A 57,671-nucleotide genomic window follows, 5' to 3' on the forward strand; every position below is an offset into this window, starting at 1 on the left:
GGTGATCTTGCCCGCCCCTTGTTTTGTCGGTATTATTTTGTACGTGGGCCGGTCTCGGGGCATGTCTTTATCGTGTTTCGGTCGGGGGGGGGGGGGGGGCCCCCACCCCCCCCCCCCCCCCCCCCACTCCGCTTTTGCGTCCTCTGCGCGATGGGTAAGGTTAGGTTTGCCTCACCGATCACGGGGATGGCATCACGACTCGATCCCGGCGGGAGGTGAACCGCGTGTACGTCTGCTCTTGCTTCGGCGTCACCGAGCAGCAGGTGAAGCAGCACGCGGAGAACGGCGCCTGCACCCCTCGCCAGATAGCCTCCGCCTGCAAGGCGGGCACCGACTGCGGATCGTGCGTGCGCCGTATCCAGGCACTCCTGGGCCGGGGCTCCTGCCCCCGCCGCGACCTCGCCGACCAGGGCAAGCCGGTCCTCTCGGAGATCAGCGAAGCCGCCGCCTGACCCGCCCGCCCGGTCCGCCCGGCGTGATCCAGACGGCAGGCCCTAGCTCGGCTGCTCGATCTGCTGCGCGATGTACAGCGCCTCACCGATCTTGTCGATCAGCTCCAGCTGGGTGTCCAGGTAGTCGATGTGGTGCTCCTCGTCCTCGAGGATCGACTCGAAGAGGTTCGCCGACGTGATGTCGCCCTTCGCGCGCATCACCTCGATGCCCCGCTTGAGGCGGTCGATCGCCTCCACCTCGATCTGCCGGTCGGCCTGGAACATCTCGGTCACCGTCTGCCCGACCCGCACATGGAACAGGCGCTGGTAGTTCGGCAGCCCGTCCAGCATGAGGATGCGTTCGGTGATCTTGTCCGCGTGCTTCATCTCGTCGATGGACTCTTCACGCGTGTACTTGGCGAGCTTGGTCCAGCCTTTGTTGTCCTGGATCCGGTAGTGCAGCCAGTACTGGTTGATCGCCGTCAGCTCGCCGGTCAGCTGCTCGTTGAGGAATTCGAGGACCTCGGGGTCGCCCTGCATCGCAGAGGCTCCTTCCGCGCGGGGGAACTGGCAGGTTGCGCCGCATGATTGCACCGGCCGTCGAAGATCGTCCAGTAAGTGCGTACTTAGTAAGTAAGTGCATGCTTAGTGCTAGTTGCCCGTTTGTGGACCTGCCTGGTCATGTGCACCGGTCGGTGTCTGTCAGGATGGAGACATGGGTCATCCGGTGGAGCGCGAAACAGGAGAAGCAGCACGGTCCGAGCTTCCGCCGGGGCAGCGAGTGCAGCGCGGCTGGCCGGTCACGCACTACGGCCCGGTGCCCAAGTTCCGGCCCGAGCGCTGGGAGTTCAGGGTCTTCGGGGCCACCGCCGACGGCGAGAAGCACTGCTGGACCCACGAGGAGTTCACGGCCCTGCCGTACACCACGGTGGTGGCCGATCTGCACTGCGTGACGAAGTTCAGCATGCTGGGCGCGGAGTGGGGCGGAATCCCCGCGCGGACCATTCTGGAGATCGCTCCGCCCGCCGAGAACGTCACCCATGTGATGGTATGGGCGGAGTACGGCTTCAGCTCGAATCTGCGGCTGTCCGACTTCGCCGCCGAGCGCACGATCTTCGCCACCCACAAGGACGGCGAGCTGCTCACCGCCGAGCACGGCTTCCCGCTGCGCCTGGTCGTGCCGCACCTGTACGCCTGGAAGGGCCCCAAGTGGGTCCGCGGCGTGGAGTACATGACCGCCGACCGCCGCGGCTTCTGGGAGGAGCGCGGCTACCACAACATCGGCGACCCCTGGAAGGAACAGCGCTACTCCTACCAGGAGGAGCCCGGGGACGGCCCCGAGCTCTGACCGGCGCTTCTCCTCAGATCTCCCGCAGCTTCTTCAGCCGCTCCACGTCCGCCGCGTGCCCCTCCTTGCCGCCGGGCGTCTCGATGATCAGCGGGACGCCCTCGGTGGCGGGGTGCGTCATCAGCGCCCGGAACGGGTCCTCGCCGATGTGACCGGCGCCGATGTTCGCGTGCCGGTCCTTGTGCGCGCCGACGACGTCCTTGGAGTCGTTGGCGTGGATCAGTTTCAGCCGGCCCTCGCCGACCGTCTCCACCAGCAGATCGAGCGTCTGGTGCATCCCGCTCGGACCGGTCAGATCGTGCCCGGCGGCGAAGATGTGGCAGGTGTCCAGGCACACGCCCAGCTTCGGATGCGCGTCCAGCGCCTCGAAGTACGGCTCGAAGTCCCAGGTCCGCGAGCAGAGCGAGGAGCCCTGGCCGGCCGTCGACTCCAGCAGCAGGAACGGGTCGTCGTCGTGGGTCAGCTCGTCCAGCAGCGGCAGCATGTGCTCGCGCACCTGCTTCAGCGCCACCGACCGGTCCCGGCCACCGGTCGCGCTGCCGGTGTGCACCACCACACCGAGCGCGCCGATCTCCCGCCCGCGCCGCAGCGAGTGCCGCAGCGACTCCACCGACCGCTCCACGGTCGCCTCGGTGTGCGAGCCGAAGTTGATCAGATACGGCGCGTGGACGTACGCCGGGACCGACTCCGCCGCGCACGCCGCCCGGAACTCCTCGTCCTGCCGCGCGTTGCCGGCCGGGGTGGCCCAGCCCCGCGGGTTGGCCACGAAGACCTGCACGGTCTCGGCACCGATCTCGCGGGCGTACGACAGACCCACGGAGCTGAGGCCACCGGCCACGGGGACGTGGCTGCCGACGGGGTTGCGCGGGCGGCCGGGACGGTCGTGGGCGGAGCCGGGAAGATCGCGGAGGGAGCCGGGAAGTTCACTCTTCACCCGTTCAGGGTGTCATGGCGCTTCCCGCGCCCCTCGCCGCCGGGCGGCCGGTGTGAGCGACGCCTCGTCAGCGGATGGCCGGCGGAGGATCAGCGGATGGTGATCGTGATCGTCGAGCCCTCGGGCGCCCTCTCGCCGCCCGCCACCGACTGCTCCTCGACCGTGTCGCCGAACAGGCCCAGCAGGCCGCGGTCCTCGTCGACCTGGAAACCGGCGCCCTCCAGCTTGTCCTTCGCCTCGTCGACGCTGTCCCCGACCACGTCCGGGACCTCGATCATCACCGGGCCCTTGGACACCGTGAGGGTCACCGTGTCGCCCTCGGCGGCCCGGCCGTCGGCGCCCGGGGACTGCCGGGCCACCTGGCCCTGCTCGTACTCCGAGTGCACCTGCCGCTCGGCGACCCGGACCTTCAGCCCGGCCTCCTCGAGCCGCTCCCGCGCGTCGGCGAGGTCCTGCCCGACGACGTCCGGGACGTCGACCGGGCTGCCCTTGCTGACGGTGAGCGCGATCGCGGAGCCCGCCTTGCGCTCGGTGCCCGCGACCGGTTCGGTGCCGATCACGAAGCCCCGCTCCACGTCGTCGCTGAACCGCCGGGTGACCATGCCCGGCTCCAGGCCCTCGTCCTCGAGCACGTCCCGCGCCTTGTCCAGGCGGTAGCCCGCCAGGTTCGGCACCTTCACCGTCTGCGGGCCTCTGGAGACGGTCAGCGACACCGAGTCGTTCTGCCGTATGCGGCTGCCCGGCTCGGGGTCCGTGCTGATGATGGTGCCCCGCTTGACCGTGTCGCTGTAGGCCTGCTCGACGTCGCCGACCTCCAGACCGGCGTCGGTGAGCCGCTGCTCGGCCTGCTCCTGCGTCTTGCCCAGCACCGCGGGGACCCGGGTGAACTGCCCGGAGTTGATGTACCAGACGCCCGCGCCGAGGCCGAGCACCAGCAGGACGGCGGCGACGATCGTGACCACCGTGCGCGGCGGCCGGGGGCGGCGCCGGGGCGCCGGGGCGGGCGGACGCTCCAGTCGGCTGGTCCGGTCGACCGGCGGCGCGGTGTCCTCGTCGTCCCCGCCGACCGGCAGCAGGCGCAGGGGGGAGGTCAGCGCGCGCGGGATCACGCTCGTGCGGTCCTCCGCGTTGTCGTGCTCCGCCGCCAGCGCCTGCGGCGGGACCGCGTCGAGCTGGTCCACGCTCAGCGCGGCGCGGGCCTCGCGGGCCTGGGCGAGCAGCGCCACCGCGTCGTGCGGACGCATGTCCGGGGTGCGCGCGGTCGCCGAGGCGACCAGCTCGTCCAGCTCGTACGGCAGGCCCGGGACGGCCGCCGAGGGCGGCGGGACGTCCTCGTGGAGGTGCTGGTACAGCACCTGGGCCGGGGTCTCGCCGGTGTGCGGCTTGCCGCCCGTCAGCATCTCGTACAGCATCACGCCGCAGGCGTAGACGTCCACGCGGGGGTCGGCGGTGCCGTGCTCGATCTGCTCGGGGGCCAGGTAGGAGACCGTGCCGAGGACGGCGCCGGTGGTGCTGGTGACGGTGTCGACGGAGCGGACCAGTCCGAAGTCGGCGACCTTCACCCGGCCGTCGTCCCCTATGAGGACGTTCTCCGGCTTCATGTCCCGGTGCACGAACCCCGCGCGGTGCGCGGCGCCGAGCGCGGCCAGCACCGGCTCCAGGATGTCCAGCGCGGCCCGCGGCTGGAGCGCCCCGCGCTCGCGCAGCACGTCACGCAGGGTGCACCCGGCGACGTACTCCATGGCCAGATAGACGTACGACCCGTCGGTGCCCTGGTCGAAGACCTGCACCACGTTGGGGTGGGCCAGCCGGGCGACCGACTTGGCCTCCCGGATGAACCGGTCCACGAACGACGCGTCGGCCGCCAGCGTGGGGTGCATGACCTTCAGCGCGAGCACGCGGTCGAGGCGGGTGTCCACGGCCCGGTAGACCGTGGCCATCCCGCCGACCGCGATCCGCGCGTCGACGCGATAACGGCCGTCGAGCAGCTGCCCGACCAGAGGGTCCTGAAGGGTCGTGTCCACGCAGGTGAGTCTACGAGCCGCCACCGACACCGCCCGCCGCCTCAGGGGCCCCGGGGGCGGACTGCAGCAGAGCTGTGACCGTCCCCGGGGCCGTGCTGCTCAGCGCGGCCGGGCGGGCGCGAAGGCGGGCTCTCAGAACGCCGGGCGCTCCGGGTCGAGGTCGGCCCGGCCCTCCGTAGGGGAGGACGCCTCCGCGAAATGGCGGCGGGGGATACGGCCCGCGCGGTGGGCCAGCCGGCCCGCCTCGACCGCGTGCCGCATGGCCTCCGCCATCAGCACCGGCTGCTGGGCGCGGGTGACCGCCGAGGCGAGCATCACACCGGCGCAGCCCAGCTCCATGGCGAGCGCGGCGTCGGACGCCGTCCCGGCGCCCGCGTCCAGGATCACCGGTACGCGCGCGTGCTCGACGATCAGCTGGAAATTGTGCGGATTGCGGATGCCGAGCCCGGAGCCGATGGGGGAGCCGAGCGGCATGATCGCCGCGCAGCCCACGTCCTCCAGCCTGCGCGCCAGCACCGGGTCGTCGTTGGTGTACGGCAGCACGGTGAAGCCGTCGTCGACCAGTGTCTCCGCGGCCTCCAGCAGCTCGATCGGGTCCGGCAGCAGGGTGCGCTCGTCGGCGATGACCTCCAGCTTGATCAGGTCCGTGCCCAGCGCCTCCCGCGCCAGCCGCGCGGTGAGCACCGCCTCGCCGGCGGTGAAGCAGCCCGCGGTGTTCGGCAGCACCCGGATGCCCAGCTTGTCCAGCACGGACAGCACCGAGCCGTGCACGTCGGGGTTCACCCGCCGCATCGCGACCGTCGTCAGCTCGGTCCCGGACGCCACCAGGGCACGCTCCAGGACCTCCAGGCTGGGCGCGCCGCCGGTGCCCATGATCAGCCGGGACGTGAAGGTCGTACCACCGAGGACGAAGGGGTCGTCGGCCATGGGTCAGCCTCCTTGGACGGCGGTGAGGACTTCGACGCGGTCTCCGTCGGAGAGCGCGGTCGTCGCCCACTGTCCGCGCGGGACGACGGTTTCGTTGAGGGCGGCGGCCACGCCGGAGGGCGCCGCGGTGAGCGAGCGGACGACGGCGTCGAGCGCCGTGCCGGGCGCGACCTCGCGGGCCTCGCCGTTGACCGAGATGTTCATGCGGACTGCTCCGTGAGTGCGGGGTGCGAGGCATCGGGCCGCGTGAGCGCGGGCTGCTCCGCGGTCCCGGAGGTGAAACGCTTCGGCGTGAACGGGCGGGCCTCCTCGGGCAGTTCGCCGGTGGCCAGGGCGTGCGCCAGCGCGTCGCCGGTCACCGGGGTCAGCAGCACCCCGTTGCGGTAGTGGCCGGTGGCCAGCAGCAGCCCGTCCAGGTCGGTCGGGCCGAGCAGCGGCGCGTTGTCGGGGGAGCCGGGGCGCAGTCCCGCGCGGGTCTCCGTCAGCGGCAGCTCGGTGATGCCCGGCACCAGCTCGTGGGCGTCGCGCAGCAGCTCGTAGACGCCGCCCGCGGTCACGGTGGTGTCCCAGCCCAGCTCCTCGCTGGTCGCGCCGACCACCAGCTCGCCGTTCTCGCGCGGCACCAGGTAGACATGGCTGCCGCGGACCACGGCCCGCACGGTCCGGCTCAGGAACGGCGCGTACCGCGCGGGCACGGTCAGCCGCACCACCTGCCCCTTCACCGGCCGCACCGGCGGCACCACGGTGTCCGGGACGCCCGCCAGGCGCCCGCTGAGACTGCCGGCGGCGAGCACCACCTGCCCGGCGGCCAGCGCGGTGCCGTCCTCGGTGACCACGCCCGTGGCACGGTCCCGTACGACGGTGAGCCGCTCCGCGCGCACGCGGTGGAACACCACCCCGGAGCGCTCGCAGGCGGCGACCAGGGCGGCCGCGAGCCGCCGCGGGTCGATCTGGTGGTCGCCGTCGACCCGCAGGCCCCCGCGCACGCCGGGCGCGAGCATCGGCTCCAGGCGCCGGCACTCGCGCCCCGACAGCCACTCGGACTCGAGCCCCGACTCCCGTTGCAGGGTGTGCAGTTCGCGCAGGTGGGCGCGGTCGTCGGCGTCCAGGGCGACGGCGAGCGTGCCGCACCGGCGGTAGCCGAGGTCGTGCCCGGTGAGGTCGGTCAGCTCGGCCGCGAACTCCGGGTAGCGGCGCGCCGAGGCCAGGTTCAGGCCGAGCAGGGTCTCCTCGCCGTAGTGCAGTTCGGTGACGGCGGCGAGCATCCCGGCCGCCACCTGGGCGGCCCCGCCGCCCGGTTCGGGGTCCAGCACCGCCGTGGCGAATCCGCGCTGCGCGGCCCGCCAGGCCGTGACCAGACCGATGATCCCGCCCCCGACGACCAGAACGTCGGGGGCCGCTTCGGACGTGACGTCGGAGACGACGTCGGATGTGTCGGACGTACGCGACATGGGCGTCCAGCCCCTCCCTTCGCCGGCATGACCCGGATCAGGTTCGTACGGTCGGAGGCCGCCAGCCTCCCTCTCAGCCCGGTGCGTCCGGGCTCCCGCGAGTGCTTTACGTTGGCCACCCTAGCCCGACGCCGTATGTCTCAGTAAGGGAGCCTCCGCCCGTGGCCCGCCCGCCCCACCGATCCCTCGACGGTCTCGTCCTCGCTCCCGTCGCCGACCAGGCCCCCGGCCAGGTGGGCACCCGCACCCGGTTCCGCTACCACGAGCGGGACGGCGAGATCTGGGCCGACTACGAGGGCGGCGACATCGCGCGCGGGTATCTCGTCGGTACCCGGCGGGGCGACCGGCTGGACTTCCGGTACGTCCAGCTCAAGCACGACGGGACGACGTCCTGCGGGCACTGCGTGTCCCGGGTCGTGGAGCTGCCCGACGGGCGGGTGCGGCTGGAGGAGACCTGGGAGTGGGAGTCCCAGGAGGGCAGCGGGACCAGCGTTGTGGAGCAGGTCACGGCGCACGAGCGGTGACTGACGGAACGTCAGGTGTCTATGGTGACGTCTATGGTGATCAGGTGAGCGAGCAGACGCAGGAACGGGGCACGCGGGACCGGGAGGCGTCCGCACCGCGGCGGGTGGTCGTGGCGGGCGCCGGCATGGCCGGTGTGCAGACCGCGGTCGCCCTGCGGGAGCAGGGTTTCACCGGCACGGTGACGCTGATCGGCGCGGAGCCCCACCAGCCGTACGACCGGCCGCCGCTGTCCAAGGCCGTCCTGCTCGGCACGGCCGAGGGCTCCGCCTTCGACGTCGACTTCGAGGCGCTCGGCATCGAACTCCACCTCGGGCGCGAGGTGACGGGGGCGCGCCCCGCCGATCACGAGCTGGACACCGAGGCCGGGCCCGTGCCGTACGACGTGCTCGTCGTCGCCACGGGTGCCGAACCGATCCGGCTGCCGGGCGCCGAAGGGGTGCCGGGCGTGCATCTGCTGCGCACCCTGGACGACGCCGAACGGCTGCGGCCGGTGCTCGGCCGGCAGCACGACATCGTGGTCGTCGGCGCGGGCTGGATCGGCGCGGAGTTCGCCACGGCCGCGCGGGAGGCGGGCTGCGCGGTGACGGTCGTGGAGGCCGCGGACCGTCCCCTCGCGGGCGCGCTGCCCGCCGAGGTCGCGGCCCCGATGGCGGCCTGGTACGCCGACGCCGGCGCCGAACTGCGCACCCGCGCGCGTGTGGCGCGCGTCGAGCCCGGCGCGGTGGTCCTCGACGACGGGACACGGCTGCCCGCCGGGGCCGTCGTCGTCGGTATCGGCGCCCGCCCCGCCACCGCCTGGCTGACGGGCTCCGGCATCGAGCTGGGGGCCCAGGGGGAGGTCGTGGCGGACGCCCATCTGCGCACCTCCGCGCCGGACGTCTACGCCGTCGGCGACTGCGCGTCCTTCCCGTCCGCGCGGTACGGCGAGCGCCTGCTGGTCCACCACTGGGACAACGCCCTCCAAGGCCCCCGCACGGTCGCCGCGAACATCATCGGCGCCGCCACGGGCGAGGCCCCGGCGGTCTACGACCCGGTCCCGTACTTCTGGTCCGAGCAGTTCGGCCGCTTCGTCCAGTACGCCGGGCACCACGCGTCCGCCGACACCGTGCTGTGGCGCGGCGACCCCTCCGGCCCCGCCTGGACGGTCTGCTGGCTGCGCGAGCGGCGCCTGGTCGCGCTGCTGGCGGTCGGCCGTCCCCGCGACCTCGCCCAGGGCCGCCGCCTGATCGAGTCGGGCACGCCGATGCACCCGGAGCTGCTCACGGACCCGTCCCGGCCGCTGAAGTCGGCGACGGCGTAGAGCGGGGCGGCGGCGCGCGGGCGTGGTCCGAGGCGGTGGCGGGTCTGGTCCGAGGCGGTTGGCGGGCGTGGTCCGAGGCGGTTGGCGGGCGTGGTCCGAGGCGGTTGGCGGGCGTGGTCCGAGGCGGTTGGCGGGCGTGGTCCGAGAGGCGGTTGGCGGCGTGGTCCGAGGTGCCTGGCGGGCGTGGTCCGAGGTGCCTGGCGGGCCTCGTCCGAAGCGGTCGGTGGGCGCCGTCCGAAGCGGTCGGCGAACCTCGTCCGAGGGGATCGCGGGCGTTGCCCGAAGCGGGCCGCGGGCCTCGCCCGCAGCGACCGGCGGGCCTCGCCCGGGGCGTGGGCGGGCTCGCCGCCCACTCCGTCGGCCCTGCCGCGCCCGCCCTGGGTACCGACTGTCAGTCCGGGATGGCAGGCTTAGTGACGTGACCGAGATTGACGCAAAGATCGATGCTCTCGTCCCCGCCTGGCTCACCCTCCCCGACATCGCCGAAAAGCTCGGCGTCGAGGTGACGCGTGTGCGGCAGCTGGTCAAGGATGGCCAGCTCATCGCCGTACGCCGTGGTGAGAACCGCGCGCTGCACGTCCCCGCCGCCTTCATCGACGGGGACAAGGTCGTCAAGGGCCTGTCCGGGACCCTGACGCTCCTGCGGGACGACGGCTTCACGGACGAAGAGATGCTGGAGTGGCTCTTCACCCCCGACGACAGCCTGCCCGGCACCCCCGCGCAGGCTCTCAGCGAGAATCGCGGCACGGAGGTGAAGCGCCGGGCCCAGGCGCTCGCCGTCTGATCTGAGCACACCGAACACGCAAGTCCGAACAACCGTCCGGAGTACGGGCCGCGGCGCGCACGGGGCCACGGCCGTGGTTCACTGCGCCCGCGGCAGCCCGGCCGCGGCCCGTACGCCACCGACAACGGGGGGACACCCATGCCCGACACCGCCACCACCGCCCGTGCCCGCCTGGCCGGCGCCCGGCTCTACCTGTGCACGGACGCCCGCAAGCGCCAGGGCGACCTGCCCGAATTCCTGGACGCGGTCCTGGCCGGCGGTGTCGACATCGTGCAGCTGCGCGACAAGGGCATGGAGGCCGCCGAGGAACTGGAGCACCTGGAGGTCTTCGCCGACGCCTGCGCCCGGCACGGCAAGCTCCTCGCGGTCAACGACCGCGCGGACGTCGCCCACGCCGCCCGCGCCGACGTCCTCCACCTCGGGCAGGGCGACCTCCCGGTCCCTGCGGCCCGCGCCATCCTCGGCGCCGACGTCCTCATGGGCCGCTCCACGCACGCCGAGTCCGAGGCGGCCGCGGCCGCCGTCCAGGAGGGCGTGGACTACTTCTGCACCGGCCCGTGCTGGCCCACCCCCACCAAGCCCGGCCGCCACGCCCCCGGCCTCGACCTGGTCCGGTACACCGCCGCCCTGGGCACCGACCGCCCTTGGTTCGCCATCGGCGGCATCGACCTCGCCAACCTGGACCAGGTCCTGGACGGGGGCGCCCGCCGAGTGGTCGTGGTCCGCGCCATCACCGAGGCGGACGACCCGGGCGCGGCGGCGGCGGAGCTGGCGAAGCGGCTGCGGGACGCGTAGGGGCGGTTTTCCGTCGCGGTGTCCGCCGGTCTGTCCAAGGGGTGGACAGTAAAGCCACAAAACGGGCAAATCTCCTGACTCTGGTTGGGTGACCCCCGCCCCCTGGCTAACCTGCCCGTATGGCCCTCGGCACCGCATCCACCAGGTCGGACCACGCCCCGACCGTGCGCGACATGCTCGCGACCGGCAAGACGACGTACTCGTTCGAGTTCTACGCCCCGAAGACCCCGAAGGGCGAGCGGATGCTGTGGAACGCGCTGCGCCGGGTCGAGGCCGTGGCACCCGACTTCGTCTCCGTGACCTACGGCGCCGGCGGCTCCACCCGCGCCGGCACCGTCAAGGCGACGGAGGCCATCGCCTCGGACACCACCCTCACCCCGATCGCCCACCTCACCGCGGTCGACCACTCGGTGGCCGACCTGCGCAACATCATCGGCCAGTACGCCGACGCCGGGATCCGCAACATGCTGGCGCTGCGCGGCGACCCGCCCGGCGACCCGATGGGCGAGTGGGTGCCGCACCCCCAGGGCCTCACCTACGCCGCCGAGCTGGTCGAACTGATCAAGAACTCCGGCGACTTCTGCGTCGGCGTCGCGGCCTTCCCCGCGATGCACCCGCGCTCCACCGACTGGGACACCGACGTCCGCCACTTCGTCGACAAGTGCCGCGCGGGCGCCGACTACGCCATCACGCAGATGTTCTTCCACCCGGAGGACTATCTGCGGCTGCGCGACCGGGTCACCGCGGCCGGCTGCGACACGCCGATCATCCCCGAGGTCATGCCCATCGCGAGCGTGAAGACGCTGGAGCGGGTCCCGTCCCTGACCAACGCCGCCTTCCCGGCTGCTCTGAAAGAGCGGATCCTCACAGCAAAAGACAATCCCGCCGCTGTACGCTCCATTGGCATCGACTTCGCCACGGAGTTCTGCGCGCGGCTGCTGGCCGAGGGAGTGCCCGGACTGCACTTCATCACGCTCAACAACTCCACGGCGACGCTGGAAATCTACGAGAATCTGGGCCTGCACCACCCGCCGCAGGCCTAGACCGGTCGCACGGTCGTACGACACACTGCGTAGCGGCCACTGGGAGAGGGGCGTACATGGGCTGGACGGTCCTCTACATCGCGTTCGGCATCGTCGCGCTGTGGCTGCTCGGCGAAGTGCTGCTGCAGTACAAGGCACGACTGCGCTGGCGGCTGCTGGCGTTCGTCGGCTTCCTCGGTGTCGTCGTGGGTGTACTGATCCCGTCCGTCGTCGTGATCGGACTGGGTGCCGCCGCGTTCGCGGTCGGGCAGACCTACGTCACGCTGTCGTTCCGCCGCGGCTTCGCGGCCGGCTGGGCGGTCACCACCCGCCCGGTCCTCGGCGGCGGCAAGCGCAACCGCCGGGACCGCCAGGACCCCACCCTCGAGGTGTCCGACCTCCAGGCGGGCGAGTACGCCGACACCACGCAGCGTGACGAGGACGGCTCCTACGGCGACGACCCGGACCGCGACGACGTCTTCACCCCGGCCCGGCCCGCCACCGCCCCCACGGCCGCCGAGACCACCGCCGTCTACGAGCCGCAGCCGCTGCCCGACGAGACCGGCTCCTACGGCGTGTACGCCCAGGACCAGTACGCGGCCACCGCGCAGACCGCCGACCAGGGCTACGGCTACGACGGCTACGCCTACCCGCAGCAGTACGGCTACGACACAGCGGGCCAGCAGCAGTACGCCGCGTACTCCGACCCGTACATCGGCACCCAGACCTACAGCGGCGCCGCGTACGACCCCGCCTACGACACCCAGTACGGCCAGCAGGCCTACGCCCAGGACCAGTACACCGGGGGCTACGGCGGCGAGACCCCGTCCGGCGGGGTGTGGGTCCCGCAGCAGCGCACCACCGACGACCCGTACGGCGGCGACCTCCCGCCGGAGCAGCCGTACGGCTACCCGGGCGACGGCCAGGCGCAGGGTCAGGGTTACGACGAGCGGTACCGCTTCTGAGTGACGTGCTCCCCGGGGCTCACCGCGCGCCCCGGACCCGCCGCGGGCTCACTGCGAGCCGCGGAACTCCGGCCCCTCCACGATCAGACCGGCGACCAGCGCGCCCGACATCCCCGCGTGCGGCAGTCCGCCGCCCGGGTGCGACCAGCCGCCGACGGTGAACAGCCCCGCGACCCCCGTGAGGTTCCCCGGGTGCAGCAGCCGCCCCTCGCCGGCCGCCAGCGCCGGCGCCGGGACGGACCCGTCCGCCGCACCGGTCGCCTCGGCGATGCCGGCCGGGGTGCACAGCTCGTGCCACAGCAGCCGCTCCCGCAGCTCGGGCACGGCCCGCCCGGCTACCTCGATCATGCGCTCCGCGTGGAGGCGCAGCTCCTCGTCGGCGGCCCCCGCCGGGACGGTGGCCGTCAGGGTGACCGCCTCGTGGTCCGCGTCCGGGACCAGCTCCGGGTCGTCCGGCCGCAGCACGGTGACCGTCGGCTCGGCCTCCGCCCCGGGCCCGCCGTCGAACACGTAGGCCAACTCGGCCTCCCGGTCCCGCGGATGCACGACCGTCCGGTGCGCCGTCCCCTCCGGCCGGGCGCCGCGCAGCGCCAGCAGCACGGTGAGGCGGCTCGGCATGCCCTGCCGGGCCGGGACCTCGCCCGCGCGCCGGACCGGCAGCCCCTCGGCGACCCGGGCCAGCGTGACCGGGTCGACCCCGGCGACCACGAAGTCCGCGTCCGCCACCGCGCCCCCGGCCAGCTCCACGCCCACCGCGCGGCCGTCCTTCTCCAGCACCCGCGTGACCTCGGCGCCGAAGTGGAACTCGACCCGGCGGGCCAGGCAGCGGTCGTACACCGCGCGGGCCAGCTCGCGCAGGCCGCCGCGGACGTACCAGGTGCCGAAGGCGTGCTCCATGTACGGCAGGACCGCCGCGCTCGCCGGGGTCACGCGCGGGTCCAGGCCGTGCCCGAGGGCGTGGCTGTCCAGCAGGGCGGCCAGCCGGGCGTCGCGCAGCTCCCAGGCGCCGATCTCGGCGAGGGTGCCGGCCCGGCGGGTGCGCAGCAGCCGCTTGTGCGGGACCGCCGGATACGGCTCCTTCTCCGCCAGCACCGGCCAGTTCGGCCACAGGGGCTCCTCCAGCAGCGGCCGGCGGGTGCGGTCCCAGGCCTCGCGGGCCCGCACCAGGAAGTCGCCCCAGCGGTCGCCCGCGCCCGCCCCCAGCGCCTCGTCGAGCGCGGCGACCACGCCCGCGCGGGACGCGTTCGGCAGCGCGACCGCCGTGCCGTCCGGGAAGACATGGCGCGCCGAGGGGTCAACCTGGACCAGCTCGACGCACGCCTCCAGCGGCTCCTTGCCCGTCTTGACGAACAGGTCGCGGTAGACCGCGGGCAGGGGCAGGAGCCCCGGCCCGGTGTCGAAGGAGAAGCCGTCGCGCTCCCGCCGGCGCAGCGCGCCGCCGTACGTCTCCGTCCGCTCGTACACCGCCACCCGGTGGCCCGCGACGGCCAGCCGGGCGGCGGCCGCCATCGCGCCCATCCCGGCGCCGATCACCGCAATCCGTGCCATGCCTGCGACTTTATCGGCCACCACTGACAGTCACTCCGGCCGCACCCCCGTCCCGCCTGGGGGCGAACGCGCAGGGCTGAGTATCCGTACCTAGGTGCCGAGATGAGTACGCGCGCGGATGGGGAGCGGCCCGCGCGAACGAGAGAGTGGAGGCACGGAGGGAGGGCGCGGCTCCGGCACCGGCGACACGGGGCGCCGGAACGGAGCGGCCCTCGATCCGCTCCGTCCGCCGGCCCAGGTCGGCGGATGCGAGGCACGGGGGAACCCGGGGGACGACCGAAACGGGGGTCCGACGGGGGAACGTACGGGGGAAACGGGGGAACCGGAAGGCGCCGGTCCGAGCAGTGGCCCGCGGGGGACGCGGCCACGTCGGACCGGCGCTTTCGCCGTTCCGCGGCGCTCAGCGGCGGCCGCTCACCCGTCCCTGGAGCAGCCGGGACAGCGCCGCGTGGACGTCGTCGAGGGTGCGCTCCGGCTGGAAGGACTGCCAGTCCAGGGCGGCCACCAGGACCATGCCCACCAGCGCCGCCGCGGTCAGCGGGATGTCGATCTCCTCGGCCAGCTCACCGTTGTCCACGCCCGCGCGGAGCACGTCCTCGACCACCGCCACGACCTGTTGGCGCACCACCATGAGGGTGGACTGCCAGGCCCGGTTGGTGCGCCACAGCTCCGCCACGTACAGCTGGGTGAAGGCCGGGTACCGGGCGATGAAACCGAGCCCCGCGCGGATCATCGCGTCCAGCGCGTCGACCCGGGTGCCGCCGCCGCGCTCGGTCTGCTCCGCCGCCTCCTTCAGCGAGGCGGTGAGCAGGCCCACGCCGTGCCGCAGCAGCTCCTCGAAGAGGACCGACTTGCTGGCGAAGTTGTAGTACACGGTGCCCTTGGCGACCCCCGCCCGCTCGGCGATCTCGTCGACCGTGGTGGCCGAGAAGCCCTGCTCGGCGATGAGGGTCACGGCCGCCTCGTAGAGCTTCTGCCGGGTGGCCTCGCGGCGGGTGCTGCCGCCCGACGGGGCGCTGCTGCTTTCCATGGCCTTGATTGTCACAGGAACAGCCTCGTCGGACGGCACGGGAGGCGAGGTCACAGGCTCAGCTCCGGGTGGAGCTTGTCCAGCGTCCACACCTGGCGGCGGCGGGCGGACAGGGCGGTCAGCGCCAGCGCGCCCAGCGTGAAGGCCGCCAGCACGGCGCAGCCCTGCCAGACCGGCCCGAGTCCGCCGCCCGTGATGAGCCGGCGCAGCGCCTCCACGACGTAGGTCATCGGCAGCCACGGGTGGATCGCGTTGAAGAAGCCCGGACTGGTCTGCACGGGGTAGGTGCCGCCCGCCGAGGTCAGCTGGAGCATCAGCAGGGCCAGCACCAGGATCCGGCCGGCCGCCCCGAAGCGGGCGTTGAGCAGCTGCACGATCGCCGCGAAGCACCCGGCCACCAGGAACAGGAAGCCCACCGTCCCGGCCGCGCGGGCCATCTCCAGGCCCACCGCCCAGTGCAGCACCGCCATCAGCGCCGCCGTCTGCGCGACGCCGATCGCCAGCACCGGCAGCCAGCCCGCCAGGGCGATCCGCCAGGACGAGGCACCCGCGGCCAGCGCCCGCCGGTTCAGCGGCGGGATCACCATGTACGCCACCATCGCGCCGACCCACAGGGACAGCGGGATGAAGTACGGGGCGAAGCCGGTGCCGTAGTTCGGGGCCCGGTGCAGGGACTGCGAGGCGAGCTGCACCGGGTCCGCCATGACCTCGGTGCGCCGGTCGCGCTCCCGCTTGTCGTAGTCGGGGATCTTCTCCGCGCCGTCGTGCAGCCCGTTCGCCAGCTTGCCCGAGCCGTCGACCAGCTTGTACATGCCGCCGCTGAGGTCGTCCGCGCCCGTCTTCAGCTTCCCGACACCCTCGTCCAGGTCCACCGAGCCGGTCTTCGCGGTGCCGAGGCCCGAGTGGAGCTTCTCGGCGCCCGTGGCGACCTTCCCGGCGCCCGCGTTGAGCTGGTTGATCCGCTTGACCGCGTCGTCCAGGTCCTCGGACAGGTGCGGCGCGCGGTCGGCGAGCGCCTGGGCCTGCTTCTGGAGGGTGGCCAGGTGCTGGTCGAGCTTCTTCAGGTCGCTGTCGTGCTCGGTGACGAGCGTTTCCAGGTCACCGGCGACCGCCGCGACGTCGGTGGCGGCACCCTTGGCCAGCTTGAGGTCGGGGCACGCGGCGTCGGGCAGTACGGCCTCCTCGCAGCGGGTCTTGTGGACGCCGTCCAGGGTCTGGGAGGCCTCCCGCGCGCGCTTGGCCGCCGCCGGGGCCGTCTCGTCCAGGCTGCCGAGGTTCTCCCGGACGGTGCCGGCCGCGTCGGCGACGGCCTGGGCGGTGTCACCGATGAACTTCTCGTTGTCCTTGAGGAAGGGCCCGATCCGGCCGGCGAAGCCGTTGACCTTGTCGGCGAGCGTCTGGGTGCCCTCCGCGACCTTCTTGGAACCGTCCTCCAGGTCGCCCGCGCCCTTGTGGAGCTTCTTCAGGCCGGTGGCCAGGTCGCCGCTGCCGTCCTTGGCGTCCTTCAGACCGTCCGCCAGGTCCTTGGAGCCCTTCTCCGCCTTGCCGATCCCGCCCTTGAGCTTGTCGGCGCCGCTCGCGGCCTTCACCGTCTCGCCGTGGATGTCGGAGAACGAGATGAAGATCTTGTCCAGGAACGACCGCGACGCCTTGGTGGACGCCGCCGTGCGCACCTCGCTGAACACGGTCCGCGAGATCTGCCCGACGATGTAGTTGTTGGCGTCGTTGGTGCGCACCTGGAGGGCGCCCGTCTCGGGGGAGTCGCCGGAGCTGGAGGCGATCCGCGCGCTGAAGTCCTCCGGCATGGTCAGAGACAGGTAGTACCGGCCGTCCTCCACGCCCGCGCGGGCCTCCTCGGCGCTCACCTCGTGCCAGTCGAAGACCTCGCTCTCCCGCAGCCCCTCGACGATGTCGTCGCCCGCGCGGAGCTTCTTCCCGTCGGCCGTGGCCCCCTTGTCCTCGTTCACGAGCGCCACGGGGAGCCGGTCGAGCCGGCCGTACGGGTCCCAGAAGGACCACAGGTACAGCGCCCCGTACAGCAGCGGCAGCAGCAACAGCGCCACCAGGGCCGCGCGCGGCAGCTTGCCCCGCGCGAAGCGCCGCAGCTCAAGCCCGGCCAGTTTCGGCGACCGCATCGGCCGTCTCCTTCACCTCGTCGTCGGCCTCGTCCACTTCGGCGTCGTCTGCCGCGCCGGCGGCGTTCGCTGCGTCCTCGGGCTCGTCCGCTCCGTCGCCGGCGGGCTCACGCTCGGTCCCGTCGCCGGTCTCGTCGGCGGGGCCGGTGTCCTCGGCGCTCCGCTCCGCCCGCGTGGACACGACCACCGCGCCCTCGGGAGCCTCGCTGCACACCGCCAGCACCGTCGTCCCGGCGTCGGCGAGGGAGCGCAGCAGCGCCCACACCTCGGCCCGTTCGGCCTCCGACAGCTTCAGGTCGGTGTCGTCGACGGCGAGCAGCCGCGGACGCCCGATCAGCGCGAGAGCGACGGACAGCCGCAGCGCCTCCACCCGCTCCAGATCCCGTACGGCCGTCCGGGAGCCCTTGGGCAGGGCCGCCCGGTCCAGGCCGGCGGCCTCCAGGGCCGCGTCCACGCGCAGCGCCACCTCGTCGCGGCGCTCGCCGCGCAGCCGGAACAGCCCGCGCAGCGAGTCCCCGAACCGGCGCTGGAGCAGTACCCGCTCACGCAGGTGCTCGCCCACGGTCAGCGCCGGTTCGAGGTCGGTCACACCCGGCACGTGCGCGAGCGCGCTGACCCGGCGCAGCGCCGCCATCTGCTTCGGCAACCGGGCGTCGCCCACGACCGCCGAGCCCTCGGTGGCCTTCATACGCCCGGTCAGCGCGAGCAGCAGGCAGGTGCGGCCCGAGCCGGACGGCCCCTCGATCGCGATCAGTGAGCCGGGCTCCGCCTCGAGGCGCACCCCGCGGAACGCCCAGCCCCGCGGTCCCTTGACGCCGAAGTCCCGGGCACTGACGGCGAGTCCCCCCGCCGCACGGTCTCCCACAGCAGGTCCCCCACAGGTGAGCCGAATTTGAACTGACTGGTCAGTGCAAAAACTAGCCCGAACCTTCGATCGAGGCAAAACCGCAGGTCAGAACGGATTGTCAGTGGCATACCTCACGATGGGCACATACGGCACCCCGTATGCAGGGCGTGCCGTCACCCAGACGACAGGAGGTTCGTCATGGCCCACTCGTCCGCCGCCGCCCGTCGGCGCCGCACCACCGGCCCTGCCCCCTCACTGACCGGCCCCGCGAGCGATGTCCACCCCGTCCTGCGCCGGGCCGCGGCCCCGCCCGCCGCACTCGACCTGCTCGCCAAGGCCCGCGCCGGACTGCAAGAGGCCGCCGACCTCGAAACGCCGAACGAGCGCTACGCGACGGCCCACCTCGCCGCCCTGCGCACCGCCGCCGCCGTGCTGGCCGCCCGCGGCCGGCCCGAGTCCCACCCACGACGCCGGGCCCGCATCCGGAGCGCCTGGGAAGTGCTCCCCGAGATCGCGCCCGAGCTGACCGAGTGGAGCGCCCTGTTCGCCTCCGGCGCCCGCCGCCGTGCCCTCGCCGAGGCCGGCGTCCAGGGCGCGGCCAGCGGCCGGGACGCCGACGACCTGATACGGGACGTGGCGATGTTCCTCCGCCTCGTGGAGCGGATGCTCGTCCTCCAGCCGGTCCTCCCGCAGCCGCGCCCGGACGGGGAGGGGGACGCCCGGGGCCCGGGCCACCGGATGCCGGACGCGGGCTGACCGCGGCCGGGGCGACGAAGCGGCGCCGACGCACCGCGGTGACCCACAGACCACAGGCAGAGCATCCACGGCGACCGGCGCAGCACCCGGGGCGATACGGGTGACCAGGCAGGGCACCGGAGGCAATAGGGTGGAGGGCGCCTGAAGCCTTCCCCTCCGGCACCCCGGAGCCCGGAGGGCAGCCCGTTCGCCCCGCCCTGCGACAGGCGGTGCCGTGCCGAGGAGTCAACTGCCGTGTCGGACCCGATGCGACCCCGCGCTTCCCTCCGTACCGCCGTGGTCTGGGAGGTCCTCCAGGACGCCCTGGACCGCCGGGTCAAGGCCACGGGCCGGGAGTCGCTGGACGTCCTCGACACCGGGGGCGGCAGCGGGAAGTTCGCGGTGCCCGTCGCCCGCCTCGGCCACCGCGTCACCGTCGTCGACCCCAGCCCCAACGCGCTCTTCGCGCTGGAGCGCCGCGCCGCCGAGGCCGGTGTCGCCGACCGGGTACGCGGGGTGCAGGGCGACGCGCACGGCCTGTTCGACGTGGTCGAGCGCGACGGCTACGACGCGGTGCTCTGCCACGGGGTCCTGGAGTACGTCGACGACCCGGCCGAGGGCGTCCGCAACGCCGTCGCCGCCCTGCGCTCCGAGGGCGTGCTCAGCCTGCTCGCCGCCGGTCTCGGCGGCGCCGTGCTCGCCCGGGCCCTCGCCGGCCACTTCACCGAGGCCAAGCAGGCCCTCGACGACCCGAACGGCCGCTGGGGCACGGGTGATCCCATGCCGCGCCGCTTCACCGCCGAGCAGCTCACCGGACTGGTCGAGGACGCGGGCCTGCGCGTGGCCGCGGTGCACGGCGTCCGGGTCTTCGCCGACCTGGTCCCCGGCGTGCTCGTGGACACCGAGCCCGGTGCCGTGGACGCCCTGCTCCGGCTGGAGGCCGCCGCCGCCGAGCTGCCGGCCTTCCACGCCGTGGCCACACAGCTTCATGTGCTGGGAGAGACCCAGGTGGGCACCCGGGGCTGAAGGGACCGGAGGCGCCTCCTGTGACCCGTCGCTGATCAGGGCATTGGTTGCGGATGGAGTACGCCACAGGCCCCCCGATCGGGCGGTTCCCGCCGTATGATCGAGGGAGACCGCTCGGCATGACGGGTCGGCGACTGGGGAATGCAAGCCTCAGCGAGCCGGGACGACCATGACGGAATCCGGTTGGCCAATTGGCGTAGAGGGGCGGGTTTCACGGGGGCGATTCCCTGCCTATCCTGAAGGGACCCCCCGAGTCGCCCCGGCGACTGCACGATGAGGAGGACTCCGTGCCGCTCTCAGAGCACGAGCAGCGCATGCTCGAGCAGATGGAGCGAGCGCTGTACGCCGAAGATCCCAAGTTCGCGACAGCGCTTGAGGGAAGCGGGCTGCGTACGTACACCCGGCGACGGGTCTACCAGGCGGTCGCGGGCTTCCTCGTTGGTATCGCGCTCCTCATGGCCGGAATGGTCGCCAAGCAGGTCTGGCTCAGTGTGGTGGGTTTCCTCGTCATGCTGGGTTGCGCGGTGCTCGCCGTGACCGGTTGGCGCAAGGCGCCCCGTCCGGGTGAGCAGCCCGGCGGCGGTCCGCCCGCCCGCCATCAGGGACGTCAGCGGCGCTCGATGATGGATCGCATCGAACAGCGCTGGCAGCGACGCCGCGACGAGCAGCAGGGCCACTGAGCCGCTCCTCCGCTCCACTGACGTAGACATGCGTGAGGGGGCTGCCACCCGCCGGGTGGCAGCCCCCTCACGCATGTGTGCCCCTCACGCCTGCTCAGGCATGTGTGCACCCTCCCGCACGGCGGACGGCCCCGGCGCCGGGAGGTGACCCTCCGGACGCCGGGCCGTCCGAGCCTCGGCACGCAGGCACGCAGGCACGCAGGCACGCGGGCGCGCAGGCGCGCAGGCACGCAGGCACGCGGGCGCGCAGGCGCGCAGGCACGCGGGCGCGCAGGCACGCAGGCACGCAGGCACGCAGGCACGCAGGCGCGCGGCCTGCGCCCGCCGGTGACCGTGCCTGCGCCCGCCGGTGACCGTGCCTGCGCCCGCCGGTGACCGTGCCGGCGCCCGCCGGTGACCGTGCCGGCGCCCGCCGGTGGACCGTCGCCGCCGCACCCCGGTGGGCCGCTCCCGCACCCCGGTGGGCCGCTCCCGCACCCCGGTGGGCCGCCCGCGGCCCACCGACAGCCGTCCCCGCCCTCAGCCGCTCTGCTGCTCCGACGGCCGGCGCAGCAGCGCCGCCCAGCGGGTCGTCCAGCGCGCCCGGAAGGCCGCCCAGCGGTCCGCCGCGTCCCACAGCGCGCGGCGGGCGGAGCGCGGTGCGAGTACCGCGCGCACCCGGGTGCGCCGGCCGGCCCCGGACCGCAGCGCCGCCCGCACCCGGCGCACCTCGGCGGCCAGCCCGGTCGTCGCCTGCGGCCGGGGCGCGAACAGCACCTGCTCGACCCCGCCGGCGACCCGGTGCACCGCCTCGGCGGCGGCCTCGTCCAACTGTCCGAGCCGTACGATCCGCGCCGCCGCCTTGCGCGGGGTGAGCGCGTCGTCCGGCGCGATGCCGTAGTCCCACGCGGTGTCCGTCAGCTCCCGCCAGACGGCGAGCACGTGCCCTGCGGCCACCTCGGCAGCCCGCCGCTCCGCCTCGCCGGGCAGGGCCTCCACCTCGATGCCGTCGGTGCGCCCCTCGGCACCCCGGCCGCCGCGGTCCCGGCCCCTGCCGAGCAGCCCGGGCGCGCCGGACGGGGCGTGCAGCGTCGAGGCCAGCCGTACCGACCGCCGCCTGAGCCGCCACAGCATGGGCAGCAGCGGCAGTACGACCACCACGGCCGCGAGCCCCACCCAGAGCGCCGTCCGGTACCAGGGCCGGCTCTCCTCGTCCGGGCTGCCCAGGTCCACCGGGAGCACCGCGCCGCACTCCTGGAGCCGCTTCTGCTCCGGCGTGCAGCTGGTGCTCGTCGACGGCTCGGCCGCGGGCGCCTCGGCCGTGGGCCGGGACGTCTCCGGCAGCTCGGGCACGCTGCTGCCCGGGATCTCCGGCACGGTGTACGACGGGGTGGTGCCCCGGTTCGGGGTCGGCTCGAAGCGGGTCCAGCCCACGCCCTCGAAGTACAGCTCCGGCCAGGCGTGCGCGTCCCGCAGCCCCACCGACACGGTGCCGTCCGCCTGCGGGGTGCCGGGCGCGAAGCCCACCGCGACCCGGGCGGGGATGCCCAGGGTGCGGGCCATCGACGCCATCGCGAACGAGAAGTGGACGCAGAAGCCCTGCTTGTCCCGCAGGAACCGGGCGATCGCCCCCGAGCCGCTGCCCACGTCGACCTCGGTGTCGTACTCGAAGCCGCCGTTCAGCGCGAAGTACTCCTGGAGCTTCACCGCCTGCTCGTACGGGTTCGCCGCGCCCTCGGTGACCTCGCGGGCGGTGCGGGCGACCACATCCGGCAGGGAGTCCGGCAGCTCGGTGAACTCGCGCCGGAGGGCCGGCGGCGGCGCCGGGGCGTCGGCGAGCTGCCGCGCCGTCGGCTGGACGTCGAGGCTGGTCACCGTGTACTGGGCACCGCGCGTGTTCTGGCCGTGGTCGCCGACGAGGGTCATCCCCACCGGCTCGTACCGCCAGTTGCCGTCGATGTCCACGCCGCTCGGCGGGTACGGCATCGGCAGCCAGTCCTGGGCGTACCAGTCCGCCGCCGCGATCCGCGTCCGGATCTCCGAGCGCCGCACGTCCGGGCCGAGGCCCTGCGGGGTCGGGAACTCGTCCGGCACCGTGACGATGTCGCGCCGGGACGGCTTCCAGGTGGTGCCGTCGAAGTCGTCCAGGGAGACGATCCGCAGATACAGGTTGGAGAGGCTGCTGGTCTCGGTGCGCAGGGACAGGACCTGGCGGTCCTCGTCCACGTTCAGGCTGTCGCGCAGTGACACCAGCGGGTTCACCGCGGAGATCGTGCCGCCGCCCCCGGTGCCGGTGCCGACCCCGGCTCCGGCGCCGTCCAGCAGTCCACCGCTCATCGCGGGCAGGCCCAGCGGCACCACCAGGGCGACGCCGAGCGCCACCGCGCCGATCCGCCGCCCGGTGCGCACCGGGGCCACCGCCGCGGGCTCCCCGCCCGGCGTGCGCGGCGCCCCGCCGAAGACCTGCCCCCACTGCGACAGCCGCTCCCGCCCCTCGGCGAGCAGCATCATCAGATAGCCGACCGCGGCGATCAGGAACCACAGCCAGTCGGCCCCGCCGTCGGCCAGCCCCGCGGCCACCGAGTACAGCGCGAGCAGCGGCAGCCCGGCCGGGGCGGCGCTGCGGAAGGTCACCGCGACGGCGTCCACGGCCAGCCCGATCAGCAGCACCCCGCCGATCAGCATCAGCCGGATGCCGTCGGTCAGCGGCGCCGGGATGGCGTACCGCGACACGTCGTCCGTGCCCTGCTGGAACAGGTCGGCGAACCGGGCGAACGCCTCCGGTCCCGGGACCAGCCCGGCCAGGGCCTGCTCGCGGGCGAAGACCAGGGTGAGCAGCAGCAGGGTGACCAGGAGCTGCGCCGCCACGGTCAGCGGCCGGGCCAGCGGCACCCGGCGGGCCGCGGCGCCGACGGACGTCTGGATCACCAGCAGGATGGCCGCCTGGAGGAACCAGGTGGCCGGGTCGACCAGCGGCAGCAGAGCGCACGCGGCCATCAGCGTGGCCGCCGCCGCGCAGACCGCCATCCGGGCCCGCCCGCTCATCACCGCGCCTCCCCGCCGCTCGCGCCGCCCGGGCCCGGGCCGCTCGCCGCGACCACGCCGCCGCGCTCCCGGTCCGCCTGCCGCCACATGTCGTTCAGCGTCGCCCCGCGCGGGACGCGCACCGCGGTCCAGCCGGCCTCGCGCAGCATCCGCAGCCGCTCCTCACCCCGGTTCACCGGACCGGTCGGCGCCTCGTGCGGCTCCCGCCCCCAGACCTCGCTGTCCAGCAGGAACGCGACGGCGGCCCCGCTGCGCTGACGCATCCGCGCGGCCATCGCGGCCTGCTCCTCGTCGAGGTCGCCGAAGAAGGCGAAGAGCAGCCCCTCGTTCCCGCCGCGCAGCACGTCGTACGCGCGCGAGAGCCCCGAGCCGTCCGAGTGGTCGATCACGGCGAGGGTGTCCATCATCAGCCCGGCCGCGTCCGCCGACTCCTGGCCGGCGCCCGCGAACCCGTCGGCGCCCTCGCCGGGCACCGAGCTGCCGGTGTCCGTGAGCAGCCGCACCGAGAAGCCTCGTTCGAGCATGTGCACCAGTACCGACGCGGCGCCCGACACGGCCCACTCGAACGCCGAGTCCGGCCCCGCGCCCCGGAAGGCGCCGCCGCGCGTGTCCAGCAGCACCGTGCAGCGGGCGCGCTGCGGCTGCTCCTCGCGGCGCACCATCAGCTCGCCGTAGCGGGCGGTGGAGCGCCAGTGCACGCGGCGCAGGTCGTCGCCGTAGCGGTACCCGCGCGGGATCACGTCGTCCTCACCGGCCAGCGCCAGGGAGCGCAGCCGTCCGTCGCCGTACCCCTTGGCCTCGCCGGTCAGCCGCACCGGCGGCAGGGCCTCCACGCGCGGGATGACGGTGAGGGTGTCGTACGCAGAGAAGGCGCGGGTCAGCTCGCACATCCCGAACGGGTCGGTCAGGCGCAGCTGGAGCGGGCCCAGCGGATAGCGGCCGCGCAGGTCGGAGCGGACCCGGTAGGACACCTCGCGGCGCCCGCCCGGCTCCACCCGGTCCAGCACGAACCGGGGGCGCGGGCCGAGCACGTACGGGACCCGGTCCTGGAGCATGAGCAGGCCGGTGGGCAGGCGGGAGACGTTGTCGACGCGCAGCTGGACCCGGGCCTCGCTGCCGGCGGGCACGCGCGCGGGGGAGAGGCGGCGGCTGCCCGCGACCCGGTAGCGGGTGCGGTACAGCACGGTCGCGCACACCAGCGGCAGCACGGCGAGCAGCAGCCCGACGCGCAGCAGATCGCTCTGCCCGAGGACGTACGCGCAGATCGCCGCCGCCACGCCGGCGGCCAGGAAGGAGCGCCCGCGGGTGGTCAGGCCGGCGAGGGCGGTGCGCAGCCCGCCCCCCTCGCCCTCCGGCTGCCCGGGCCGGGCCTGCCGCACCGCCCCCGTGGTCATCAGAGCCTCCGGGGCGGCTGCTGGCCGAAGGCGGGCGCGCCGCGGCCCAGGCCGTAGGCGTTCTGCTGGGGCGCGGCGGGCACCGGGGTGCGCTGGAGGATCTCCTGGACCACCTGCTCCGAGGTGCGCCGGTTCAGCTGGGCCTGGGCGGTGGGCAGCAGCCGGTGGGCGAGCACGGGCACGGCGAGCGCCTGCACGTCGTCCGGCAGCGCGTACTCCCGGCCGCTGAGGGCGGCGGACGCCTTGGCGGCGCGCAGCAGGTGCAGCGTGGCACGCGGCGAGGCGCCGAGTCTGAGGTCGGGGTGGACTCGGGTGGCGGCGACCAGGTCCACCGCGTACCGCCGGACGGTGTCCGCGACGTGGACACCGCGCACGGCCTCGATCAGCTTCACGATCTCGTGCGCGTGGGCCACCGGCTGGAGGTCGTCCAGCGGGTTGACCCCGCCGTGCACGTCCAGCATCTGCAGCTCGGCCTCGGGGCTGGGATAGCCGATGGAGACCCGGGCCATGAAGCGGTCGCGCTGGGCCTCGGGCAGCGGGTAGGTGCCCTCCATCTCGACCGGGTTCTGGGTGGCCACCACCATGAACGGGCTGGGCAGCTCGTAGCTCTGCCCGTCGATGGTGACCTGGCGCTCCTCCATGGACTCCAGGAGCGCCGACTGGGTCTTCGGCGAGGCGCGGTTGATCTCGTCGCCGATCACGATCTGCGCGAAGATCGCGCCCGGCTTGAACTCGAAGTCCCGGCGCTGCTGGTCCCAGATGGACACGCCGGTGATGTCCGACGGGAGCAGGTCGGGCGTGAACTGGATGCGCCGCACCGAGCAGTCGATGGAGCGCGCGAGCGTCTTGGCGAGCATCGTCTTGCCGACGCCGGGGACGTCCTCGATGAGCAGGTGCCCCTCGGCGAGGAGCACCGTCAGCGAGAGCCGTACGACCTCGGGCTTGCCCTCGATCACGCCCTCCACCGACCCCCGCACGCGCTCCACCACGGCGGTCAGATCAGTGAGGCTCGCTCGATCGTCATAGGTCGTCACCCGGCCCTCCTCGGCCCCGTTCTCCCGGGCCGACGCTCTGGTTCGCGCGACCGGCCCACCCCGAAACACGGACACCACGCGGGAAAAGTTCCGCGCGACGCCACGACCGCATTCTTGTTGCCGTTACTGGTTCGTGTCACTCGACTGTTGACAACTGCCCGTGATTTGTCGGTTTTCCTGCGGTTTGCGGCGCCGCGGGCGCGAATTGACAGCGAAACGACAGCTCCGCCCCGGGGTTACGGACGGGCCGACGAGGGGATCAGGCCGGGTCGATCTCTCGCAGCAGGCCCGTCTTCACGTCGTAGACGAAGCCGCGCACGTCGTCGGTGTGCAGCAGGAACGGCGAGGTCCGCACCCGTCGCATCGACTGCCGTACGTCCTGGTCGACGTCCCGGAAGCACTCCACCGCCCAGGAGGGGCGCTGGCCGACCTCCTGCTCCAGCTCGGTGCGGAAGTCCTCGGTCAGGGTCTCCATGCCGCAGCCGGTGTGGTGCACGAGGACGACGCTGCGGGTGCCGAGCTTGCGCTGGCTGATGGTCAGCGAGCGGATCACGTCGTCGGTGACGACGCCGCCGGCGTTGCGCAGGGTGTGGCAGTCGCCGAGCTGGAGACCGAGCGCCGAGAGGACGTCGAGCCGGGCGTCCATGCAGGCCACCACGGCGACCCGCTGGACCGGGCGGGCGTCCAGGTCGGAGTGGGTGAAGGCGGCGGCGTACCGCTCGTTGGCCTCGACGATCCGGTCCGTGACGGAACCTGCGGAGGCGGCGGTGTCCTGGGAGCCGGTGGGAACCGATGCAGAAGTCGTCATGACTATGACGTTACTGGTCACCTCCGGTCCGGTCCTGCTGTGAGACGGGGCAAAAGAGCGTCATCGGGCCGATCTGTGAGGTAACCCACAAGCGTGGCGCGGATACCTCCGTACGAGTGGTCCGCGGGCTCGGACGGTGTCGCCCGCCCCGCCCGTCGCGACGCGCAGGCCGGTTGATTGACCGGGAGACACGGTGGACTAAAGTGACGCGAAGCGGGAGGCGAGAGGCGCCCTCCCAGCTGGACAGCATTCCCCGGAGTCCCCGGCGACGCACCGGAGATCCCCCACGTGCGCGGCGCGTACGTACGGCTCGGCCTCCACCCGCTCCGGCCGGCCGACGCCTGAGGCGCCGGCCGGTCTCCCCTTCACGAGCGGGCGGGGACCCGGCGGTGCGTACCGCCCGCCGGACCTGAGAGGGCCCCTTGAGCCAGAGTCGACACGTCCCGGTGATGCTCCAGCGGTGCCTGGACCTGTTGGCCCCCGCCCTCCAGGCACCCGGAGCGGTGGTCGTCGACTGCACCCTCGGCCTCGGCGGGCACAGCGAGGCGCTGCTCGCCCGCTTCCCCGAGGCGCGGCTCGTCGCCCTCGACCGGGACAAGGAGGCGCTGCGCCTGTCCGGCGAGCGGCTCGCCCCCTACGGGGAGCGCGCCACCCTGGTGCACGCCGTCTACGACGAGCTGCCCGAGGTGCTGGACCGGCTCGGCATCCCGCGCGTGCAGGGCGTCCTGTTCGACCTCGGTGTCTCCTCCATGCAGCTCGACGAGGCCGACCGCGGCTTCGCCTACGCCCAGGACGCCCCGCTCGACATGCGCATGGACCAGACGACCGGCATCAGCGCCGCCGAGGTCCTCAACACCTACCCGCCGGGCGAGCTGGTGCGGATCCTGCGCGCCTACGGCGAGGAGAAGCAGGCCAAGCGGATCGTCGCCGCCATCGTGCGCGAGCGCGAGAAGGAGCCGTTCACCAACAGCGCCCGCCTGGTCGAACTGATCCGCGACGCGCTGCCGCAGGCCGCCAAGCGCACCGGCGGCAACCCCGCCAAGCGCACCTTCCAGGCGCTGCGGATCGAGGTCAACGGCGAGCTCTCCGTGCTGGAGCGGGCGATCCCGGCGGCTGTGAAGGCGCTCGCCGTGGGCGGGCGGATCGCCGTGCTGTCGTACCACTCCCTGGAGGACCGGCTGGTCAAGCAGGTGTTCGCGGCCGGTGCCGCGTCCACCGCGCCGCCCGGGCTGCCCGTCGTCCCCGAGCGCTACCAGCCGCGGCTCAAGCTGCTCACGCGCGGTGCCGAACTTCCCACCGAGGAAGAGGTCGCCGAGAACCGCAGGGCCGCACCGGCCCGGCTGCGCGGCGCCGAGCGCATCAGGGAGGACGTCGAGTGAGCCAGGCGGAGGGCCGGGCGCGCACAGGCGCGGGTTGGAAAACCGGACCCACCGGGAGGGCGCGCGCCCGCCGGGAGGGGCAGAGTGAGTAGGAAACCCGAACTGAGGGGCAGGGCGGCACGGCTCGCGCGGCTCTTCCCCACCGCCCGGGGCCAGGCGGCGCGTACCCCCTTCGTCCTCCTCGTCGTGCTGCTCCTCGGCGGCGGCCTCATCGGCCTGCTGGTGCTGAACTCCGCGCTCAGCGAGGGCTCCTTCAAGCTGGACGACCTCCAGCGCGAGACCAAGAACCTCACCGACGAGGAGCAGGCCCTCCAGCGCGACATCGACGCCTACTCCGCCCCCGACGCCCTCCAGCGCCGCGCCCGCGAACTCGGCATGGTCCCCGGCGGCGACCCCGCCTTCCTGAACCCCGACGGCACGGTCGAGGGCATCCCGTCGCCCGCCCCCGCCGCCGCCCCGCAGAGCGCCGCGCGCGTCCCCCTCGTCCTCGCCCCCGAGGCGATGAGCGACGCCCCCGCCGCCGTCCCCACGGCCGCTCCCTCCGCCGTCCCGACGGCCGCCCCCTCGACGTCGTCCTCGCCCCCGGCCGACGCCCCCGCCCCCAAAGCCACCGCCCCCGCGTCCACCTCCTCCGCCGCCCCCACGGCCCCCCGCCCCGCTCCGCCCGCCCAGACGACGCCCCCTACGACCCCCGGCAGGTGACGGAAGTGGCTGACGATTTCGGCAGGCAACCGCCGCGCCGCCGGGTGCCCGGACCCGCGCGGCCCGCCCGCTCCGGCGCGCAGCGCCGCCCCGCCCCCGGCACCCGCCCGGCCCGCCGCCCCACGCGGCCCCCAGCGCCCCGCGCCGCCGCCGCGCCGCGCCCCCTCCGGCTCGGCAGCCCCCGCCCCCGGCTGCGCCTGGTCGGCGTCGCGCTCACCCTGGTCCTGCTCGTCTTCGTGGTCCGCCTGCTCCAGGTGCAGGCCGTCGACGCGAGCGCGTACGCGGCGAAGGCGGAGCAGAACCGGTATGTCGGCCAGGTGCTGGCCGCCGAGCGCGGCGAGATCACCGACCGCGCCGGCGTGGCCCTCGCCACCAGCGTCGACGCGTACGACATCACCGCCGACCCGACGCTGTTCGGCCGCGAGCAGCTGAAGATCGACGACGGTCCCGAGCAGGCCGCCGCCCTCCTCGCGCCGATCCTCGGCCAGGACCAGGAGGACATCGTCGGGAAGCTGCGGCCCGAGGACGAGAACCTCCGCTACGTCAAGCTCGCCGACCGGCAGACCCCGCAGGTCTGGAAGCAGATCAAGGACCTGAAGTCCGCGCTCGCCAAGAAGCAGCAGTCGGACGAGTCCACGGTGAACGTCCTCGCGGGCGTCCTGGCCACCCCCAGCAGCAAGCGGGTCTACCCGAACGGCGAGCTGGCCGCCGGGATACTGGGCTGGGTCAACGCCGAGGGCAAGGGCGGCGGCGGCATCGAACAGCAGCTGAACAAGCAGCTGTCCGGCAAGGACGGCGAGATCCGCTACGCCCAGTCCGGCGGCCGGCAGGTGCCCACCGTGGGCGCCGAGGAGACACCCGCGGTGCCCGGTTCGGACATCGAGCTGACCATCGACCGCGACATCCAGTGGGCGGCGCAGAACGCCATCTCCCAGCAGGTCGAGAAGTCCCGGGCCGACCGCGGCTATGTGATCGTGCAGGACACCCGGACCGGCGAGATCCTGGCCATGGCCAACTCGCCCGGCTTCGACCCCAACGACCTGTCCCGCGCCACCTCGGCGAACATGGGCAACGCGGCCCTCCAGGACGCCTACGAGCCCGGCTCCACCGCCAAGGTCATGTCGATGGCCGCCGTACTGGAGGAGAAGGTCGCCACCCCCACGACGCGGGTCGTGGTGCCCAACCGGCTGCACCGCGGCGACCGGCTCTTCCAGGACGACATCGACCACCCGACCTGGTACCTGACGCTGAACGGAGTGCTCGCCAAGTCCAGCAACATCGGCACCATCCTCGCCACCGGCCAGCTCGGCAGGACACAGGCGCAGGCCAACAAGGTCCTCTACTCCTACCTGCGCAAGTTCGGCATCGGCCAGCCCACCGGGCTCGGCTTCCCCGGCGAGACCCGGGGCATCCTCGCCCCGCCGGAAGAGTGGTCGACGTCGCAGCAGTACACGATTCCTTTCGGCCAGGGCGTGTCCATCAACGCGATGCAGGCGGCGTCCGTCTACTCGACGATCGCCAACGGCGGCGTCCGGATCGAGCCCACCCTGATCCGCGGCACCAAGGGCCCCGACGGACGCTTCACCCCGGCCCCGAAGCCCGAGAAGACACGGGTCGTCAGCGAGAAGACCGCGAAGACACTGGCCCGGATGCTGGAGTCGGTGGTCGACGACGAGGAGGGCACCGGCACCAAGGCCCGCATCCCGGGCTACCGGGTCGCGGGCAAGACGGGCACCGCCAACCGCGTGGATCCGGCCACCGGCAAGTACCGCGGCTACACCTCCTCGTTCGCCGGTTTCGCACCCGCGGACCAGCCCCGCGTCACCGTCTACTGCGCCATCCAGAACGCCACCAAGGGCAGCTACTTCGGCGGCCAGATCTGCGGACCCGTCTACAAGCAGGTGATGCAGTTCGCGCTGAAGAGCCTCCAGGTCCCGCCCACCGGCGCCCCGCCGGCGAATCTGCCGGTGACGTACAAGCCCTGATCAGTCACGCCTGATCAGTCCTGACAAGCACCGAGCAACACCGAGCAACCAGGAACCACCCGTGACAACGATCACCCCGGATTCCGGGAACCAAGGCGCCCCCCGCCCCTCGCTTCGCTCCGAAGCGGGTACGCCCGGTACGCTCACCGCCGTGCCACACGCTGATCAGTCCCAAACCACCCAGAAGGGTCATCCCGTGACATACCCGGGACCGCCTCGGCCGGCGCAGGTCTCCGCCACACCCCTTGCGGAACTGGCCGGACAGCTGGGTGTCGCAGTGCCGGAGGGCGACACCGGGGTCACGGGCATCACCCATGACTCGCGCGCCGTCCGCCCCGGCGACCTGTACGCCGCCCTGCCCGGCGCCCGCGCCCACGGCGCCGACTTCGTCACCCAGGCCGCCGGCCTCGGCGCGACGGCCGTGCTGACCGACCCGGCCGGCGCCGAGCGCGTCGCCGCGACCGGTCTGCCGGTGCTCGTCGTCGACGACCCGCGCGCCCGGATGGGCGAGCTGGCCGCCACGATCTACGGCCGGCCCGGACGGGACCTGCTCCAGATCGGCATCACCGGCACCTCCGGCAAGACCACCACGGCCTACCTCGTCGAGGGCGGCCTGAAGACGGTCAAGTCCACCGGACTGGTCGGCACGGTCGAGATGCGCATCGGCGACGAGCGCATCAAGTCCGAGCGCACCACCCCCGAAGCCACCGACCTCCAGGCGCTGTTCGCCGTCATGCGCGAGCGCGGCGTCGAGGCGGTCGCCATGGAGGTCTCCAGCCACGCCCTGGTCCTCGGCCGGGTCGACGGCTGCGTCTTCGACGTCGCCGTCTTCACCAACCTCAGCCCGGAACACATGGAGTTCCACTCCGACATGGAGGACTACTTCCGGGCCAAGGCGCAGCTGTTCACGCCGAAGCGCAGCAAACTCGGCGTGGTCAACGTCGACGACGAGTACGGCCGCCGCCTCGCCCGCGAGGCCACCGTCCCCGTCGTCACCTACTCCGCCGAGGGCCACCCCGACGCCGACTGGCGTGCCGAGGACGTGACGATCGGCCAGCTCGACTCCACGTTCACGGTGCTCGGCCCGAACGGCGAGCGCATCGCCGCCAAGTCCCCGCTGCCCGGCCCGTTCAACGTGGCGAACACACTCGCCGCGCTGGTCGCCCTCGCCGTCGCCGGACTCGACCCGCAGACCGCCGCCGACGGCATCGCCGCCGTCCCCGGCGTCCCGGGCCGCCTGGAGCGGGTGGACGCCGGACAGCCCTACCTCGCGGTCGTCGACTACGCCCACAAGACCGACGCCGTCGAGTCGGTGCTGAAGGCGCTGCGCAAGGTCACCAAGGGGCGGCTGCACGTCGTCCTCGGCTGCGGTGGCGACCGGGACACCACCAAGCGCGCCCCGATGGGCGCCGCCGTGGCACGGCTCGCCGACACCGCCGTACTGACCTCCGACAACCCCCGCTCCGAGGACCCCCTCGCGATCCTCGCGACCATGCTCCAGGGCGCGGCGTCCGTGCCGGTGCACGAGCGCGGCGAGGTCGTGCTCTTCGAGGACCGCGCCGCCGCGATCGCCGCCGCCGTCGAGCGGGCCCGGCCCGGCGACACCGTGCTGGTCGCGGGCAAGGGCCACGAGCAGGGCCAGGACATCGCCGGCGTGGTCCGTCCCTTCGACGACCGCCAGGTGCTTCGCGAAGCCATCCAGAAGACCCAGGGATGAAATCCCGAAAGATCCAGGGGATGAACTTGTGATCGCCCTCTCTCTCGCCGAGATCGCAGAAGTCGTCGGCGGGCAGACGTACGACATACCGGATCCGTCGGTCCTGGTGACCGGGCCGGTCGTCCGGGACTCCCGCGAGGCGGGACCCGGCAGCCTCTTCGTCGCCTTCGTCGGTGAACGCGTGGACGGCCACGACTTCGCGCCACAGGTCGTGGCGGCGGGCGCGGCCGCCGTGCTGGGCACCCGGCCCGTCGGCGTGCCCGCGATCGTCGTGGACGACGTCCAGGCCGCGCTCGGCGCGCTCGCCCGCCACGTCGTGACGAAGCTCGGCACGACCCTCATCGGGCTCACCGGCTCGGCGGGCAAGACCAGCACCAAGGACCTCATCGCGCAGGTGCTCCGGCGCAAGGCGCCGACGGTGTTCACGCCCGGCTCGCTCAACAACGAGATCGGGCTCCCGCTGACCGCGCTCAGCGCCACCGAGGAGACCCGGTTCCTGGTCCTGGAGATGGGCGCCCGCGGCATCGGCCACATCCGCTACCTGACCGAGCTGACGCCCCCGAAGATCGGGCTGGTCCTCAACGTCGGCTCCGCCCACATCGGCGAGTTCGGCGGCCGTGAGCAGATCGCCCAGGCCAAGGGCGAGTTGGTCGAGTCCCTCCCCGAGGACGGCACCGCGGTCCTCAACGCCGACGATCCGTACGTAAGGGCCATGGCCTCCCGTACGAAGGCGAAGGTGATCCTCTTCGGCGAGGCCGACGAAGCGGACGTACGCGCCGAGAACGTGCGGTTGACGGACACCGGGCAGCCCTCCTTCACCCTTCACACACCCTCCGGGTGCAGCGACGTGACCATGCGCCTGTACGGTGAGCACCACGTGTCGAACGCGCTCGCCGCGGCCGCCGTCGCCCATGAGCTGGGCATGTCCGCGGAAGAGATCGCCACCGCGCTCTCCGAGGCGGGCTCCCTCTCCCGCTGGCGGATGGAGGTCACCGAGCGCCCGGACGGCGTGACGGTCGTCAACGACGCCTACAACGCGAACCCCGAGTCCATGAAGGCCGCTCTGCGCGCGCTGGCGGCCATGGGCAGGGGGCGCCGTACGTGGGCGGTGCTCGGCAAGATGGCCGAGCTCGGGGACGAATCGCTCGCCGAGCACGACGCGGTCGGACGGCTCGCCGTCCGGCTCAACGTCAGCAAGCTCGTCGCGGTCGGCGGCAGGGAAGCCGCCTGGCTGCAACTGGGCGCATATAACGAGGGTTCGTGGGGTGAGGAGTCGGTGCACGTGTCCGACGCACAGGCGGCGGTCGACCTGTTGCGCAGCGAGTTGCGCCCGGGGGACGTCGTACTCGTGAAGGCGTCCCGTTCGGTCGGGCTCGAGAAGGTGGCCGAGGCGCTGCTCGAGACCGGTGCCGAGGGTGAGGTTGCCGCCCGATGATGAAGCAGATCCTGTTCGCGGGAGTCATTGGCCTCTTCCTGACGCTGGTCGGCACCCCGCTGCTGATCAAGCTCCTCGCGCGCAAGGGCTACGGCCAGTACATCCGGGACGACGGCCCGCGCGAGCACGCCAGCAAACGCGGTACGCCGACCATGGGCGGTATCGCCTTCATACTGGCGACCATCGCCGCGTACTTCCTGTCGAAGGTCATCACCGGCTACCCGCCCACCTATTCGGGCCTGCTGGTACTCGGCCTGATGTTCGGCATGGGCCTGGTCGGCTTCCTCGACGACTACATCAAGATCGTCAAGCGGCGTTCGCTGGGTCTGCGGGCCAAGGCGAAGATGGCCGGCCAGCTGATCGTCGGCATCGCCTTCGCGGTGCTCTCGCTCCAGTTCGCCGACAACCGCGGCAACACCCCGGCCTCCACCAAGCTGTCGTTCATCACCGACTTCGGCTGGACCATCGGCCCGGTGCTGTTCGTGGTCTGGGCGCTGTTCATGATCCTCGCCATGTCGAACGGCGTGAACCTGACGGACGGTCTGGACGGTCTGGCCACCGGCGCGTCGGTCCTCGTCTTCGGCGCGTACACCTTCATCGGCGTCTGGCAGTTCCAGGAGTCGTGCGCCAACGCGCAGACCCTCACCAACCCCGGCGCGTGCTACGAGGTGCGCGACCCGCTCGACCTCGCGGTGGTCGCCTCCGCGCTGATGGGCGCCTGCCTCGGCTTCCTGTGGTGGAACACCTCGCCGGCCAAGATCTTCATGGGCGACACCGGTTCGCTGGCGCTCGGCGGCGTGCTCGCGGGTCTCGCGATCTGCTCCCGCACCGAGCTGCTGCTCGCCATCCTCGGCGGTCTGTTCGTCCTCATCACCATGTCGGTGGTCATCCAGGTCGGCTCGTTCCGGCTCACCGGGAAGCGAGTCTTCCGGATGGCCCCGCTCCAGCACCACTTCGAACTCAAGGGCTGGTCCGAAGTGCTCGTGGTGGTCCGTTTCTGGATCATCCAGGGCATCTGCGTGATCGTCGGACTCGGCCTCTTCTACGCGGGATGGGCAGCAGAGAAGTGACCGACTGGCAGGGAAAGCGCGTCACCGTCGCCGGGCTCGGCGTCTCCGGCGTCCCGGCGGCCAAGGTGCTGCACGGGCTCGGCGCGATCGTCACGGTCGTCAACGACGGCGACGACGAGCGGGCCCGGGCACAGGCCGCCGAGCTCGAGGCCCTGGGCGTCACCGTCCGCCTCGGCGACGGCGCGACCCTGCCCGAGGGCACCGAGCTGATCGTCACCGCGCCCGGCTGGAAGCCGGACAAGCCGCTGTTCACGGCGGCCCGCGAGGCCGGGGTGCCCATCTGGGGCGATGTCGAGCTGGCCTGGCGGCTGCGCGGCCCGGACGCGGCGCCCTGGCTCTGCGTGACCGGCACCAACGGCAAGACCACCACCGTGCAGATGCTGGCGTCCATCCTGAAGGCCGCCGGGCTGCGCACCGCCGCCGTCGGCAACATCGGCGTCTCGCTGCTGGACGCGGTGCTCGGCGACGAGCAGTACGACGTCCTCGCGGTGGAGCTGTCCAGCTACCAGCTGCACTGGGCGCCCTCCCTGCGCGCCCACTCCGCCGCCGTCCTCAACCTCGCCCCCGACCACCTCGACTGGCACGGCTCCATGGAGGCGTACGCCAAGGACAAGGGCCGTATCTACGAGGGCAATCAGGTCGCCTGCGTCTACAACGTGGCCGACAAGGCCACCGAGGACCTGGTGCGCGAGGCCGACGTCGAGGAGGGCTGCCGGGCCATCGGCTTCACGCTCGGCACACCGGCGCCGTCCCAACTCGGCGTCGTGGAGGGCATCCTGGTCGACCGTGCCTTCGTCGAGAACCGGCAGAAGAATGCCCAGGAGCTCGCCGAGGTCGCCGACATCGACCCGCCGGCCCCGCACAACATCGCCAACGCCCTTGCCGCCGCGGCCCTCGCCCGCGCCTTCGGGGTGCCCCCGCAGGCCGTACGCGACGGGCTGCGGGCCTTCCGCCCGGACGCCCACCGCATCGCGCACGTCGCCGACGTGGACGGCGTCGCGTACGTCGACGACTCCAAGGCGACCAACACGCACGCCGCGCAGGCCTCGTTGGCCGCGTACGAGTCCATCGTGTGGATCGCGGGCGGACTCGCCAAGGGAGCCACCTTCGACGAGCTGGTCGCGAGCGCGGCGAAGCGGCTGCGCGGCGTGGTGCTGATCGGCGCCGACCGCGCGCTGATCCGCGAAGCGCTCGCGCGACACGCCCCGGAAGTACCCGTCGTCGACCTCGACCGGACCGACACTGGGGCGATGCTCGCGGCTGTCCAGGAGGCCCGGCGCCTCGCCGAGCCCGGCGACACGGTGCTGCTGGCCCCGGCCTGCGCCTCCATGGACATGTTCGTCAACTACAACCAGCGCGGTGACGCGTTCGCGGCGGCGGTCCGCGAACTCGGAGCGGGCGCCTGACGGCGGGTCTCGACCACGGCGGGTGCTTCGGGACCCTTTGGAGGGACGAGTGACTCGGATGTGGCTCCAGGCGGACCGGTGCGGACCCGCCGACGGCAGGGCACCACGACGGCCCGCCCGGCCGTCCGCCCTTGACCGGCCGCAGATGCCTGCCCGGCCGTCGACGCCTGACCGGTCGCGGGTGCCTGCCCGGCCGCAGGCGTCCGCCCGGCCGTGTGCGGCTGGCCGGTCGCGGGTGTCCGTCCGGCCGTCGACGCCTGACCGGTCGCGGGTGCCTGCCTGGCCGCAGGTGTCCGTCCGGCCGTCGGCGCTTGACCGGTCGCAGGTGCCTGACCAGTCGCGGGTGTCCGCCCGGCCGTCGGTGCTTCACTGGTCGCAGATGCCTGACCGGCCGTCCGCGCCTGGCCGGTCGCAGGTGCCTGCCCGGCCGCAGGCGTCCGCCTGGCCACCGGCGCCCGCCCGACCACCGGCGCCCGCCCGGCCGCGCGGGATCCGCGCCGAGGTGGACCCCCTCGGGCGTACGGGAGCCGGCCATGCCCGGTAGCCGTACGGGCCGGCCGCCGGCGCCGCGGGCGGTGCGGCCCCCCGCCGCCCCCCGCGAGAACCCGGTCGTGCGGTACTACACGCGGGCCCGCAAAGCCTGGGACCGGCCGCTGACCGCCTACTACCTGATCCTCGGCGGCAGCATGCTGATCACCGTGCTGGGCCTGGTGATGGTCTACTCGGCCTCCCAGATCACGGCCTTGCAGATGTCGCTGCCCGGGTCCTACTTCTTCCGCAAGCAGCTGCTGGCCGCCGTGATCGGCGCCGGGCTGCTGTACGCGGCCTCCCGGATGCCGGTGAAGCTGCACCGCGCGCTCGCCTACCCGATCCTCGCCGGCGCCGTCTTCATGATGGCGCTGGTGCAGGTGCCCGGGATAGGGATGGCGGTCAACGGCAACCAGAACTGGATCTCCCTCGGCGGCTCCTTCCAGATCCAGCCCAGCGAGTTCGGCAAGCTGGCCCTGGTCCTGTGGGGCGCCGACCTGCTCGCCCGCAAACAGGACAAGAAGCTGCTGGCGCAGTGGAAGCACATGCTGGTGCCGCTCGTCCCGGTGGCGTTCATGCTGCTCGGGCTGATCATGCTCGGCGGCGACATGGGCACCGCGATCATCGTCACCGCGATCCTGTTCGGGCTGCTGTGGCTGGCGGGGGCGCCCACCCGGCTGTTCGTCGGGGTGCTGGCGGTCGCCGCGGCGATCGGCGCGATCCTGATCCAGACCAACTCCAACCGGCTGGACCGCTTCGCCTGCATCGGCGCCACCGAGATGGGCCCGGACGGCTCCTGCTGGCAGGCCGTGCACGGGATCTACGCCCTCGCGTCCGGCGGACTCTTCGGTTCCGGCCTCGGTGCGAGTGTGGAAAAATGGGGTCAACTCCCCGAAGCCCACACCGACTTCATCTTCGCCGTCACCGGTGAGGAACTGGGCCTCGCGGGGACGCTGTCGGTGCTCGCCCTCTTCGCCGCTCTAGGCTATGCGGGTATCCGCGTGGCCGGACGCACGGAGGACCCCTTCGTGAGGTATGCCGCGGGAGGCGTGACCACCTGGATCACGGCGCAGGCCGTGATCAACATGGGTGCGGTGCTCGGCCTGCTGCCGATCGCCGGTGTCCCGCTCCCGCTGTTCTCCTACGGAGGATCCGCCCTGCTGCCGACCATGTTCGCCATCGGGCTGCTGATCGCCTTCGCGCGCGACGAGCCCGCTGCGCGGGCGGCGCTTGCGATGCGGCAACCCCGCTTTGGTAGAAAGCGGGGGGCTGGGGGCTCTGCGGGGCCCCGGAGATGGAACACGATGCGACGGCGCACCTCGGCGGTGCGCTCGTCCGGAGAGCGGTGAATTTCGGTGCATGTCGTACTCGCCGGCGGGGGCACCGCGGGCCACATCGAGCCCGCGCTCGCCCTCGCGGACGCCCTGCGCAGGCAGGACCCGACCGTGGGCATCACGGCCCTGGGCACGGAGCGCGGCCTGGAGACCCGGCTGGTCCCGGAGCGGGGCTACGAGCTGGCGCTGATCCCGGCCGTACCGCTGCCCCGCAAGCCCACGCCGGAGCTGATCACCGTCCCGGGCCGGCTGCGCGGCACCATCAAGGCGGCCGAGCAGATCCTGGAGCGCACCAAGGCGGACGTCGTGGTCGGCTTCGGCGGCTACGTCGCCCTGCCCGGCTACCTCGCGGCCAAGCGGCTCGGCGTGCCGATCGTCATCCACGAGGCCAACGCCCGCCCGGGCCTCGCCAACAAGATCGGTTCGCGGTACGCCGCGCAGGTCGCCGTCGCCACCCCGGACAGCAAGCTGCGCAACGCGCGCTACATCGGCATCCCCCTGCGCCACTCCATCGCCACCCTCGACCGGGCCGCCGCCCGGCCCGAGGCCCGCGCGATGTTCGGGCTCGACCCGAACCTGCCGACCCTGCTCGTCTCCGGCGGCTCGCAGGGCGCCCGGCGCCTCAACGAGGTCGTCCAGCAGGTCGCGCCCTGGCTCCAGCAGGCCGGCATCCAGATCCTGCACGCGGTCGGCCCGAAGAACGAACTGCCGCAGGTGCACCAGATGCCGGGGATGCCCCCCTACATCCCGGTAAGTTACCTGGACCGGATGGACCTCGCGTACGCCGCGGCCGACATGATGCTCTGCCGCGCGGGCGCGATGACCGTCGCCGAACTCTCCGCCGTCGGACTCCCGGCCGCCTACGTCCCGCTGCCCATCGGCAACGGCGAGCAGCGGCTGAACGCCCAGCCGGTGGTCAAGGCCGGCGGCGGGCTGCTGGTCGACGACGCGGAACTCACCCCCGAGTGGGTGCAGCAGAACGTCCTGCCCGTGCTCGCCGACCCGCACCGGCTGTACGAGATGTCCCGCTCCGCCGCCGAGTTCGGCCGCCGGGACGCCGACCAGCTGCTGGTCGGCATGGTGTACGAGGCGATCGCCGCCCACCGTGCACACCACTAGGAACACGTCGATGTGAGCGGAAGGCAGGGAGCGTGGCCGGACCCACCACCGCCGAGCGCGGTGCACGCCAGCAGGAGACGTCCGGCCCGCCCCTCGCCCGGCGGCCGCGGCTGCCCGGGCTCCGCACGATCGTCGTCCTGGCCGTCGCCCTGGCGCTGCTCGGCGCGGGCGGCGGCTGGGTGCTGTACGGCTCGCAGTGGCTGCGCCTGGAGCGTGTCTCCGTCTCCGGTACCCGGGTGCTCACCCCGGCACAGGTGCGGGAGGCGGCCGACGCCCCCGTCGGGGCTCCGCTGGTGTCCGTCGACACCGAGGCCATGGAGAACCGCCTGCGCCGGAAATTGCCCCGAATTGACACCGTTGATGTGGTCCGTTCCTGGCCGCACGGAATCGGGCTGAAAGTAACCGAGCGCACCCCGGTTCTGCTGGTGAAAAAGGGCCGGAAGTACGTGGAAGTGGACGACGAAGGTGTCCGTTTCGCCACGGTTTCCAACGCCCCGAAAGGCGTTCCTCTTCTGGAATTGAGGCCGTCCCGGTCCCGTTCCGCGGCGGCCAGCCTGCGCCGCTTCGGCGAGGGACGCCTGGTGCGGGAGGCGGTGCGGGTGGCCGGCGCCCTGCCGGAGGCGGTCGCGCACCGCACCCGGGCGGTCAAGGTCCGTTCCTACGACGACATCTCGCTGAAGTTGAAGGACGGCCGCACCGTGGCCTGGGGGAGCGGCGAGAAGGGGGCCGCCAAGGCCCGTACCCTCACCGCTCTGCTGAAAGCGGCCCCCCATGCGCGGCACTTCGACGTGAGCGTCCCCACCGCCCCCGCGTCATCGGGGAGTTGACGCACATCCGCGCAGGCCAGCACCCTGGTTGGGCACCGCTACGGCTGATCACATAGGGTGAAAAGAAAAACGGGAGGTTCGGCGTGTTCGTTGAACGTGCGCCACTTGTCGACTTAGTGTCCTGTTCAGAAGACTCCAGGGAACAGACACACTGGTAACCCTAAACTTCAACGTTAGGGTTCGGGTCGGCGATACGGACCGTCCCATTCGGCATCAGTCGTCGGATCACGGGGGCGCAGCGCCCAGGTGACACGACGACACGTAACTCGAGGCGAGAGGCCTTCGACGTGGCAGCACCGCAGAACTACCTCGCAGTCATCAAAGTCATCGGTGTCGGCGGCGGTGGTGTCAATGCCATCAACCGGATGATCGAGGTCGGTCTCAAGGGCGTCGAGTTCATCGCCATCAACACCGACGCGCAAGCTCTGTTGATGAGCGACGCCGACGTCAAGCTGGACGTCGGCCGTGAACTCACCCGCGGACTCGGCGCCGGAGCCAACCCGGCCGTCGGCCGCAAGGCCGCCGAGGACCACCGCGAGGAGATCGAGGAGGTCCTCAAGGGGGCCGACATGGTCTTCGTGACGGCCGGTGAAGGCGGCGGCACCGGCACCGGCGGCGCGCCCGTCGTGGCCAACATCGCACGCTCCCTCGGCGCGCTCACCATCGGCGTGGTCACGCGCCCGTTCACCTTCGAGGGACGGCGCCGCGCGAACCAGGCCGAGGACGGCATCGCCGAGCTGCGCGAAGAGGTCGACACCCTCATCGTCATCCCGAACGACCGGCTGCTGTCCATCTCGGACCGCCAGGTCTCGGTCCTCGACGCCTTCAAGTCGGCGGACCAGGTCCTGCTCTCCGGCGTTCAGGGCATCACCGACCTGATCACCACCCCCGGCCTGATCAACCTGGACTTCGCCGACGTCAAGTCGGTCATGTCCGAGGCCGGTTCGGCCCTCATGGGCATCGGCTCGGCCCGCGGCGACGACCGCGCGGTGGCCGCGGCCGAGATGGCGATCTCCTCGCCGCTGCTGGAGGCGTCCATCGACGGCGCCCGGGGCGTGCTGCTCTCCATCTCCGGCGGCTCCGACCTCGGCCTGTTCGAGATCAACGAGGCCGCCCAGCTGGTCAGCGAGGCCGCCCACCCCGAGGCCAACATCATCTTCGGCGCGGTCATCGACGACGCCCTCGGCGACGAGGTGCGGGTCACCGTGATCGCGGCCGGTTTCGACGGCGGCCAGCCGCCGGCCCGCCGGGACAACGTCCTCGGCTCGGCCTCCTCCACCCCGGCCCGCCGTGAGGAGCCCGCTCCGCCGGTACGGCAGCCGGAGAGCCGCCCGTCCTTCGGCTCGCTCGGCAGCGTCACGCCGAAGGAGGAGCCGGAGCCCGCGCCGGAGCCGGTGAACGACATCCCGGTCGCCCCGCCGGTCACCCCGGCGCCCCGCACCTACACGGACAGCGCGGCCGAGGAGCTGGACGTCCCGGACTTCCTGAAGTGATAGGACAGCGCGAGAGCGTGAGCGGCGCGCACTTCGCCTTCACCGACCGGTGGGGCGGGGTGAGCGCCGCTCCGTATGAGGAGCTCAACCTCGGCGGCGCGGTCGGCGACGACCCGGCCGCCGTGACGGCCAACCGGGAGCTGGCGGCGAAGACGCTGGGCCTCGACCCCGCCCGGGTGGTCTGGATGAACCAGGTGCACGGCAATGACGTGGCGGTGGTCGACGGGTCGTGGGGCTCCGCCGCCGAGATCCCCTCGGTGGACGCGGTGGTCACCGCCCGCCGGGGGCTCGCCCTCGCCGTGCTCACCGCCGACTGCACGCCCGTGCTGCTGGCCGACCCGGTCGCCGGCGTGGCGGCCGCCGCCCACGCGGGCCGGCCCGGGATGGTCGCGGGGGTCGTCCCCGCCGCCGTCCGGGCCATGACCGAACTCGGCGCCGAGCCGTCCCGGATCGTCGCCCGCACCGGACCCGCCGTCTGCGGCCGGTGCTACGAGGTGCCGGAGGCGATGCGCGCCGAGGTGGCCGCCGTCGAACCGGCGGCGTACGCCGTGACGAGCTGGGGCACCGCGGCGGTCGACGTGACCGCGGGGGTGCACGCGCAGCTCGACCGGCTCGGGGTGTGCGACCGGGCGCAGTCGCCGGTGTGCACGCTCGAGTCGCACGACCACTTCTCCTACCGCCGCGACCGCACCACCGGTCGGCTGGCGGGCTATGTCTGGCTGGACTGATGGGGCATGACGGACCGTAGGGACGAACTCGCCGGAAATCTGGCGCGGGTCGAGGAGCGCATCGCCGCGGCCTGCGCGGCGGCGGGACGCAAGCGTGAAGAGGTGACCCTGATCGTGGTCACCAAGACCTATCCCGCCGACGATGTGCGGATCCTGTCGGAACTCGGTGTGCGCCATGTCGCCGAGAACCGTGACCAGGACGCGGCGCCCAAGGCCGCCGCCTGCTCGGATCTGCCCCTTTCCTGGCACTTCGTCGGCCAGTTGCAGACCAATAAGGTCCGTTCCGTGGTCGGTTACGCGGATGTGGTGCAGTCCGTCGACCGCGCCCGGCTGGTGACGACCCTCTCCAAGGAGGCCGTACGCGCCGAGCGGGAGATCGGCTGCCTCATCCAGGTCGCCTTCGATGCGGGGGCGAGCGGCCGGGGCGAACGGGGCGGCGTGGCGCCCGAGGGCGTCGAGGAGTTGGCGGAGCTGATCGCGGACTCCCCAGGGCTGCGGCTGGCCGGGCTGATGACGGTCGCACCTCTGACCGGTGAGTACGCCGGTCGCCAACAGGCGGTGTTCGAGCGGTTGATGGATTTGTCCACCGACCTGCGCCGAGCCCATCCGGCTGCGAACATGGTCTCGGCAGGGATGAGCGCGGACCTCGAACAGGCCGTGGCCGCCGGAGCGACACATGTACGCGTCGGCACCGCGGTACTCGGAGTCCGCCCCAGGCTCGGGTAACGTCGCCAAGAAGTCGGACCACAGCAGAAAATATGGTCATTACCGTCGAAGGGCGGGCATAACGACCTCGTGGATCGCAGGGACTTGGCAGTCGTCAGCCGATCCACCACAGAGCGGAGGACTCAGAGCATGGCCGGCGCGATGCGCAAGATGGCGGTCTACCTCGGCCTCGTGGAGGACGATGGGTACGACGGCCGGGGATTCGACCCCGACGACGACTTCGAGCCCGAACTGGACCCGGAGCCCGAACGGGATCACCGACGGCACGAGCCGTCCCACCAGTCGCATGGTTCACATCAGCCTCAAAGGGAAGAATCGGTGCGAGTGGTGCATCCACCCGCGCCTCGCGAGCCGGTGGCGCACTCCGCTTCGCTACCCGCGGAATCGAGCCGCCCGGCGCGCATCGCGCCCGTGGCATCCATCACACAAGAACGCGCAAGTCTGGAGAAGAACGCACCGGTGATCATGCCCAAGGTCGTGTCGGAACGAGAGCCTTACCGGATCACCACGCTTCACCCGCGGACCTACAACGAGGCCCGTACTATCGGGGAACACTTCCGTGAGGGCACCCCGGTGATCATGAATCTGACTGAGATGGACGACACAGACGCGAAGCGACTTGTCGACTTTGCGGCCGGTTTGGTGTTTGGTCTTCACGGCAGCATCGAGCGGGTGACGCAGAAGGTGTTCCTGTTGTCGCCTGCTAACGTCGATGTCACGGCGGAGGACAAGGCCCGCATCGCAGAGGGCGGGTTCTTCAACCAGAGCTGAGACGCACGACCGGAAAAAGCGGTACAAAGCAGTACCCACACAGCACGGGAAACAGGGGAGAGGGAAGCACGGGCATGAGCGTGGTCCTGGATGTCATCTACATCGCGCTGATGTGCTTCCTCATCGTGCTCATCTTCCGGTTGGTCATGGACTACGTCTTCCAGTTCGCCCGCTCGTGGCAACCCGGCAAGGCGATGGTGGTCGTTCTGGAGGCCACCTACACTGTCACTGATCCACCGCTCAAGCTTCTGCGGCGGTTCATTCCGCCGCTGCGTCTCGGGGGCGTGGCGCTCGACCTGTCCTTCTTCGTACTGATGATCATCGTCTACATCCTGATCTCGATCGTGAGCCGGCTGTGAGCGATGTGACCTACCGTCTTGCCGAATGCCGACGACTACGTTGAGGTGAAGAGATGCCGTTGACCCCCGAGGACGTGCGGAACAAGCAGTTCACGACCGTCCGCCTCCGAGAAGGCTATGACGAGGACGAGGTCGATGCCTTCCTCGACGAGGTCGAAGCCGAACTGACCCGTCTGCTCCGCGAGAACGAGGATCTGCGCGCGAAGCTGGCCGCGGCCACCCGCGCCGCCGCGCAGAACCAGCAGAACATGCGCAAGCCGCAGGAGCAGCAGGACCAGCAGCAGCCTCCGCAGGGCATGCCGCAGCAGGGCATGCGAGGTCCCGGCGCTCCGGTGCCCGCCGGCATATCGGGCCCGCCGCAGCAGCAGATGGGCGGCCCCATGGGTGGCCCGCCCCAGCTGCCGAGCGGTGCCCCGCAGCTGCCCGCCGGCCCCGGCGGTCAGGGTCCGCAGGGTCCCGGCCCGATGGGTCAGGGTCCGATGGGCCAGGGTGGCCCGATGCAGGGCCAGATGGGCCCGGGTCCGATGGGCGGCCCCATGGGCGGTCCGATGGGCGGCCCCGGTCAGGGCCCCGGTGGCGACAGCGCCGCCCGTGTTCTGTCGCTGGCCCAGCAGACCGCCGACCAGGCGATCGCCGAGGCCCGTTCCGAGGCCAACAAGATCGTCGGCGAGGCCCGTTCGCGCGCCGAGGGTCTGGAGCGTGACGCCCGTGCCAAGGCCGACGCCCTGGAGCGGGACGCGCAGGAGAAGCACCGTGTCGCGATGGGCTCCCTGGAGTCCGCCCGCGCCACGCTGGAGCGCAAGGTCGAGGACCTGCGCGGCTTTGAGCGCGAGTACCGCACGCGCCTGAAGTCGTACCTGGAGTCGCAGCTGCGCCAGCTGGAGACCCAGGCCGACGACTCGCTGGCCCCGCCGCGCACCCCGGCGACCGCGTCCCTCCCGCCGTCCCCGGCGCCCTCGATGGCTCCGGCCGGCGCGAGCGCCCCGTCGTACGGCGGCAACCAGTCGATGGGTGGCGCGCCCAGCCCGTCCGCTCCGTCCTACGGCGGTCAGCAGCAGATGTCCCCGGCCATGACCCAGCCGATGGCTCCGGTCCGGCCGCAGGGTCCGTCGCCGATGGGCCAGGCTCCCTCGCCGATGCGTGGGTTCCTGATCGACGAGGACGACAACTGACAGTGCGTGGTACGGCGTAGCCGTCGGCAGCGTTCAGGGCGGGGCCCCGGATTCCGATCCGGGGCCCCGCCCTTTCGTCCGCCCGTCTGTCCGCCCTTTTGGGTGAGGTCCCCGGGTTGCCATGGGGTGCTCGGGGTCGCGTAGGGTGCTCGGGGGCGCGTAGCGCAGAGGCAGGCGCACCTCGATGGCATCGAGGGGACGCCGGTTCGAATCCGGCCCGCCCCACTCGCTCGTCGCCCTTCCGTGATCTGTGACGACGTGCGACGCGGAAGGCCCGGCTCCCTCACGGGAACCGGGCCTTCTGTGTGTGTGCCCTACGCCTTGCGCAGGCGGAAGGTGAGGGACAGGCCCTCGTCGGTGAACGGCTCGCCGTAGCCGGAGTCGTCCGCCTCGCCCTGGGCGAAGTCGGTGGCCAGCACCTCGTCCGCGATCAGCGCGGAGTGCTCGGTGAGGGCCGCGACCACCGCCGGGTCGGTGGCCGTCCAGCGCAGCGCGATCCGGTCGGCCACGTCGAGGCCGCTGTTCTTGCGGGCCTCCTGGATCAGCCGGATCGCGTCACGGGCGAGACCCGCCTGGCGCAGCTCCTCGGTGATCTCCAGGTCGAGGGCGACCGTGGCACCCGCGTCGGATGCCACCGACCAGCCCTCGCGCGGGGTCTCGGTGATGATGACCTCGTCGGGGGCGAGGGTGATCGTCTCGCCGTCGACCTCCACGGACGCGTTGCCCTCGCGCAGCGCCAGCGACAGCGCCGCCGCGTCGGCGTTCGCGATCGCCTTGGCCACGTCCTGGACCCGCTTGCCGAACCGCTTGCCCAGCGCGCGGAAGTTGGCCTTGGCCGTGGTGTCGACCAGGGAGCCGCCGACCTCGCTCAGCGACGCCAGCGACTCGACGTTCAGCTCCTCGGTGATCTGGGTGTGCAGCTCGGGGTCCAGCGCCTCGAAGCCGGTCGCCGCGATCAGCGCGCGCTTGAGCGGCTGACGGGTCTTGACGCCGGACTCCGCCCGGGTGGCACGGCCCAGCTCCACCAGGCGACGCACCAGCACCATCTGCCGCGACAGTTCCGGGTCGATGGCGCCGAGGTCGGCCTCCGGCCAGGACGCCAGGTGCACCGACTCCGGCGCGCCCCGGGTGACCGGGACGACCAGGTCCTGCCAGACCCGCTCGGTGATGAACGGGGTCAGCGGGGCCATCAGCTTGGTGACCGTCTCGACGACCTCGTGCAGGGTGCGCAGCGCCGCCTTGTCGCCCTGCCAGAAGCGGCGGCGCGAGCGGCGGACGTACCAGTTGGACAGGTCGTCGACGAACGCGGACAGCAGCTTGCCGGCGCGCTGGGTGTCGTACGCCTCCAGCGCCTGGGTCACCTGGTCGGTGAGCGCGTGGAGTTCGCTGAGCAGCCAGCGGTCCAGCAGCGGGCGGTCGGCCGGGGCCGGGTCGGCCTCGGAGGGCGCCCAGTTCGACGTACGCGCGTACAGGGCCTGGAAGGCGACCGTGTTCCAGTAGGTGAGGAGCGTCTTGCGCACCACCTCCTGGATCGTGCCGTGGCCCACCCGGCGGGCCGCCCACGGGGAGCCGCCGGCCGCCATGAACCAGCGGACCGCGTCCGCGCCGTGCTGGTCCATGAGCGGGATCGGCTGGAGGATGTTGCCCAGGTGCTTGGACATCTTCCGGCCGTCCTCGGCGAGGATGTGACCGAGGCAGACGACGTTCTCGTACGACGACTTGTCGAAGACGAGGGTGCCGACCGCCATCAGCGTGTAGAACCAGCCGCGGGTCTGGTCGATGGCCTCGGAGATGAACTGCGCCGGGTACCGGCTCTCGAACAGCTCCTTGTTCTTGTACGGGTAGCCCCACTGCGCGAACGGCATCGAGCCCGAGTCGTACCAGGCGTCGATGACCTCCGGCACGCGCACCGCGTCGAGGGAGCAGCCCTCGTGGGTGCAGGTGAAGGTGACGTCGTCGATGAACGGGCGGTGCGGGTCGAGGCCGGACTGGTCGGTGCCGGTCAGCTCGGTCAGCTCCGCGCGGGAGCCGACGCAGGTGAGGTGGCCCTCCTCGCAGCGCCAGATCGGCAGCGGGGTGCCCCAGTAGCGGTTGCGGGACAGCGCCCAGTCGATGTTGTTGTTCAGCCAGTCGCCGAAGCGGCCGTGCTTGACGGTGTCCGGGAACCAGTTGGTCTTCTCGTTCTCCTGGAGCAGGCGGTCCTTGACGGCCGTCGTGCGGATGTACCAGGAGGGCTGCGCGTAGTACAGCAGCGCGGTGTGGCAGCGCCAGCAGTGCGGGTAGCTGTGCTCGTACGGCAGGTGCTTGAAGAGCAGGCCTCGCTTGTTCAGGTCCTCGGTGAGGTTCTCGTCGGCCTTCTTGAAGAAGATGCCGCCGACCAGGGGGAGGCCTTCCTCGAAGGTGCCGTCCTGGCGGACCGGGTTCACCAGCGGCAGGCCGTAGGCGCGGCAGACCTTGAGGTCGTCCTCACCGAAGGCGGGTGACTGGTGGACCAGACCCGTGCCGTCCTCGGTGGTGACGTAGTCGGCGTTGACCACGAAGTGGGCCTCGGCCGGGAACTCGACCAGCTCGAACGGGCGCTGGTAGCTCCAGCGCTCCATCTCGGCGCCGGTGAAGGTCTGGCCGGTGGTCTCCCAGCCCTCGCCGAGGGCCTTGGCGACCAGCGGCTCGGCGACGACCAGCTTCTCCTCGCCGTTCGTCGCGACGACGTAGGTGACCTCGGGGTGGGCGGCCACGGCGGTGTTGGAGACCAGGGTCCACGGGGTGGTCGTCCAGACCAGGAGCGCGGCCTCGCCGGCCAGCGGGCCGGAGGTCAGCGGGAAGCGGACGTAGACGGACGGGTCGACGACCGTCTCGTAGCCCTGCGCCAGCTCGTGGTCGGACAGGCCGGTGCCGCAGCGGGGGCACCAGGGCGCCACGCGGTGGTCCTGGACCAGCAGGCCCTTGTTGAAGATCTCCTTCAGCGACCACCAGACGGACTCGATGTACTCCGGGTCCATCGTGCGGTAGGCGTCGTCGAGGTCGACCCAGTAGCCCATGCGGGTCGTCAGCTCGGCGAAGGCGTCGGTGTGGCGGGTCACGGACTCGCGGCACTTGGCGTTGAACTCGGCGATGCCGTACGCCTCGATGTCCTGCTTGCCGGAGAAGCCCAGCTCCTTCTCGACGGCCAGCTCGACCGGCAGGCCGTGGCAGTCCCAGCCCGCCTTGCGGGCCACGTGGTAGCCGCGCATGGTGCGGAAGCGGGGGAAGACGTCCTTGAAGACGCGCGCCTCGATGTGGTGGGCACCGGGCATGCCGTTGGCGGTGGGCGGACCCTCGTAGAACACCCATTCGGGGCGGCCCTGGGACTGCTCCAGGCTCTTGGCAAAGATCTTCTGCTCGCGCCAGAAGTCGAGCACGGCGTGCTCGAGCGCGGGCAGGTCGACCTGGGCGGGCACCTGGCGGTACGTCGGCGCTGTCGTCATCAGCGATCTTCCTCCGGCGGACTTGCTGCCTTCCGTCGGAGGGACGAGAGCTACGTCATTCCTACGCCGCCTTCGGCGCGCTCCCGCGGTACCACCCTCCTTGGCTCTCCGGCGCAGGTCGTGCGTCGGTGAGCCCCCTCATTGGGGTCGCGAAGCCGGTTCTACTCACCGCTGCGGCTGGGCTGCGGCTTTCTTCCGGCGGCTCCGGGGTGATCTTCACGTCGCGCTTGCCCCCGGGCTCCCACCGTCCCCGGGTCGCTCTGGGCTGCGTACGCCGCTACTCGTCCCCATCCACGCTTCTCGCTCCGCCCAGTGTACGGCGCCCCACGGACAGCGGCCGACCGGTTTTGCGGCGGGCGGGGCGCGGCGCCGGGGATGACCCGAATGGTCACGTGCGCGGGCCGGGATCCGGGGAAGTCGGGCTGGGCGGCATACCCGGCCGGGAGCTGGGCACAACGCATTCATGCCGGTCGCGCGGGGGGCGTGGGGCGGGCGAATCGGGCGGCGTGCCCCGTTGCCGCGGGACTCGAGTCGATTTATCGTCCCAGCACGATTTGCGAGCAAGATCACAATATGTGAAGGGGCCGCGGCCATGGCGAAGAAGACCGCCGTACAGCAGTCGGCGTCCGGCAGCCCCACAGGCGCCAGTGCCTCCGCCGGTGCGGCCAAGGACGTGAGCGGGAAGAAGAGCACCCGGGGAGCGGCGGCGGTCGCGAAACGCGCGGTGAACGCCGTGAAGCGGGTGCGGGGGGACGCCGCGAAGGCGGACGCGGGGGCACCCGCGGGGAAGGCGCCCGGGAAGAACGCGGCAGGGAAGAACGCGGTCGCCAAGAAGGCGGCCGTGAAGAAGGTGGCCGCGAAGAAGACGGTGGGGGAGACGGCGGCCGTGGAGGAGACGGCCGTGAGGACCGCGGCGAAGAAGACGGCCGGGAAGGCTGCGGGGGCCAGGAAGGCAGCGGTGGCGAAGGAGGCCCCGGCGGCGAAGAAGGTGTCGGCGGTGGCGAAGGAGGCCCCGGCGGCGAAGAAGGTGTCGGCGGCGGCGAGGGAGGCCCCGGCGAAGAAGGCCACCGCGAAGAAGGCGGTGGCGAAGAAGGCGGTCCCGGAGGCGGCGAAGAAGGTGTCCGGGAAGAAAGCGGCGGCCAAGAAGACGGTGGCAAAGGAGGCACCTGCCAAGAAGGTGCCTGCCGAGACGGTGGGGACCAGGAAGACCGCTGCCGAGAAGGCCGTTCCCGAGGGCACGGCAGCCAAGAAGGCAGCAGCCGAGAAGGCAGCGGCCAAGAAGACGGTGGCCAAGAAGACGGCGGCCAAGAAGACGGCGGCCAACAAGGCCGCGGCCACGAAAACGGCCGCCAAGAAGACAGCGGCCAAGAAGACGGCCGCCAAGAAGGCGCCGGTGAAGAAGGCGGTGGCCGAGAAGCCGTTCTCCGAGGGCGCGGTGGCCGAGAAGCCCCTGCCCGAGGACGCGGTGGCCGAGAAGCCGCCCCCCGAGGAGGCGGTCGACGAGAAGGCCCCAGCCGAGAAGGCCGCCCCCGACAGGGCCCGGGCCGAGAAGGCGACGGCGAAGAAGGTGGCGGCCGCGGAACCGCCCCCCGAAGAGGCCGCAGCCGAAGCGGTGGGGGAGGGGCCGCGCGGGGAGGCGGGTGCCGCCGGGGAGACCGGTGGTGTGGAGGGTCCCGGTGGAGGCGGGGCCGGGAAGAGTACGGCGAAGAAGGCGGGCGCGGCGAAGGCCGCGAAGCAGACGGGAGCCACGACGGTGGTTGCGAAGAAGACTCCTGGCACGGCCCCGGCGGCCCAGACCGCCGTCCCCAAGGCACGCGTCGCCGCGGCGGAACCCGGCGACCTGGCGGTACGCCCGGGTGAGGACCCCTGGACCCCGGAGGAGGTCGAGGAGGCCCGCGCGGAGCTGTCGGGCGAGATGGAGCGGCTGAGGACCGAGATCGCCTCCTCGGAGGCGTCCCTGGTGGGCCTGATGCGGGACTCCGGGGACGGCGCGGGCCACGACGAGGCGGACACCGGGAGTAAGAACATCACGCGCGAGCACGAACTGGCGCTCGCCGCCAACGCGCGCGAGATGCTGACCCAGACGGAGCGCGCCCTGCAGCGCCTCGACGCGGGTACCTACGGCCTGTGCGAGAACTGCGGCAATCCGATCGGCAAGGCGAGGATGCAGGCCTTCCCGCGGGCCACCCTCTGCGTGGAGTGCAAGCAGAAGCAGGAACGCCGGTACTGATCGGCACGGAAGGCGTGCCGTACCCTCGTCCTCAGTCAGGTACCTAGGTCGAGGGACTCACGTGGCAGAGGCGGAGCGCATCATCGGTACGCCGGACAACCCGGACGCGGCGCGGGGCGAGGAGCCGGAGCGGCCGGGCGTCGACGAGAGCGGCGCCGGCGGGACGGGCGAGCGCGTCACCGGTGAGGACGTCACCGGCGGCGCCGGCACCGGAGCCGAGCCGGGGGCCGCTCCCGCGCGGCCCCGCGGCAAGCGGCGGATCGCGGTGCTGTTCGCGGTCGCCGCCGTCGCGTACGTCCTCGACCTGGTCAGCAAGATAATCGTGGTCGAGAAGCTGGAGCACCAGGAGCCGATCGAGATCATCGGCGACTGGCTGCGGTTCGAGGCGATCCGCAACGCGGGCGCGGCCTTCGGCTTCGGCGAGGCCTTCACCGTGATCTTCACGGTGATCGCGGCGGCCGTGATCGTGGTCATCGCCCGCCTCGCCCGCAAGCTCTACAGCCTGCCCTGGGCGATCGCGCTCGGCCTGCTGCTGGGCGGTGCGCTCGGCAACCTCACCGACCGGATCTTCCGCTCGCCAGGCGTCTTCGAGGGCGCGGTGGTGGACTTCATCGCGCCCAAGCACTTCGCCGTGTTCAACCTCGCCGACTCGGCGATCGTGTGCGGCGGCATCCTGATCGTGCTGCTGTCCTTCAAGGGCCTCGACCCGGACGGAACCGTCCACAAGGACTAGGGCTCCCGAGGGCGCGCGGTCGGGACTGTCTCACCCGTCCGGCATACTCGACGGGTGAGCACGATTCCCGAGATCCGTACCCTGCCCGTGCCCGACGGCCTGGAGGGCGAGCGCGTCGACGCCGCCATCTCCCGCATGTTCGGCTTCTCCCGTACGAAGGCCGCGGAGCTGGCCGCGGCGGGCAAGGTGCTGGTCGACGGCGCGGTGGTCGGCAAGTCCGAGCGGGTGCGCGGCGGCGCCTGGCTGGAGGTCGAGATGCCGCAGGCCGCCGCGCCCGTGCAGGTGGTGGCTGAGCCGGTCGAGGGCATGGAGATCGTGCACGACGACGATGACGTGGTCGTCATCGTCAAGCCGGTCGGTGTCGCCGCCCACCCGAGCCCCGGCTGGACCGGCCCGACCGTCATCGGCGGGCTCGCCGCCGCCGGGTACCGGATCTCGACGTCCGGCGCCGCCGAGCGCCAGGGCATCGTGCACCGCCTCGACGTCGGCACCTCGGGCCTGATGGTGGTGGCGAAGTCGGAGTACGCGTACACGTCGCTGAAGCGCCAGTTCAAGGAGCGCACGGTCGACAAGCGGTACCACACGCTGGTGCAGGGCCACCCGGACCCGACCAGCGGCACCATCGACGCCCCGATCGGCCGCCACCCGAACCACGACTACAAGTGGGCGGTCACCGCCGAGGGCAAGCCCTCCGTCACGCACTACGACCTCATCGAGGCCTTCCGCGCGGCGTCCCTGCTGGACGTCAAGCTGGAGACCGGCCGCACCCACCAGATCCGCGTGCACATGTCCGCGCACCGCCACCCCTGCGTCGGCGACCTGACCTACGGCGCCGACCCGACGCTGGCCAAGCGGTTGCACCTGACCCGGCAGTGGCTGCACGCCGTCCGCCTGGGCTTCGAGCACCCGGGCAGCGGCGAGTGGGTCGAGTTCGCCTGCGACTACCCCGAGGACCTGCAGCGGGCGCTGGACCAGGTCCGGGAGGAGACCTACGGATGACCCCGCCCACCCCGTCGGCCCCCGCCGGCCCGCCGTCGTACGTCGTCCGTGTCGCCGAGGAGCCCGCCGACCGCGAGGCGTGCTTCGCGGTGCGCAAGGAGGTCTTCGTCGCCGAGCAGGGCGTACCGGAGGACGTGGAGTACGACGCGTACGACGCCGTCGCGCTGCATGTGCTGGCCGTGCGGGAGGACGGGGTGGCGCTGGGCACCGGGCGGCTGCTGTACGGCGAGACCGCCGCGGAGCGCACCGGCGGCGACCCGTCCGTGGGCGCCCTGGGACGGCTGGCGGTGCTGCGGGACGCGCGCGGGCTGGGCGTCGGCGTGGCACTGGTCCGGGCGATCGAGGACGCGGCCCGCGCGCGGGGCCTCGCGGCGGTGGACCTGCACGCGCAGACGCACGCGCTGGGCTTCTACGAGCGGCTGGGGTACGAGGCGTACGGCCCGGAGTACCTGGAGGCCGGGATTCCGCACCAGGCGATGCGGCGCGCCCTCTAGCGACGGCGGGCCCCGCGGCGGCGGCGGGCGCGTGGCAGGCTGGAGCGGGGGGCGTTGATCGTCTAGACCGTCGGAGCGCTGACCGTGGATCAGTTGGCCCTGTTGTTCGTGCTGTTGCTCGGGGCCGTGGTGAGCGTCCCGGCCGGGGACCGGCTGAGGCTGCCCGCACCGGTGCTGATGACCCTCCTCGGGATCGTGCTGGCGCTGCTCGACTTCGTGCCGAACGTCGACATCCCGCCCGAGCTGATCCTTCCGCTGCTGCTGCCACCGCTGCTCTACGCGGCCGTACGGCGCACCTCCTGGCGGCAGTTCGCGGCGAACAAGCGGCCGATCTTCCTGCTCGCCGTGGCGCTGGTGTTCGTCACCATGCTCTGTGTGGGCGCCGTCGCCCACGCCATCGTGCCGGGGCTGCCGATCGCCGCCGCCCTGGCGCTCGGGGCGCTGGTCGCCCCACCCGACCCGGTCGCCGCGACCGCCGTCGCCGGGCAGCTGGGGCTGCCGCGCCGGCTGGTGTCGATCCTGGAGGGCGAGGGGCTGTTCAACGACGTGACGGCCATCGTGCTCTACCACGTGGCGATCACCGCCGTGGTCAGCGGCACCTTCTCGCCGTGGGAGGCCGGGCTCGACCTGGTGCTGTCCGCCGTCGTCGCGGTCGCGGCGGGGCTCGTGCTCGGCTGGGGCGCGAACCGGCTCATGGACCTGCTGGGCGACCCCACCCTGCAGATCGGGCTGACCCTGCTGGTGCCGTACGCCGCCTACGTACTGGCCGAGGAACTGCACGGCTCCGGGGTACTCGCCGTGCTCACCGCCGCGCTGTTCCTCGCCGAGTACGCCACCGACGCCGACGACGTGATGACCCGGCTCGCCGGGCACACCTTCTGGGACGTCGTCGACACCCTCGTCACCGGGGTCGCCTTCGGGCTGATCGGCCTGGAGCTGCACAACGCGATCCGCACCGCCTCCGGGCGCTGGGGCGAGATGCTGGGCTGGGCGGCGGCGATCGCGGGGGTCGTGATCCTCGTCCGGCTGCTGTGGCTCCTCCCCGCGACCTGGCTCACCAAACGGCTGCACGCGCGGCGCGACTACGAGGACATCCCGATGAGCTGGCGGGAGACCGTCGTCATGTGGTGGTCCGGGATGCGGGGCGTGGCCTCCGTGGCGCTGGCGCTCGCCATCCCGCTGAAGACCGACGACGGATCGCCGTTTCCCGACCGCGACGAGATCGTGTTCATCGCGTTCGGCGTGATCATGGCGACGCTGGTGCTCCAGGGGCTGACGCTGCCCTGGCTGGTGCGACGGCTCGGTGTCCAGGCCGACACCGGGCGGGAGAAGGAGCTGGAGAAGGCGCTGGCCGTACGCGCGGCGAAGGCGGCCAAGCGGCGGCTGCGGGAGATCGAGCAGGTCGAGGAGCTCCCCGAGGAGCTGTCCGAGCGGATGCTGCGGCGGGCCTTCGAGATCGGTGTGCGGATCAGCCCCGACCTCGGCGAGGAGGAGCGGATGGAGGCGCACGCCCAGCGCGCGCAGCGGATGCGGCGGGTGCGGCGCATCGAGGGGGAGATGCTGAGCGCCGCCAGGCACGAGGTCCTGGCGGCGCGCAGCGAACCGGGATCGGATCCCGAGGTGGTGGACCGGGTGCTGCGCCAGCTGGACGTGCGCAGCCTGCGCTGAACCGGGCGCTCAGCCGCTCCGGTCCGCGCGGGGTGTCTCCACCGCGCGGCGGTTCGGTGCCCCGTCGGGGGAGGTGCGGGCGCCCGGCAGCCGGCCCGGCGGCGGATACGCGTCCGCCGTGTTGACCCGGGGCAGGGCGTACGGGTGCTCGCGGACCAGCCAGTCGATCATCCGCTCGCGGACCGTGACCCGGACCGTCCAGACGTCGTCGGCGTCCTTCGCGGTCATCAGTGCCCGTACCTCCATGGTGTTGGGCGTGGTGTCGGTGACCGACAGGTCGTAGGCGCGCCCGTCCCAGGCCGGGCATTCGCGCAGGATGTCCTGGAGCTTCTCGCGTATCGCCTCCACCGGCGCGGAGTGGTCCAGGTGCCAGAAGACGACACCGGTCATCTCCGGGGTGCCGCGCGACCAGTTCTCGAACGGCTTGGAGGTGAAGTACGACACCGGCATCGTGACCCGGCGCTCGTCCCAGGTCCGCACCGTCAGATAGGTCAGGGTGATCTCCTCGACGGTGCCCCACTGGCCGTCCACCACGACCGTGTCCCCGATGCGCACCATGTCGCCGAACGCGATCTGGAACCCGGCGAACATGTTGCTGAGCGTGGACTGCGCCGCGACACCGGCGACGATGCCGAGGATCCCCGCCGACGCCAGCAGCGAGGCGCCCGCCGCGCGGAAGGGGGGGAACGTCAGCAGCATCGCCGCCGCCGCCACCACCCCGACGGCCGCCGCGACCACCCGCATGATCAGCGTCACCTGGGTGCGCACCCGGCGGACCCGCGCGGGGTCGCGCTGGGCCCGGGAGTGGGCATAGCGGGAGTAGGAGGTCTCGACGACCGCCGCGGCGATCCGGATCACGAGCCAGGCGGTCGAGCCGATGAGCACGACCGTGAGCGTGCGGCCGACGCCGACCCGGTGGTCGGGGAACACCTGCGCCTCGACGTACGACGCTCTGAGCAGCGCCGTGCACAGCACGAGCTGGTAGGGGATGCGGCCGCGGCGCAGCAGGCCCCACAGCGGGGTGTCGCCCTGCCGTGCGTCGGCCCTGCGCAACAGCAGGTCGGTGGCCCAGCCGATCAGCAGAGTGAGCAGCACGGAGCCACCGACCACGATCAGCGGTCGGAGTATGTTCTCCATGCCCAGGAACGTAACCGGCCCATGGCCGGGATGAACCTGTGATTCGTCCGACGTTGCGGGTAGTGCCCGGCACCTGCGATGTCACACCCGGCTGGCACCATGGGCTCATGAACATCATGCTCTTTCACTCGACCTATGGCCTCAGGACCGCGGTGCGCGCCGCGGCGGACCGGCTGCGCGCGGCCGGGCACGAGGTGTGGACGCCGGACCTCTTCGAGGGGCGCACGTTCGACACGGTCGAGGAGGGCATGGCGGCCCAGGACGAGATCGGCAAGGACGAGCTGCTGAAACGGGCGGTGCTCGCCGCCGCACCGTACTCGGAGAGAGGGCTGGTCTACGCCGGCTTCTCGCTCGGCGCCTCGATCGCGCAGACCCTCGCGCTGGGCGACGAGAAGGCGAAGGGCCTGCTGCTTCTGCACGGCACCTCCGACCTCGCGCCGAACGTCTCGGTGGACGGTCTGCCGGTGCAGCTGCACGTGGCCGAGCCGGACCCGTTCGAGACGGACGACTGGCTCAGCTCCTGGTATCTCCAGATGGGCCGCGCGGGCGCGGACGTGGAGGTGTACCGGTATGCCGGGGCCGGTCATCTGTACACCGACCCCGACCTGCCGGACTACGACGAGGAGGCCGCCGAGGCCACCTGGCGGGTGGCGCTCGGCTTCCTGGACTCGCTGGACTAGCCGGTTCAGCCGTTGGCGCGGTAGGCGACCCAGTTCTGCTGCATGCGGGTCACCTGGCCGGAGGTGAACTGGTACATGCAGGCGTCGTACGTGTAGTCCATGAAGTTGTGGATCGGGTCTGCCCCCGCCTTGCGGGTGCAGGTGTCCCGGCCCTCGGGGCACTCGTAGGCCGGGCTCTTCTCGGCCGGGGTGTCCTCGACGTAGTCGCCGTTGCCGTTACAGCCGCCCTGGAACGTGTGGTAGAGCCCCAGCCAGTGGCCGACCTCGTGGGTCGCGGTGTCGCCCTCGTTGTAGTTCGCCGCCGAGCCGCCCGGCAGCGAGGCGTCCAGCAGGACCACGCCGTCCATGGACGGGCTGGAGCTGTAGGAGCTGGGGAAGGTGGCCCAGCCGAGCAGGCCGCCGCCGAGGTTGGCGGTGTAGATGTTCAGCGCGTTCGCGCCGCCCTTGCGCAGGGCGGACTTCATGGCCTTCTCCTCCGCCGAGCCGGAGGAGACGTTGTACCAGGCGGGGTTGTCGGTGTAGTCGGTGCCGGCCAGCGTGAACTGGAAGCCGGAGTCGGTGTTGCCGGTGCCCTGGCCGCCGAAGGCGGCGTTCAGCACGTTCATCTGGGCGGTGATGTCGGCGGAGCTGAGCTGGCCGGCGGCGCCGTCGTGGATGACGTGGAAGTAGACCGGGATGGTCGTCGTGGCGGTCGCCGACAGGCTGCGGCCGTTGTTCGGCAGCTTGTCGAGCTTGCGGCGCAGGTCGG

At 72.4% G+C, this 57,671-nt stretch carries 50 protein-coding genes, 1 tRNA gene and 1 riboswitch (1 of these 52 only partly in view); of the genes, 34 read left to right on the forward strand and 17 right to left on the reverse strand.

What is annotated here, in order from left to right; genetic code table 11:
* Positions 1–215 precede the first annotated feature (215 nt).
* Complete coding sequence (locus tag ACIG0D_RS32170) at positions 216–452, forward strand: (2Fe-2S)-binding protein (protein ID WP_365764156.1); 237 nt, start codon at positions 216–218, stop codon at positions 450–452.
* Positions 453–494: 42 nt separating this feature from the next.
* Here ACIG0D_RS32170 and bfr read toward each other — a convergent pair whose 3' ends face one another.
* Positions 495–971: a bacterioferritin gene (gene bfr / locus ACIG0D_RS32175; RefSeq protein WP_399808069.1), complete on the reverse strand. Its 477-nt coding sequence runs from the start codon at positions 969–971 to the stop codon at positions 495–497.
* A gap of 175 nt (positions 972–1,146) precedes the next feature.
* On the opposite strand from bfr, the gene ACIG0D_RS32180 reads away from it, so the two are divergent.
* Positions 1,147–1,779 carry a sulfite oxidase-like oxidoreductase gene (locus tag ACIG0D_RS32180; RefSeq protein WP_365764160.1) on the forward strand — a complete coding sequence of 211 codons (633 nt, stop codon included), beginning with the start codon at positions 1,147–1,149 and terminating at the stop codon, positions 1,777–1,779.
* A 13-nt stretch (positions 1,780–1,792) separates the two neighbouring features.
* Here the strand turns inward: ACIG0D_RS32180 and ACIG0D_RS32185 are convergent, their stop codons facing one another.
* From ACIG0D_RS32185 to thiO, 5 genes are all read right to left on the reverse strand, one after another.
* Positions 1,793–2,713: a deoxyribonuclease IV gene (locus tag ACIG0D_RS32185; protein WP_399808073.1), complete on the reverse strand. Its 921-nt coding sequence runs from the start codon at positions 2,711–2,713 to the stop codon at positions 1,793–1,795.
* An 89-nt stretch (positions 2,714–2,802) separates the two neighbouring features.
* Entirely contained in the window at positions 2,803–4,737 is a 1,935-nt protein-coding gene (gene pknB, locus ACIG0D_RS32190) for a Stk1 family PASTA domain-containing Ser/Thr kinase (RefSeq protein WP_399808076.1), read from the reverse strand.
* 132 nt (positions 4,738–4,869) lie between these two features.
* On the reverse strand, positions 4,870–5,664 hold the full coding sequence (locus ACIG0D_RS32195) for a thiazole synthase (protein ID WP_365764166.1): 795 nt from the start codon (positions 5,662–5,664) through the stop codon (positions 4,870–4,872).
* A 3-nt stretch (positions 5,665–5,667) separates the two neighbouring features.
* The gene (gene thiS / locus ACIG0D_RS32200; RefSeq protein WP_365764168.1) at positions 5,668–5,868 is read right to left on the reverse strand and encodes a sulfur carrier protein ThiS; all 201 of its coding nucleotides are present in this window, start codon (positions 5,866–5,868) and stop codon (positions 5,668–5,670) included.
* Positions 5,865–7,115 carry a glycine oxidase ThiO gene (thiO, locus tag ACIG0D_RS32205; protein WP_399808080.1) on the reverse strand — a complete coding sequence of 417 codons (1,251 nt, stop codon included), beginning with the start codon at positions 7,113–7,115 and terminating at the stop codon, positions 5,865–5,867. The genes thiS and thiO overlap by 4 nt, the downstream gene beginning before the upstream one ends.
* A riboswitch (TPP riboswitch) is annotated at positions 7,113–7,224 on the reverse strand. It overlaps the preceding gene by 3 nt.
* A 52-nt stretch (positions 7,225–7,276) precedes the next feature.
* On the opposite strand from thiO, the gene ACIG0D_RS32210 reads away from it, so the two are divergent.
* The 6 genes from ACIG0D_RS32210 (at position 7,277) to ACIG0D_RS32235 (ending at position 12,506) form a co-directional block, all read left to right on the forward strand.
* Positions 7,277–7,639 (forward strand): hypothetical protein, encoded by a 363-nt coding sequence (locus tag ACIG0D_RS32210; RefSeq protein WP_399808083.1) that lies wholly within the window; start codon positions 7,277–7,279, stop codon positions 7,637–7,639.
* A gap of 44 nt (positions 7,640–7,683) precedes the next feature.
* Complete coding sequence (locus tag ACIG0D_RS32215) at positions 7,684–8,940, forward strand: NAD(P)/FAD-dependent oxidoreductase (RefSeq protein WP_399808086.1); 1,257 nt, start codon at positions 7,684–7,686, stop codon at positions 8,938–8,940.
* Positions 8,941–9,358: 418 nt separating this feature from the next.
* Complete coding sequence (locus ACIG0D_RS32220) at positions 9,359–9,724, forward strand: Rv2175c family DNA-binding protein (protein WP_165999052.1); 366 nt, start codon at positions 9,359–9,361, stop codon at positions 9,722–9,724.
* Positions 9,725–9,862: 138 nt separating this feature from the next.
* Positions 9,863–10,519 (forward strand): thiamine phosphate synthase, encoded by a 657-nt coding sequence (gene thiE / locus ACIG0D_RS32225; RefSeq protein ID WP_399808089.1) that lies wholly within the window; start codon positions 9,863–9,865, stop codon positions 10,517–10,519.
* A gap of 119 nt (positions 10,520–10,638) precedes the next feature.
* Positions 10,639–11,562: a methylenetetrahydrofolate reductase [NAD(P)H] gene (gene metF, locus ACIG0D_RS32230; protein WP_365764179.1), complete on the forward strand. Its 924-nt coding sequence runs from the start codon at positions 10,639–10,641 to the stop codon at positions 11,560–11,562.
* 56 nt (positions 11,563–11,618) lie between these two features.
* Positions 11,619–12,506, forward strand: coding sequence for a hypothetical protein (locus ACIG0D_RS32235; protein WP_399808092.1), 888 nt, complete (start codon positions 11,619–11,621; stop codon positions 12,504–12,506).
* 48 nt (positions 12,507–12,554) lie between these two features.
* Here the strand turns inward: ACIG0D_RS32235 and ACIG0D_RS32240 are convergent, their stop codons facing one another.
* From ACIG0D_RS32240 to ACIG0D_RS32255, 4 genes are all read right to left on the reverse strand, one after another.
* A complete protein-coding gene (locus tag ACIG0D_RS32240) occupies positions 12,555–14,054 on the reverse strand; it encodes a phytoene desaturase family protein (RefSeq protein WP_399808095.1) in 1,500 nt (499 codons plus the stop codon).
* A 400-nt stretch (positions 14,055–14,454) separates the two neighbouring features.
* Positions 14,455–15,084: a TetR/AcrR family transcriptional regulator gene (locus ACIG0D_RS32245; protein WP_399808097.1), complete on the reverse strand. Its 630-nt coding sequence runs from the start codon at positions 15,082–15,084 to the stop codon at positions 14,455–14,457.
* Between the two features lie 50 nt (positions 15,085–15,134).
* The gene (locus tag ACIG0D_RS32250; RefSeq protein ID WP_399808100.1) at positions 15,135–17,219 is read right to left on the reverse strand and encodes a YhgE/Pip family protein; all 2,085 of its coding nucleotides are present in this window, start codon (positions 17,217–17,219) and stop codon (positions 15,135–15,137) included.
* Complete coding sequence (locus ACIG0D_RS32255) at positions 17,191–18,084, reverse strand: ATP-binding cassette domain-containing protein (protein ID WP_399808103.1); 894 nt, start codon at positions 18,082–18,084, stop codon at positions 17,191–17,193. Before ACIG0D_RS32255 ends, ACIG0D_RS32250 begins: the two co-directional genes overlap by 29 nt.
* A gap of 180 nt (positions 18,085–18,264) precedes the next feature.
* Between ACIG0D_RS32255 and ACIG0D_RS32260 the strand changes: the two genes are divergently transcribed.
* From ACIG0D_RS32260 to ACIG0D_RS32270, 3 genes are all read left to right on the forward strand, one after another.
* On the forward strand, positions 18,265–18,822 hold the full coding sequence (locus ACIG0D_RS32260; RefSeq protein WP_399808106.1) for an SAV_6107 family HEPN domain-containing protein: 558 nt from the start codon (positions 18,265–18,267) through the stop codon (positions 18,820–18,822).
* A gap of 234 nt (positions 18,823–19,056) precedes the next feature.
* Positions 19,057–19,827, forward strand: a complete 771-nt coding sequence (locus ACIG0D_RS32265; RefSeq protein WP_399808108.1) for a methyltransferase — start codon at positions 19,057–19,059, stop codon at positions 19,825–19,827.
* Positions 19,828–20,114: 287 nt separating this feature from the next.
* Positions 20,115–20,507 carry a DUF3040 domain-containing protein gene (locus ACIG0D_RS32270; protein WP_399808111.1) on the forward strand — a complete coding sequence of 131 codons (393 nt, stop codon included), beginning with the start codon at positions 20,115–20,117 and terminating at the stop codon, positions 20,505–20,507.
* A gap of 519 nt (positions 20,508–21,026) precedes the next feature.
* Here the strand turns inward: ACIG0D_RS32270 and ACIG0D_RS32275 are convergent.
* From ACIG0D_RS32275 to ACIG0D_RS32290, 4 genes are all read right to left on the reverse strand, one after another.
* The gene (locus tag ACIG0D_RS32275; protein WP_399808114.1) at positions 21,027–23,531 is read right to left on the reverse strand and encodes a DUF3488 and DUF4129 domain-containing transglutaminase family protein; all 2,505 of its coding nucleotides are present in this window, start codon (positions 23,529–23,531) and stop codon (positions 21,027–21,029) included.
* The gene (locus ACIG0D_RS32280; RefSeq protein ID WP_399808117.1) at positions 23,531–24,925 is read right to left on the reverse strand and encodes a DUF58 domain-containing protein; all 1,395 of its coding nucleotides are present in this window, start codon (positions 24,923–24,925) and stop codon (positions 23,531–23,533) included. Before ACIG0D_RS32280 ends, ACIG0D_RS32275 begins: the two co-directional genes overlap by 1 nt.
* Positions 24,925–25,959: an AAA family ATPase gene (locus ACIG0D_RS32285; RefSeq protein ID WP_399808120.1), complete on the reverse strand. Its 1,035-nt coding sequence runs from the start codon at positions 25,957–25,959 to the stop codon at positions 24,925–24,927. Before ACIG0D_RS32285 ends, ACIG0D_RS32280 begins: the two co-directional genes overlap by 1 nt.
* Positions 25,960–26,218: 259 nt before the next feature.
* Entirely contained in the window at positions 26,219–26,767 is a 549-nt protein-coding gene (locus ACIG0D_RS32290; protein ID WP_399808122.1) for a beta-class carbonic anhydrase, read from the reverse strand.
* A gap of 422 nt (positions 26,768–27,189) precedes the next feature.
* Here ACIG0D_RS32290 and rsmH point away from each other — a divergent pair, with 422 nt between their 5' ends.
* From rsmH to ACIG0D_RS32375, 17 genes are all read left to right on the forward strand, one after another.
* Complete coding sequence (gene rsmH, locus ACIG0D_RS32295; RefSeq protein ID WP_365764205.1) at positions 27,190–28,146, forward strand: 16S rRNA (cytosine(1402)-N(4))-methyltransferase RsmH; 957 nt, start codon at positions 27,190–27,192, stop codon at positions 28,144–28,146.
* Positions 28,147–28,230: 84 nt separating this feature from the next.
* Positions 28,231–28,848, forward strand: a complete 618-nt coding sequence (locus tag ACIG0D_RS32300) for a septum formation initiator family protein (RefSeq protein WP_399808126.1) — start codon at positions 28,231–28,233, stop codon at positions 28,846–28,848.
* Between the two features lie 5 nt (positions 28,849–28,853).
* Entirely contained in the window at positions 28,854–30,833 is a 1,980-nt protein-coding gene (locus ACIG0D_RS32305) for a peptidoglycan D,D-transpeptidase FtsI family protein (protein ID WP_399808129.1), read from the forward strand.
* Positions 30,834–31,029: 196 nt separating this feature from the next.
* Positions 31,030–32,550 (forward strand): UDP-N-acetylmuramoyl-L-alanyl-D-glutamate--2,6-diaminopimelate ligase, encoded by a 1,521-nt coding sequence (locus ACIG0D_RS32310; protein ID WP_399808131.1) that lies wholly within the window; start codon positions 31,030–31,032, stop codon positions 32,548–32,550.
* 28 nt (positions 32,551–32,578) lie between these two features.
* Complete coding sequence (gene murF / locus ACIG0D_RS32315) at positions 32,579–33,985, forward strand: UDP-N-acetylmuramoyl-tripeptide--D-alanyl-D-alanine ligase (protein WP_399808134.1); 1,407 nt, start codon at positions 32,579–32,581, stop codon at positions 33,983–33,985.
* Positions 33,985–35,055 (forward strand): phospho-N-acetylmuramoyl-pentapeptide-transferase, encoded by a 1,071-nt coding sequence (mraY, locus tag ACIG0D_RS32320; protein ID WP_365758804.1) that lies wholly within the window; start codon positions 33,985–33,987, stop codon positions 35,053–35,055. The genes murF and mraY overlap by 1 nt, the downstream gene beginning before the upstream one ends.
* Entirely contained in the window at positions 35,037–36,461 is a 1,425-nt protein-coding gene (gene murD, locus ACIG0D_RS32325; protein ID WP_399808138.1) for a UDP-N-acetylmuramoyl-L-alanine--D-glutamate ligase, read from the forward strand. The genes mraY and murD overlap by 19 nt, the downstream gene beginning before the upstream one ends.
* Before the next feature lie 533 nt (positions 36,462–36,994).
* Complete coding sequence (gene ftsW / locus ACIG0D_RS32330; protein ID WP_399808140.1) at positions 36,995–38,338, forward strand: putative lipid II flippase FtsW; 1,344 nt, start codon at positions 36,995–36,997, stop codon at positions 38,336–38,338.
* Positions 38,339–38,344: 6 nt separating this feature from the next.
* Positions 38,345–39,442, forward strand: coding sequence for an undecaprenyldiphospho-muramoylpentapeptide beta-N-acetylglucosaminyltransferase (murG, locus tag ACIG0D_RS32335; RefSeq protein ID WP_399808143.1), 1,098 nt, complete (start codon positions 38,345–38,347; stop codon positions 39,440–39,442).
* A 32-nt stretch (positions 39,443–39,474) separates the two neighbouring features.
* Positions 39,475–40,269, forward strand: coding sequence for a cell division protein FtsQ/DivIB (locus ACIG0D_RS32340; protein ID WP_399808146.1), 795 nt, complete (start codon positions 39,475–39,477; stop codon positions 40,267–40,269).
* A gap of 287 nt (positions 40,270–40,556) precedes the next feature.
* The gene (gene ftsZ, locus ACIG0D_RS32345; RefSeq protein ID WP_399808149.1) at positions 40,557–41,762 is read left to right on the forward strand and encodes a cell division protein FtsZ; all 1,206 of its coding nucleotides are present in this window, start codon (positions 40,557–40,559) and stop codon (positions 41,760–41,762) included.
* Positions 41,759–42,490 carry a peptidoglycan editing factor PgeF gene (pgeF, locus tag ACIG0D_RS32350; RefSeq protein WP_399808152.1) on the forward strand — a complete coding sequence of 244 codons (732 nt, stop codon included), beginning with the start codon at positions 41,759–41,761 and terminating at the stop codon, positions 42,488–42,490. The genes ftsZ and pgeF overlap by 4 nt, the downstream gene beginning before the upstream one ends.
* 6 nt (positions 42,491–42,496) lie before the next feature.
* On the forward strand, positions 42,497–43,216 hold the full coding sequence (locus ACIG0D_RS32355) for a YggS family pyridoxal phosphate-dependent enzyme (RefSeq protein ID WP_399808155.1): 720 nt from the start codon (positions 42,497–42,499) through the stop codon (positions 43,214–43,216).
* A 129-nt stretch (positions 43,217–43,345) separates the two neighbouring features.
* Positions 43,346–43,987 (forward strand): cell division protein SepF, encoded by a 642-nt coding sequence (locus ACIG0D_RS32360; protein WP_365758777.1) that lies wholly within the window; start codon positions 43,346–43,348, stop codon positions 43,985–43,987.
* A gap of 74 nt (positions 43,988–44,061) precedes the next feature.
* Positions 44,062–44,346, forward strand: a complete 285-nt coding sequence (locus ACIG0D_RS32365) for a YggT family protein (RefSeq protein ID WP_016435858.1) — start codon at positions 44,062–44,064, stop codon at positions 44,344–44,346.
* Between the two features lie 53 nt (positions 44,347–44,399).
* Positions 44,400–45,518, forward strand: a complete 1,119-nt coding sequence (locus ACIG0D_RS32370; protein ID WP_365758776.1) for a DivIVA domain-containing protein — start codon at positions 44,400–44,402, stop codon at positions 45,516–45,518.
* A 152-nt stretch (positions 45,519–45,670) separates the two neighbouring features.
* Positions 45,671–45,743: transfer RNA gene (locus ACIG0D_RS32375), tRNA-Ala, on the forward strand.
* Positions 45,744–45,832: 89 nt separating this feature from the next.
* Here ACIG0D_RS32375 and ileS read toward each other — a convergent pair.
* On the reverse strand, positions 45,833–48,982 hold the full coding sequence (gene ileS / locus ACIG0D_RS32380; RefSeq protein ID WP_399808160.1) for an isoleucine--tRNA ligase: 3,150 nt from the start codon (positions 48,980–48,982) through the stop codon (positions 45,833–45,835).
* 1,285 nt (positions 48,983–50,267) lie between these two features.
* On the opposite strand from ileS, the gene ACIG0D_RS32385 reads away from it, so the two are divergent.
* The 5 genes from ACIG0D_RS32385 to ACIG0D_RS32405 all read left to right on the forward strand — a co-directional run bounded on the left by ACIG0D_RS32385 (position 50,268) and on the right by ACIG0D_RS32405 (position 55,106).
* Positions 50,268–51,212 (forward strand): TraR/DksA family transcriptional regulator, encoded by a 945-nt coding sequence (locus ACIG0D_RS32385; protein WP_399808212.1) that lies wholly within the window; start codon positions 50,268–50,270, stop codon positions 51,210–51,212.
* A 61-nt stretch (positions 51,213–51,273) separates the two neighbouring features.
* Positions 51,274–51,945 carry a signal peptidase II gene (gene lspA / locus ACIG0D_RS32390; RefSeq protein ID WP_399808163.1) on the forward strand — a complete coding sequence of 224 codons (672 nt, stop codon included), beginning with the start codon at positions 51,274–51,276 and terminating at the stop codon, positions 51,943–51,945.
* A 54-nt stretch (positions 51,946–51,999) separates the two neighbouring features.
* Positions 52,000–52,944 carry an RluA family pseudouridine synthase gene (locus ACIG0D_RS32395; RefSeq protein ID WP_399808166.1) on the forward strand — a complete coding sequence of 315 codons (945 nt, stop codon included), beginning with the start codon at positions 52,000–52,002 and terminating at the stop codon, positions 52,942–52,944.
* A complete protein-coding gene (locus ACIG0D_RS32400) occupies positions 52,941–53,438 on the forward strand; it encodes a GNAT family N-acetyltransferase (protein WP_399808168.1) in 498 nt (165 codons plus the stop codon). The genes ACIG0D_RS32395 and ACIG0D_RS32400 overlap by 4 nt, the downstream gene beginning before the upstream one ends.
* Before the next feature lie 84 nt (positions 53,439–53,522).
* Positions 53,523–55,106, forward strand: coding sequence for a Na+/H+ antiporter (locus ACIG0D_RS32405; protein WP_399808170.1), 1,584 nt, complete (start codon positions 53,523–53,525; stop codon positions 55,104–55,106).
* A gap of 9 nt (positions 55,107–55,115) precedes the next feature.
* Here ACIG0D_RS32405 and ACIG0D_RS32410 read toward each other — a convergent pair whose 3' ends face one another.
* Positions 55,116–56,243 (reverse strand): mechanosensitive ion channel family protein, encoded by a 1,128-nt coding sequence (locus tag ACIG0D_RS32410; RefSeq protein ID WP_399808173.1) that lies wholly within the window; start codon positions 56,241–56,243, stop codon positions 55,116–55,118.
* A 107-nt stretch (positions 56,244–56,350) separates the two neighbouring features.
* On the opposite strand from ACIG0D_RS32410, the gene ACIG0D_RS32415 reads away from it, so the two are divergent.
* A complete protein-coding gene (locus tag ACIG0D_RS32415) occupies positions 56,351–56,923 on the forward strand; it encodes a dienelactone hydrolase family protein (protein WP_399808176.1) in 573 nt (190 codons plus the stop codon).
* Between the two features lie 5 nt (positions 56,924–56,928).
* Here ACIG0D_RS32415 and ACIG0D_RS32420 read toward each other — a convergent pair whose 3' ends face one another.
* Positions 56,929–57,671: the 3' portion of a zinc metalloprotease gene (locus tag ACIG0D_RS32420; protein WP_399808178.1), read on the reverse strand. 274 nt of this gene lie beyond the right edge of the window; the window shows 743 of its 1,017 coding nt (coding positions 275–1,017); the start codon falls outside the window, past its right edge — the gene reads right to left on this strand; the stop codon is at positions 56,929–56,931.

The sequence above is a fragment of the Streptomyces sp. NPDC052773 genome (assembly GCF_044547145.1).
Classification (GTDB): Bacteria; Actinomycetota; Actinomycetes; order Streptomycetales; family Streptomycetaceae; genus Streptomyces.

Bases quoted from the DNA above. Each gene is read 5' to 3' on its own strand.
- bfr (WP_399808069.1), bottom strand. From the start codon at position 971: ATGCAGGGCGACCCCGAGGTCCTCGAATTCCTCAACGAGCAGCTGACC.
- ACIG0D_RS32180 (WP_365764160.1), top strand. From the start codon at position 1,147: ATGGGTCATCCGGTGGAGCGCGAAACAGGAGAAGCAGCACGGTCCGAG.
- ACIG0D_RS32195 (WP_365764166.1), bottom strand. From the start codon at position 5,664: ATGGCCGACGACCCCTTCGTCCTCGGTGGTACGACCTTCACGTCCCGG.
- thiS (WP_365764168.1), bottom strand. From the start codon at position 5,868: ATGAACATCTCGGTCAACGGCGAGGCCCGCGAGGTCGCGCCCGGCACG.
- thiO (WP_399808080.1), bottom strand. From the start codon at position 7,115: ATGTCGCGTACGTCCGACACATCCGACGTCGTCTCCGACGTCACGTCC.
- thiE (WP_399808089.1), top strand. From the start codon at position 9,863: ATGCCCGACACCGCCACCACCGCCCGTGCCCGCCTGGCCGGCGCCCGG.
- metF (WP_365764179.1), top strand. From the start codon at position 10,639: ATGGCCCTCGGCACCGCATCCACCAGGTCGGACCACGCCCCGACCGTG.
- ACIG0D_RS32235 (WP_399808092.1), top strand. From the start codon at position 11,619: ATGGGCTGGACGGTCCTCTACATCGCGTTCGGCATCGTCGCGCTGTGG.
- ACIG0D_RS32240 (WP_399808095.1), bottom strand. From the start codon at position 14,054: ATGGCACGGATTGCGGTGATCGGCGCCGGGATGGGCGCGATGGCGGCC.
- ACIG0D_RS32245 (WP_399808097.1), bottom strand. From the start codon at position 15,084: ATGGAAAGCAGCAGCGCCCCGTCGGGCGGCAGCACCCGCCGCGAGGCC.
- ACIG0D_RS32250 (WP_399808100.1), bottom strand. From the start codon at position 17,219: ATGCGGTCGCCGAAACTGGCCGGGCTTGAGCTGCGGCGCTTCGCGCGG.
- ACIG0D_RS32260 (WP_399808106.1), top strand. From the start codon at position 18,265: ATGGCCCACTCGTCCGCCGCCGCCCGTCGGCGCCGCACCACCGGCCCT.
- ACIG0D_RS32275 (WP_399808114.1), bottom strand. From the start codon at position 23,531: ATGAGCGGGCGGGCCCGGATGGCGGTCTGCGCGGCGGCGGCCACGCTG.
- ACIG0D_RS32280 (WP_399808117.1), bottom strand. From the start codon at position 24,925: ATGACCACGGGGGCGGTGCGGCAGGCCCGGCCCGGGCAGCCGGAGGGC.
- ACIG0D_RS32290 (WP_399808122.1), bottom strand. From the start codon at position 26,767: ATGACGACTTCTGCATCGGTTCCCACCGGCTCCCAGGACACCGCCGCC.
- mraY (WP_365758804.1), top strand. From the start codon at position 33,985: ATGAAGCAGATCCTGTTCGCGGGAGTCATTGGCCTCTTCCTGACGCTG.
- murD (WP_399808138.1), top strand. From the start codon at position 35,037: ATGGGCAGCAGAGAAGTGACCGACTGGCAGGGAAAGCGCGTCACCGTC.
- ftsW (WP_399808140.1), top strand. From the start codon at position 36,995: ATGCCCGGTAGCCGTACGGGCCGGCCGCCGGCGCCGCGGGCGGTGCGG.
- ACIG0D_RS32355 (WP_399808155.1), top strand. From the start codon at position 42,497: ATGACGGACCGTAGGGACGAACTCGCCGGAAATCTGGCGCGGGTCGAG.
- ACIG0D_RS32360 (WP_365758777.1), top strand. From the start codon at position 43,346: ATGGCCGGCGCGATGCGCAAGATGGCGGTCTACCTCGGCCTCGTGGAG.
- ACIG0D_RS32365 (WP_016435858.1), top strand. From the start codon at position 44,062: ATGAGCGTGGTCCTGGATGTCATCTACATCGCGCTGATGTGCTTCCTC.
- ACIG0D_RS32370 (WP_365758776.1), top strand. From the start codon at position 44,400: ATGCCGTTGACCCCCGAGGACGTGCGGAACAAGCAGTTCACGACCGTC.
- ileS (WP_399808160.1), bottom strand. From the start codon at position 48,982: ATGACGACAGCGCCGACGTACCGCCAGGTGCCCGCCCAGGTCGACCTG.
- ACIG0D_RS32400 (WP_399808168.1), top strand. From the start codon at position 52,941: ATGACCCCGCCCACCCCGTCGGCCCCCGCCGGCCCGCCGTCGTACGTC.
- ACIG0D_RS32410 (WP_399808173.1), bottom strand. From the start codon at position 56,243: ATGGAGAACATACTCCGACCGCTGATCGTGGTCGGTGGCTCCGTGCTG.
- ACIG0D_RS32415 (WP_399808176.1), top strand. From the start codon at position 56,351: ATGAACATCATGCTCTTTCACTCGACCTATGGCCTCAGGACCGCGGTG.